The sequence below is a fragment of the Haloplanus salinarum genome (assembly GCF_024498175.1).
Lineage (GTDB): Archaea > Halobacteriota > Halobacteria > Halobacteriales > Haloferacaceae > Haloplanus > Haloplanus salinarum.
In genome coordinates, this window is the sequence record NZ_CP101823.1 from 2,414,634 (window position 1) to 2,470,342 (window position 55,709).

At 69.2% G+C, this 55,709-nt stretch carries 57 protein-coding genes and 1 pseudogene (2 of these 58 cut by a window edge); 22 read left to right on the forward strand and 36 right to left on the reverse strand.

The genetic code is table 11. The features are described 5' to 3' along the window. Both NO364_RS12540 and NO364_RS12545 read right to left on the reverse strand, forming a co-directional pair. Window positions 1-179 carry the 5' end (the start) of a methylenetetrahydrofolate reductase gene (locus tag NO364_RS12540; RefSeq protein ID WP_257627685.1) on the reverse strand. The gene continues 670 nt to the left of window position 1, outside the view, so only the first 179 of its 849 coding nucleotides appear in the window; its start codon is at window positions 177-179; the stop codon falls past the left edge of the window. A gap of 54 nt (window positions 180-233) precedes the next feature. After that, complete coding sequence (locus NO364_RS12545) at window positions 234-1,616, reverse strand: aminomethyltransferase family protein (RefSeq protein ID WP_157690511.1); 1,383 nt, start codon at window positions 1,614-1,616, stop codon at window positions 234-236. Window positions 1,617-1,794: 178 nt separating this feature from the next. On the opposite strand from NO364_RS12545, the gene solA reads away from it, so the two are divergent. The 5 genes from solA (at window position 1,795) to NO364_RS12570 (ending at window position 8,425) form a co-directional block, all read left to right on the forward strand. Next, complete coding sequence (gene solA / locus NO364_RS12550) at window positions 1,795-2,943, forward strand: N-methyl-L-tryptophan oxidase (RefSeq protein ID WP_257627686.1); 1,149 nt, start codon at window positions 1,795-1,797, stop codon at window positions 2,941-2,943. Window positions 2,944-3,004: 61 nt separating this feature from the next. Beyond that, the gene (locus NO364_RS12555) at window positions 3,005-5,560 is read left to right on the forward strand and encodes a GcvT family protein (RefSeq protein ID WP_257627687.1); all 2,556 of its coding nucleotides are present in this window, start codon (window positions 3,005-3,007) and stop codon (window positions 5,558-5,560) included. Window positions 5,561-5,793: 233 nt separating this feature from the next. Then, window positions 5,794-7,665 carry a BCCT family transporter gene (locus tag NO364_RS12560; protein WP_199243658.1) on the forward strand — a complete coding sequence of 624 codons (1,872 nt, stop codon included), beginning with the start codon at window positions 5,794-5,796 and terminating at the stop codon, window positions 7,663-7,665. Between the two features lie 88 nt (window positions 7,666-7,753). Continuing rightward, window positions 7,754-8,203 carry a hypothetical protein gene (locus NO364_RS12565; protein ID WP_257627688.1) on the forward strand — a complete coding sequence of 150 codons (450 nt, stop codon included), beginning with the start codon at window positions 7,754-7,756 and terminating at the stop codon, window positions 8,201-8,203. A gap of 51 nt (window positions 8,204-8,254) precedes the next feature. Next, a complete protein-coding gene (locus NO364_RS12570) occupies window positions 8,255-8,425 on the forward strand; it encodes a hypothetical protein (protein ID WP_199243656.1) in 171 nt (56 codons plus the stop codon). A 77-nt stretch (window positions 8,426-8,502) separates the two neighbouring features. Here the strand turns inward: NO364_RS12570 and NO364_RS12575 are convergent, their stop codons facing one another. Beyond that, the gene (locus NO364_RS12575) at window positions 8,503-8,943 is read right to left on the reverse strand and encodes a universal stress protein (RefSeq protein WP_257627689.1); all 441 of its coding nucleotides are present in this window, start codon (window positions 8,941-8,943) and stop codon (window positions 8,503-8,505) included. A 56-nt stretch (window positions 8,944-8,999) separates the two neighbouring features. Next, the gene (locus NO364_RS12580; RefSeq protein WP_157690506.1) at window positions 9,000-10,253 is read right to left on the reverse strand and encodes an NAD-binding protein; all 1,254 of its coding nucleotides are present in this window, start codon (window positions 10,251-10,253) and stop codon (window positions 9,000-9,002) included. Between the two features lie 79 nt (window positions 10,254-10,332). Between NO364_RS12580 and NO364_RS12585 the strand changes: the two genes are divergently transcribed. Then, the gene (locus tag NO364_RS12585; RefSeq protein WP_257627690.1) at window positions 10,333-12,198 is read left to right on the forward strand and encodes a BCCT family transporter; all 1,866 of its coding nucleotides are present in this window, start codon (window positions 10,333-10,335) and stop codon (window positions 12,196-12,198) included. On the opposite strand, the gene NO364_RS12590 is transcribed toward NO364_RS12585, so the two are convergent. The 3 genes from NO364_RS12590 to rdfA form a co-directional block, all read right to left on the reverse strand. Beyond that, a complete protein-coding gene (locus tag NO364_RS12590; RefSeq protein ID WP_157690504.1) occupies window positions 12,195-12,458 on the reverse strand; it encodes a hypothetical protein in 264 nt (87 codons plus the stop codon). The two genes, NO364_RS12585 and NO364_RS12590, sit on opposite strands and share 4 nt — an antisense overlap. Window positions 12,459-12,530: 72 nt before the next feature. Continuing rightward, a complete protein-coding gene (locus tag NO364_RS12595; RefSeq protein WP_257627691.1) occupies window positions 12,531-14,486 on the reverse strand; it encodes an archaea-specific SMC-related protein in 1,956 nt (651 codons plus the stop codon). 97 nt (window positions 14,487-14,583) lie between these two features. After that, window positions 14,584-15,192, reverse strand: coding sequence for a rod-determining factor RdfA (rdfA, locus tag NO364_RS12600; RefSeq protein ID WP_157690501.1), 609 nt, complete (start codon window positions 15,190-15,192; stop codon window positions 14,584-14,586). Window positions 15,193-15,279: 87 nt separating this feature from the next. Here rdfA and NO364_RS12605 point away from each other — a divergent pair, with 87 nt between their 5' ends. After that, window positions 15,280-16,872, forward strand: a complete 1,593-nt coding sequence (locus NO364_RS12605) for a spermidine synthase (RefSeq protein WP_157690500.1) — start codon at window positions 15,280-15,282, stop codon at window positions 16,870-16,872. Between the two features lie 130 nt (window positions 16,873-17,002). On the opposite strand, the gene NO364_RS12610 is transcribed toward NO364_RS12605, so the two are convergent. From NO364_RS12610 to NO364_RS12655, 11 genes and pseudogenes are all read right to left on the reverse strand, one after another. Continuing rightward, window positions 17,003-17,197 (reverse strand): cold-shock protein, encoded by a 195-nt coding sequence (locus tag NO364_RS12610; protein ID WP_157690499.1) that lies wholly within the window; start codon window positions 17,195-17,197, stop codon window positions 17,003-17,005. Between the two features lie 215 nt (window positions 17,198-17,412). Beyond that, window positions 17,413-17,781: an Hsp20/alpha crystallin family protein gene (locus NO364_RS12615; protein ID WP_157690498.1), complete on the reverse strand. Its 369-nt coding sequence runs from the start codon at window positions 17,779-17,781 to the stop codon at window positions 17,413-17,415. Between the two features lie 292 nt (window positions 17,782-18,073). Continuing rightward, window positions 18,074-18,544, reverse strand: a complete 471-nt coding sequence (locus tag NO364_RS12620) for a PIN domain-containing protein (RefSeq protein WP_257627692.1) — start codon at window positions 18,542-18,544, stop codon at window positions 18,074-18,076. Continuing rightward, window positions 18,541-18,792 carry a hypothetical protein gene (locus NO364_RS12625; RefSeq protein WP_257627693.1) on the reverse strand — a complete coding sequence of 84 codons (252 nt, stop codon included), beginning with the start codon at window positions 18,790-18,792 and terminating at the stop codon, window positions 18,541-18,543. Before NO364_RS12625 ends, NO364_RS12620 begins: the two co-directional genes overlap by 4 nt. Window positions 18,793-19,074: 282 nt before the next feature. Next, a complete protein-coding gene (locus tag NO364_RS12630; protein WP_257627694.1) occupies window positions 19,075-20,091 on the reverse strand; it encodes a deoxyhypusine synthase in 1,017 nt (338 codons plus the stop codon). Window positions 20,092-20,142: 51 nt separating this feature from the next. Then, window positions 20,143-20,901 (reverse strand): Nif3-like dinuclear metal center hexameric protein, encoded by a 759-nt coding sequence (locus NO364_RS12635; RefSeq protein WP_157690494.1) that lies wholly within the window; start codon window positions 20,899-20,901, stop codon window positions 20,143-20,145. 31 nt (window positions 20,902-20,932) lie between these two features. Further along, window positions 20,933-21,766 carry an agmatinase gene (gene speB, locus NO364_RS12640; protein ID WP_257627695.1) on the reverse strand — a complete coding sequence of 278 codons (834 nt, stop codon included), beginning with the start codon at window positions 21,764-21,766 and terminating at the stop codon, window positions 20,933-20,935. Then, window positions 21,767-22,141, reverse strand: coding sequence for a translation initiation factor IF-5A (locus NO364_RS12645; RefSeq protein WP_157690492.1), 375 nt, complete (start codon window positions 22,139-22,141; stop codon window positions 21,767-21,769). A 60-nt stretch (window positions 22,142-22,201) separates the two neighbouring features. Further along, window positions 22,202-22,288: pseudogene (locus NO364_RS18405) on the reverse strand (hypothetical protein); the annotation flags it as partial. A 15-nt stretch (window positions 22,289-22,303) separates the two neighbouring features. Beyond that, window positions 22,304-23,977: an ABC1 kinase family protein gene (locus NO364_RS12650; protein ID WP_157690491.1), complete on the reverse strand. Its 1,674-nt coding sequence runs from the start codon at window positions 23,975-23,977 to the stop codon at window positions 22,304-22,306. Between the two features lie 6 nt (window positions 23,978-23,983). After that, window positions 23,984-24,340, reverse strand: coding sequence for an Hsp20/alpha crystallin family protein (locus tag NO364_RS12655; RefSeq protein ID WP_157690490.1), 357 nt, complete (start codon window positions 24,338-24,340; stop codon window positions 23,984-23,986). A 114-nt stretch (window positions 24,341-24,454) separates the two neighbouring features. On the opposite strand from NO364_RS12655, the gene NO364_RS12660 reads away from it, so the two are divergent. Together NO364_RS12660 and NO364_RS12665 are read left to right on the forward strand one after the other, a co-directional pair. Then, window positions 24,455-25,678 (forward strand): molybdopterin molybdotransferase MoeA, encoded by a 1,224-nt coding sequence (locus NO364_RS12660; protein WP_157690489.1) that lies wholly within the window; start codon window positions 24,455-24,457, stop codon window positions 25,676-25,678. A 25-nt stretch (window positions 25,679-25,703) separates the two neighbouring features. Beyond that, a complete protein-coding gene (locus tag NO364_RS12665; protein ID WP_257627696.1) occupies window positions 25,704-27,596 on the forward strand; it encodes a molybdopterin biosynthesis protein in 1,893 nt (630 codons plus the stop codon). Between the two features lie 38 nt (window positions 27,597-27,634). Here the strand turns inward: NO364_RS12665 and NO364_RS12670 are convergent, their stop codons facing one another. Continuing rightward, a complete protein-coding gene (locus NO364_RS12670; RefSeq protein ID WP_257627697.1) occupies window positions 27,635-28,270 on the reverse strand; it encodes an IS6 family transposase in 636 nt (211 codons plus the stop codon). A 102-nt stretch (window positions 28,271-28,372) separates the two neighbouring features. On the opposite strand from NO364_RS12670, the gene NO364_RS12675 reads away from it, so the two are divergent. After that, entirely contained in the window at window positions 28,373-29,107 is a 735-nt protein-coding gene (locus NO364_RS12675; protein WP_157690487.1) for a HalOD1 output domain-containing protein, read from the forward strand. A 105-nt stretch (window positions 29,108-29,212) separates the two neighbouring features. Here the strand turns inward: NO364_RS12675 and NO364_RS12680 are convergent, their stop codons facing one another. Continuing rightward, window positions 29,213-29,866 (reverse strand): HAD family hydrolase, encoded by a 654-nt coding sequence (locus NO364_RS12680; protein WP_157690486.1) that lies wholly within the window; start codon window positions 29,864-29,866, stop codon window positions 29,213-29,215. Window positions 29,867-29,952: 86 nt separating this feature from the next. Between NO364_RS12680 and NO364_RS12685 the strand changes: the two genes are divergently transcribed. Together NO364_RS12685 and NO364_RS12690 are read left to right on the forward strand one after the other, a co-directional pair. Next, window positions 29,953-30,105, forward strand: a complete 153-nt coding sequence (locus tag NO364_RS12685) for a hypothetical protein (RefSeq protein WP_157690485.1) — start codon at window positions 29,953-29,955, stop codon at window positions 30,103-30,105. Next, on the forward strand, window positions 30,098-30,757 hold the full coding sequence (locus NO364_RS12690; RefSeq protein ID WP_157690484.1) for a DUF7504 family protein: 660 nt from the start codon (window positions 30,098-30,100) through the stop codon (window positions 30,755-30,757). Before NO364_RS12685 ends, NO364_RS12690 begins: the two co-directional genes overlap by 8 nt. Here NO364_RS12690 and lwrS read toward each other — a convergent pair whose 3' ends face one another. The 5 genes from lwrS to NO364_RS12715 all read right to left on the reverse strand — a co-directional run bounded on the left by lwrS (window position 30,758) and on the right by NO364_RS12715 (window position 34,028). Then, entirely contained in the window at window positions 30,758-31,120 is a 363-nt protein-coding gene (gene lwrS / locus NO364_RS12695; RefSeq protein ID WP_157690483.1) for an LWR-salt protein, read from the reverse strand. Beyond that, entirely contained in the window at window positions 31,117-31,392 is a 276-nt protein-coding gene (locus tag NO364_RS12700; protein WP_157690482.1) for a 4a-hydroxytetrahydrobiopterin dehydratase, read from the reverse strand. The genes lwrS and NO364_RS12700 overlap by 4 nt, the downstream gene beginning before the upstream one ends. A gap of 40 nt (window positions 31,393-31,432) precedes the next feature. Beyond that, window positions 31,433-32,770: a glutamyl-tRNA reductase gene (gene hemA, locus NO364_RS12705; protein ID WP_157690481.1), complete on the reverse strand. Its 1,338-nt coding sequence runs from the start codon at window positions 32,768-32,770 to the stop codon at window positions 31,433-31,435. 369 nt (window positions 32,771-33,139) lie between these two features. After that, complete coding sequence (locus tag NO364_RS12710) at window positions 33,140-33,562, reverse strand: DUF5778 family protein (protein ID WP_157690480.1); 423 nt, start codon at window positions 33,560-33,562, stop codon at window positions 33,140-33,142. Window positions 33,563-33,614: 52 nt separating this feature from the next. Then, a complete protein-coding gene (locus NO364_RS12715) occupies window positions 33,615-34,028 on the reverse strand; it encodes an Lrp/AsnC family transcriptional regulator (RefSeq protein WP_157690479.1) in 414 nt (137 codons plus the stop codon). A gap of 97 nt (window positions 34,029-34,125) precedes the next feature. Here NO364_RS12715 and carA point away from each other — a divergent pair, with 97 nt between their 5' ends. The 3 genes from carA (at window position 34,126) to NO364_RS12730 (ending at window position 38,130) form a co-directional block, all read left to right on the forward strand. Beyond that, on the forward strand, window positions 34,126-35,193 hold the full coding sequence (gene carA, locus NO364_RS12720) for a glutamine-hydrolyzing carbamoyl-phosphate synthase small subunit (RefSeq protein ID WP_257627698.1): 1,068 nt from the start codon (window positions 34,126-34,128) through the stop codon (window positions 35,191-35,193). Window positions 35,194-35,599: 406 nt separating this feature from the next. Further along, window positions 35,600-36,481 (forward strand): homoserine kinase, encoded by an 882-nt coding sequence (locus NO364_RS12725; RefSeq protein ID WP_157690477.1) that lies wholly within the window; start codon window positions 35,600-35,602, stop codon window positions 36,479-36,481. Window positions 36,482-36,567: 86 nt separating this feature from the next. Further along, on the forward strand, window positions 36,568-38,130 hold the full coding sequence (locus tag NO364_RS12730; protein WP_257627699.1) for a PAS domain-containing sensor histidine kinase: 1,563 nt from the start codon (window positions 36,568-36,570) through the stop codon (window positions 38,128-38,130). Between the two features lie 12 nt (window positions 38,131-38,142). Here NO364_RS12730 and pdxS read toward each other — a convergent pair whose 3' ends face one another. Further along, the gene (gene pdxS, locus NO364_RS12735) at window positions 38,143-39,048 is read right to left on the reverse strand and encodes a pyridoxal 5'-phosphate synthase lyase subunit PdxS (protein WP_157690475.1); all 906 of its coding nucleotides are present in this window, start codon (window positions 39,046-39,048) and stop codon (window positions 38,143-38,145) included. A 340-nt stretch (window positions 39,049-39,388) separates the two neighbouring features. Between pdxS and NO364_RS12740 the strand changes: the two genes are divergently transcribed. Together NO364_RS12740 and NO364_RS12745 are read left to right on the forward strand one after the other, a co-directional pair. Beyond that, window positions 39,389-40,120 carry a DUF1405 domain-containing protein gene (locus tag NO364_RS12740; protein WP_157690474.1) on the forward strand — a complete coding sequence of 244 codons (732 nt, stop codon included), beginning with the start codon at window positions 39,389-39,391 and terminating at the stop codon, window positions 40,118-40,120. 42 nt (window positions 40,121-40,162) lie between these two features. Beyond that, on the forward strand, window positions 40,163-41,221 hold the full coding sequence (locus tag NO364_RS12745; RefSeq protein WP_257627700.1) for an enolase-like domain-containing protein: 1,059 nt from the start codon (window positions 40,163-40,165) through the stop codon (window positions 41,219-41,221). Window positions 41,222-41,275: 54 nt separating this feature from the next. Here the strand turns inward: NO364_RS12745 and NO364_RS12750 are convergent, their stop codons facing one another. From NO364_RS12750 to NO364_RS12765, 4 genes are all read right to left on the reverse strand, one after another. Next, on the reverse strand, window positions 41,276-42,193 hold the full coding sequence (locus NO364_RS12750; protein WP_157690472.1) for an HFX_2341 family transcriptional regulator: 918 nt from the start codon (window positions 42,191-42,193) through the stop codon (window positions 41,276-41,278). Between the two features lie 60 nt (window positions 42,194-42,253). After that, a complete protein-coding gene (locus NO364_RS12755; RefSeq protein ID WP_257627701.1) occupies window positions 42,254-42,811 on the reverse strand; it encodes a type IV pilin domain-containing protein in 558 nt (185 codons plus the stop codon). Between the two features lie 63 nt (window positions 42,812-42,874). Beyond that, a complete protein-coding gene (locus NO364_RS12760; protein WP_157690470.1) occupies window positions 42,875-43,708 on the reverse strand; it encodes an MOSC domain-containing protein in 834 nt (277 codons plus the stop codon). Between the two features lie 136 nt (window positions 43,709-43,844). Beyond that, window positions 43,845-45,251 (reverse strand): DUF6498-containing protein, encoded by a 1,407-nt coding sequence (locus NO364_RS12765; RefSeq protein WP_257627702.1) that lies wholly within the window; start codon window positions 45,249-45,251, stop codon window positions 43,845-43,847. 177 nt (window positions 45,252-45,428) lie between these two features. On the opposite strand from NO364_RS12765, the gene dnaG reads away from it, so the two are divergent. Continuing rightward, window positions 45,429-46,763 carry a DNA primase DnaG gene (gene dnaG / locus NO364_RS12770; protein WP_257627703.1) on the forward strand — a complete coding sequence of 445 codons (1,335 nt, stop codon included), beginning with the start codon at window positions 45,429-45,431 and terminating at the stop codon, window positions 46,761-46,763. A 10-nt stretch (window positions 46,764-46,773) separates the two neighbouring features. On the opposite strand, the gene NO364_RS12775 is transcribed toward dnaG, so the two are convergent. Together NO364_RS12775 and NO364_RS12780 are read right to left on the reverse strand one after the other, a co-directional pair. After that, window positions 46,774-47,184: a GNAT family N-acetyltransferase gene (locus NO364_RS12775; protein ID WP_257627704.1), complete on the reverse strand. Its 411-nt coding sequence runs from the start codon at window positions 47,182-47,184 to the stop codon at window positions 46,774-46,776. Then, window positions 47,181-48,500, reverse strand: coding sequence for a DUF92 domain-containing protein (locus NO364_RS12780; protein WP_157690467.1), 1,320 nt, complete (start codon window positions 48,498-48,500; stop codon window positions 47,181-47,183). Before NO364_RS12780 ends, NO364_RS12775 begins: the two co-directional genes overlap by 4 nt. 107 nt (window positions 48,501-48,607) lie before the next feature. On the opposite strand from NO364_RS12780, the gene NO364_RS12785 reads away from it, so the two are divergent. Next, a complete protein-coding gene (locus NO364_RS12785; RefSeq protein ID WP_157690466.1) occupies window positions 48,608-49,216 on the forward strand; it encodes an undecaprenyl diphosphate synthase family protein in 609 nt (202 codons plus the stop codon). A 69-nt stretch (window positions 49,217-49,285) separates the two neighbouring features. On the opposite strand, the gene NO364_RS12790 is transcribed toward NO364_RS12785, so the two are convergent. After that, window positions 49,286-50,167, reverse strand: a complete 882-nt coding sequence (locus NO364_RS12790; protein WP_157690465.1) for a mechanosensitive ion channel family protein — start codon at window positions 50,165-50,167, stop codon at window positions 49,286-49,288. A 95-nt stretch (window positions 50,168-50,262) separates the two neighbouring features. Beyond that, entirely contained in the window at window positions 50,263-51,189 is a 927-nt protein-coding gene (uppS, locus tag NO364_RS12795; RefSeq protein WP_157690464.1) for a polyprenyl diphosphate synthase, read from the reverse strand. Window positions 51,190-51,295: 106 nt separating this feature from the next. Between uppS and cofH the strand changes: the two genes are divergently transcribed. Together cofH and NO364_RS12805 are read left to right on the forward strand one after the other, a co-directional pair. Next, window positions 51,296-52,666, forward strand: coding sequence for a 7,8-didemethyl-8-hydroxy-5-deazariboflavin synthase subunit CofH (gene cofH / locus NO364_RS12800; RefSeq protein ID WP_157690463.1), 1,371 nt, complete (start codon window positions 51,296-51,298; stop codon window positions 52,664-52,666). A gap of 4 nt (window positions 52,667-52,670) precedes the next feature. Then, entirely contained in the window at window positions 52,671-53,222 is a 552-nt protein-coding gene (locus tag NO364_RS12805; protein WP_425491993.1) for a metal-dependent hydrolase, read from the forward strand. Here the strand turns inward: NO364_RS12805 and cofG are convergent. Next, a complete protein-coding gene (cofG, locus tag NO364_RS12810) occupies window positions 53,214-54,353 on the reverse strand; it encodes a 7,8-didemethyl-8-hydroxy-5-deazariboflavin synthase subunit CofG (RefSeq protein ID WP_257627705.1) in 1,140 nt (379 codons plus the stop codon). The genes NO364_RS12805 and cofG overlap by 9 nt on opposite strands. Before the next feature lie 83 nt (window positions 54,354-54,436). On the opposite strand from cofG, the gene NO364_RS12815 reads away from it, so the two are divergent. Beyond that, the gene (locus NO364_RS12815; RefSeq protein WP_157690461.1) at window positions 54,437-54,868 is read left to right on the forward strand and encodes a VOC family protein; all 432 of its coding nucleotides are present in this window, start codon (window positions 54,437-54,439) and stop codon (window positions 54,866-54,868) included. A gap of 186 nt (window positions 54,869-55,054) precedes the next feature. On the opposite strand, the gene NO364_RS12820 is transcribed toward NO364_RS12815, so the two are convergent. Then, on the reverse strand, window positions 55,055-55,709 hold the 3' portion of the coding sequence (locus NO364_RS12820; protein ID WP_157691248.1) for an NAD(P)-dependent oxidoreductase. Its footprint extends 275 nt past the window's final position; 655 of the gene's 930 nt are visible here — the last part of the coding sequence; its start codon lies off the right edge, out of view — the gene reads right to left on this strand; it ends in the stop codon at window positions 55,055-55,057.

The window sequence follows — 55,709 nt, forward strand, 5'->3', positions numbered from 1 at the left end:
GCCCGCTCCGACCACTCCACCGTCGCGTCGAGGCCGAGCTGTGGCGAGGCGGTGACCGCGATCTCGGCGCCATCGGGAAGTCGTTCCATCTGCCCCTCGAAGCTGTCGAAGGGCATCAGCTCGAAGCGGGGATCGGCCAGCAGGCTCGATGCGTCGTCCGGGTGTGTGGTGAGAGACATGTCGAATCCGGGCGTTGGGGGTTGGGTCGGCTGGCGGTTATGGCTGTCGGGAGATCAGTTCTCGGAGTCCTGGCGGGCGTTCAGCTTCGCCTGCTCGCGGGCGCTCGGGTTGACCGACTCCTTGAACGGGACCTCCGCGACCGTCGCGTACGCGGGCTCGCCAGACTCCTCGGCGTACTCGTCGGGCAGATGGACCGCGAACTCCAGATCGAGGTCCTCCTCGTAGATCTCGTCGTTCAGGAGCGCGTCGGTCTCGGACTGTAGCTTCTCCGCGGGCACGAACCCGAGTCCGATGTTCGTCTCGAGGTCGGGGTTCCACCACGGCGAAGTCATGTAGCCACACTCCTGGCCCGTGTCGGGATCCGAGATGATCCAGAAGTCCGGCGCGTACTCACGGATCGGCTCGCCGGCGATCTTCAGGCCGACCAGCTTGAGATTGAAGGGGTACTCGCCGTTCTCGATCAGCTCCTTCTGGCGTTCGAGTTCCGCCTTGCCGACGTAGTCTGCGTCCTTGTCGTCGGGGACCTGGTAGCCGAGGTTGACCTGGAACGGCGAGGTCTCGTGATCCATGTCCTGCCCCCACGAGAGGATGCCGGCCGCGATCCGGCGGTGGTGACCGGGGGCGATCTGTCGACCGCCGTGGGCCTTCACCGTCTCCATCACGGGGTCCCAGACGCGCTCGGCGTTCTCGCTCGCGTCCTGGACGTAGATCTCGAAGCCCTTCTCGCCGGAGAAGCCGGTCTGGCTCACCAACACCGGACAGCCGTCGATCTCCGCCTCCATCAGCCCGTAGTAGGGGATGTCGCTCACCTCGTCGCCGACGACCTCGACCATCACGTCCTCGGAGAGCGGTCCCTGGATCTGCATCGGCGCGACGTCGATCTCGTCGATCTCCACGTCGAAGTCCATCCCGACGTTGACACCCTGGATCCACTGCATGAGCGTCGAATCGGAGATGGAGAACCAGAACTCGTCCTCCGCGATCCGCAGGAGGATCGGGTCGTTCAGGATGCCGCCGTCCTCGTTACAGAGGATGACGTACTTCCCGTGCATCGGGTCGATCTCCGTCGCGTCGCGCGTGATGAGGTGGTTAGTGAGCGCCTCCGCGTCCGGTCCCTTGACGCGGATCTGTCGCTCCACCGCGACGTCCCACAGGGTCACGCTCTCGGTCAGCGCCTCGTACTCCTTCATCGCGCCGCCGTCTTCCGGCTCGACGAGGCCGCGCGGATGGTAGATCCGGTTGTAGACCGTACAGCGCCACGCCCCCTCCTCGTTGAACGACTTGTGGAAAAAGGGCGACTTCCGGACCCGCGTCGAGACGAGCATCTCGATGCCCGGATCGCCGGTCTGTCGTAGGTTCCGTGGCAGCGTCCGATCCGACTGATCGATCTCCGGGTGGTTCGGGTGGGCGTCGGCCGAGGAGTGGTCGTCTGTCATCGATCGTAAACGTTGGTCTCCGGACCCATAAGGATACACCTCAGCTATCTCGGGCGTATAAGAGGGATCCGCCGAGCGGCATCTTCTGTTAACAAATATAGTATTGTTAATTAAAGGACGTTCTCGTTCCGTACGACCGAGCCAAAGCGTCAAGACACTCCCCTTCGAACCCGGGCGTATGAGTTCGAACGACGAGCGGCGCGACGTCATCGTCGTCGGCGTCGGCGGCATGGGCAGCGCGACTGCGTACCACTTAGCCGACCGGGGGGTCGACGTGCTAGGACTGGAGCGGTACGACATCCCTCACACCAACGGATCCTCCCACGGCATCACCCGCATCATCCGGCGGGCGTACTACGAACACCCCTCGTACATCCCGCTGATCGAACGGGCGTACGAGCTCTGGGACGACCTGGCCGACGAGACGGGGCGGCCGGTGATCCACCGGACCGGGTCAATCGACGCGGCCCCGCAGGGCAACGAGGTGTTCGAGGGGTCGCGCCGCTCCTGTGAGGAGCACGACATCCCCCACGAGGTGTTGACGGGGGCGGAGTGTAACGAGCGGTTCCCGGGCTACGACCTCCCCGCGGACTACCGGGCGGTCTACCAGGAGGACGGGGGCTTCGTCGTCCCGGAGCAGTCCATCGTGGGCCACACCGAGGCCGCCCAGGCGCGGGGTGCCGAGATCCGTGCCCGCGAGGGCGTCTACGACTGGGCACCGACGCCGGACGGCGGCGTCCGCGTCTGGACCGACCGGGACACCTACGAGGCGGACCGGCTCGTCCTCGCGGCGGGCGCGTGGAACTACAAACTCGCGGACGCCCTCTCCGGGCTGGCGGTGCCCGAGCGACAGGTGCTCGCGTGGTTCCAGCCCGAGACCCCGTCGCTGTTCGAACCCGACAGCCTCCCGGTCTGGAACATCGAGACGCCGGAGGGACGGTTCTACGGTCTCCCCATCTACGACGTGCCGGGGTTCAAACTCGGCAAGTACCACCACCTCGACGAGGCGGTCGACCCTGACGACTACGACACCGACCCCCAGCCACAGGACGAGGTGGTCCTCCGCGACTTCACCGAGAAGTACTTCCCGAAGGCCGCCGGGCCGACGATGAGCCTCGCCACCTGCATGTTCACCAACTCCCCCGACGAACATTTCATCCTCGACCGACTACCGGATCACCCCCAGGTGACCGTCGGCGCGGGCTTCTCCGGCCACGGCTTCAAGTTCGCGACCGTCATCGGCGAGATCCTCGCGGATCTGGCGGCCGACGGCGACACCGATCACCCCATCGAGATGTTCCGTCTCGACCGGTTCGACCGCGCTTAAACGTCGCAGGTGAGGCACCCGGAACCTTTTGATCGGTTCGGCGAGACGTACGGGACGTTCCATGAGTGCGGATACCTCACTCCCGGAGTCGGCACGGACCGTCGTCGTCGGGGCCGGCGCGGTCGGCTGCAGCGTCGCGTACCACCTCTCGGCGCTCGGCGCCGAGGACGTCGTCGTCGTCGATCAGGGCCCGCTGCCGGTCACCGGCGGATCGTCGACGCACGCGCCCGGTATCATGTTCCAGACGTCGCCGTCGAAGCTCATGACGAAGACGGCCCACTACACCAGTCGTCTGCTCTCCGACGCCGGCGTCTACGACGAAGTCGGCGGCATCGAGGTCGCACGATCGGAAGAGCGGATGGACTTCCTCCAGCGGCGGGTCGAACACGCCACCGCATACGGCCTCCCCGACCCGCAACTACTGACCCCCGCGGAGGTGACCGACTACCTCCCGCTGGTGAACGAGGACGCCATCCGCGGCGGCTACTACTCGCCGACCGACGGCCGAGTCGACGGCGTCGCCGCCCTACAGTGGTACATCGAGGAGTCCGACGCGGACTTCTACGGGCACACGACGGTGACCGACCTCGACGTGACCGGCGGCGAGGTGACCGCCGTCGAGACCGACCGGGGGACCATCGCCTGTGACCGCTGTGTGCTCGCGACGAACAACTGGGGCTACAAGACCGGCAAGCTCGCCGGCCTCGACCTGCCGATCGCTCCGGTCGAACACCAGTACGCGGTCACCGAGCCGCTTGCCGACCTCGCCGGCGCGGACCCCGCGACCCGCGTCGACACCGCGGACCTGGAGGTGCCCGGCGACCGCCGCATCGCCGACGCGATGGGCAAGGCGCCGAGCCGCCCGGTCGGGCGCGACCAGGACCACTCGCTTTACTTCCGCACCCACGGCGACGCGCTCGGCCTCGGCTCGTACAACCACGAGTCGCTGACGGTCGACCCCGACGCCATGGGCGAAAACACCGCGGAGCGACAGGCCTCCGTCCACGACTTCACCGACGAACACTGGGAGCGGGCGACCCACCCCGACCGCGACACGTCGCCGAAGCGGGCCTTCGAGGAACTGCTCCCGGTCACCGAGGGGGTCGACTTCTCGGCGACCGAGAACGGCATCTTCGTGTTCACCCCCGACGGGATGCCGGTGCTGGGCGAGACGGCCGCCGTCGACGACCTGTGGACCGGGCTCGCCATCTGGTGGACCCACTCCGGCGGGTACGGGAGGATACTCGCGGAGTGGATGGAGACGGGCGTGCCGAAGCTTCCCGACGGCCCCGTCGACACGGGCGCCATCCACGTGAACCGGTTCGCACCCCACGCCGGCAGCAAACGCTACTTCGTCGACCGGGGGGGCACGCGGTACCGCCAGGTGTACAGCATCGTCGAACCCAACTGGCAACCCGACGATCACCGCGGCCTCCGGCGGAGTCCTTTCCACCGTCGGCAGGAGGAACTCGGCGCCGAGTTCGTCCAGAGCGGCGGCTGGGAGTCCGCCCAGTGGTACGAGTCGAACGCCGACCTGATCGACCGCTACGCCGACCGCATCCCCGAGCAGGAGGGGTGGCAGGGGATCAACCGCTCGCCCATCGAGGGGGCCGAACACCTCCACACCCGCGAGCACGTCTCCATGTTCGACATGACGTCGTTCAGTTCCATCGCCGTCGAGGGCGCGGGGGCCGCCGACTTCCTCCAGCGGGTCTGTAGCAACGACGTCGACGTCGACCCGGGGCGGGTGCGGTACTCGCTCCTCCTGAACGAGGGCGGGAACATCCTCGCGGACGTGACCGTCGTCCGGCTCGGCGCCGACGAGTTCGTGGTGACCACCGGCGGCGGCAACTCCCCGGGCATCCACGGGGCCTGGCTGAAGGAACGCGCCCCGGACACCGTCTCGGTCACCGTCGAGGAGGGCGCCCGCACCACCGTCGGGCTCTGGGGGCCGAAATCGCGGCTCCTGCTCCAGCGCGTGACCGACGCCGACGTCTCGGCCGAGGGGTTCCCCTACTTCTCCGCCAAGCGGCTGTACGTCGGCGAGGTGCCGGTGCTCGCGCTCCGGGTGTCCTACGTCGGCGAACTGGGCTGGGAGCTGTGGGCGCCCGCTGAGTACGGCGGACGCCTCTGGGAGGTCCTGTGGGAGGCGGGACAGGACCTCGACGTGCGCCCCATGGGCGGCGGCGCGCTGGAGTCGATGCGCCTGGAGAAGGGCTACCGACTCTGGGGGACGGACATCGACACCGACGTCGGTCCGGTCGCGGCCGGCCTGGAGTTCGCCGTCGACACGGACACCGACTTCGTCGGCAAGGCGGCGCTGGCCGAGCGTCGCGACTCGGGCGTCGACAGCCGGATCGTCCCGCTCACGCTCGACGACTCGACGGATCGCCTGCTGAGCGGCCGCCCCGTCACGAAGGACGGCGAGACGCTCGGCTACGTCCAGGCCGCCGACTACGGCTACAGCGTCGGCGCCTCCATCGCCTACACATACGTGCCGACGGAGCACGCCGACCCCGGAACCGCGGTCCGGGTCACCTGCGAAGGGGAGACGTACGACGCCACCGTGCGCGAGGAACCGCTGTTCGATCCCGGTCGGGAGAAGATCCTGCGCTGACACCCGGGACCCGACGCTTCACGGAACACCAAGCTTTATCTGACATAACGAGAACCAATCTATGTGGCTCACTGCCATGGGTGCAGCTACCCATGCACAGGAACCGACGACCCCCCGCGAGTGGCGGTGGAGCGACCGAGCGGTCGCGGACAACACGACAACCGACGATACGAGCACACGACCCATGAACGACCCACGACGGACGACCGGCGACTGCTGGACGGAGGTACAGTATGGCTGAATCGGACGAGACGACCGGCGAGATGTCCGACGGGTTACAGGTGGAGCTGTTCCACCCGGACTCGGACCGCGAACCCGGCGACACCAACATCCAGGCGCTCGGCTTCGACATCCACCCCGTCGTCTTCCCGGTCGCGCTGGTGATCATCGCCCTCTTCATCGCGATCACCGTCTTCTTCCGAACGCTCGCGCAGGCGTTCGGGTGGACGATGGTCGTCACCCAGGAGACGGCCCAGGAGAACGGCTGGGAGGTCCTTCGACAGATCCAGGACGGCGTCGTCGTGTACCAGACGGCCAACGACGCGTACAACGTCATCTTCAACTTCATCGGCACCAACTTCGGCTGGTTCTACCTGCTCGCGGTGAACCTCTTCATCGTCGTCCTCCTCTTTTTCGCGTTCAGCAAGTACGGCAAGATCAGGATCGGCGGCGTCGAGGCCGAGAAGGAGTTCAGCGACTTCTCGTGGATGGCGATGCTGTTCAGCGCCGGGATGGGGATCGGCCTCATGTTCTTCAGCGTCACCGAGCCGATGTTCTACTTCAACACGCCGCCGTCCTACTTCGGCGCCGAGGCCGGTACCGGCGCCGCCGCCGCGGCCGCGATGGCCCAGACGTTCTTCCACTGGGGCTTCCATCCGTGGGCCGTCTACGGCCTCGTCGGCCTCGGCCTCGCGTTCTTCTCGTTTAACCGCGGGCTCCCGCTCACCTTCCGGTCGATCTTCTGGCCGCTGCTCGGCGACCGGATCTACGGGTGGCCGGGCCACGTCATCGACCTCGTGACGGTGTTCGCGACGCTCTTTGGCCTCTCGACGTCGCTGGGGCTGGGGGTCGCACAAGTGAACAGCGGGCTCTCCTACGTCTTCGGCAGCGGGATGCTCGGTGTCGCGGACGTTCCCACCGGAACGACCCCGCAGGTGTTGCTCATCGCCGGCATCACGGCCATCGCCACGCTCTCGGTCGCGGCGGGTCTCGACGGCGGCGTCAAGCGCCTGAGCACCATCAACCTCTACCTGATGTTCGCCCTGCTCGGGTTCCTGTTGCTCGTCGGCCCGACGGTGTTCATCCTGGGGACCTGGGTCGAGGGCCTGGGCGCGTACTTCCAGAACATCCTCGGACTCGGCTTCTTCACCGGCACGCTCTCCCCCGCGGCCAACGGGACGCCGACCGGGTGGACCGTCTTCTACTGGGGCTGGTGGATCGCGTGGTCGCCCTTCGTCGGGATGTTCATCGCCCGCATCTCGAAGGGGCGCACCATCCGCCAGTTCGTGCTCGGCGTGCTGTTCCTGCCCTCGCTGTTCTCGACCATCTGGCTCTCGACGTTCGGCGGCAGCGCGCTGAACAGCGCGCTCGGCGGCGGTGCCGTCCAGACCCAGTACACCGAACTGGGCTACGGCGCCTTCGAGACCCTGGGGATGTTCATCACGCTGAACCAGTACCCGCTCGGCATCGTCTCGGGGCTGCTGGCGACGCTGCTGGTGATCACCTTCTTCGTCACCTCCTCGGACTCCGGATCGCTCGTCATCGACCACCTGACCTCCGGTGGCAAACACGACGTGCCGAAGGCCCAGCGTGTCTTCTGGGCGGTCACCGAGGGTGCCGTGGCGTCGGTGCTGCTGATCGGCGGCGGACTGACCGCCCTGCAGACGGCCGCGATCACCACCGGCCTCCCCTTCGCCTTCATCCTCTGTCTCATGTGTTACACCGTCTACCTCGGGCTCAGCAACGAGTACGAGATCCTCGAATCCGAGGAGTTCGCCGAGACCATCGAAGAACTCTCCGACCGCGAGAACGTCGACGTGGTGACCGCCGGCGACGAGATGGTGACGGACGTCAGGGAGGGCGACGACGCCGCAAGCAGCGACTGACGGCCGCCCCTCGGCCGGACCGCCTCAGCACCGGCGTCGACCGACCCTCGCCCGACGATTTATTTCGACCGCAGCCCTAGGCGGAGCCGTGGCCGACGACTCCTCCGGTCTCGTCCCGACGCTCGGTTCGGCCGGCAGACGGACGTTCGAGTGGCTCCGGTGGATCGTCGGTCGGCTGCTCGCCCCGCTCCGCGTCGGCGACGGCCCCAACGAGTTCCGCCTATCGAGCGTCGAGACCCACACCACCACCCTCGACGGCGACACCGGCTGGGCGTACCGCCCGCCGGCCACGCTCCGGTGTCCGGAGTGTGGGACCGACATCATCCAGGGCGGACCACGGGAACCGATCGACTGTCCCACGTGTGCGGTCGACCTGTCGCCCGAGCGGTTCGCCGACCTCGAACTCCTCGCCCTCCGCTGTCCGCTCTGTCGGACGCGGATGCAACACGGTCGACGCCACCCCGAGACGTTCGACGTGCCGGAGTGGGCGACCTGCCCCAACTGCCAGTACCACTGGGAGTTCAAACACTTCTACTGAGGCGGGCGGTGGGTCGGGACTTTTGGGGCCGGCGCGCGTCGGGACGACTCGATGCCCGAGATCGTCCCGACGGTGCTGGCGGTGCTGATCGTCGTCCTGTTCGGCGTCGCGCTGTCGCTCATGACCGTGGGCCGGCTCGACGTCGCCGGGGTGACCTTTCTGAGCGCCAGCCTGCTGATCTACCTCCGGGAACGGTGGCTCGGGCGCGGGCCCGCGTCGTGACTCATACGGAGTAATGTGACTGCGTACCGTGGTTCGCCAGGACAGTCCGGCGAACCACCGGTGCTGACTTACGAGTGTCAGTCGTTCATCCGTTCGCGGACGGTGACCACCGGAACCTCGGCGGTCCGGACCACCTTCTCGGCCGTGCTACCGAGCAGCGCCCGGAACCGCCCCCGGTAGGCGGTGCCGAGGACGACGGCGCTCACGCCCTCGTCCTTGGCGTAGTCGACGATCTCCTCGCCCGGCGAGCCGGTCCGGATCACCGTCACGCAGTCCAGGCCCGTCTCGCTCGCCATCTCGCAGACCTCCGTCGTGACCTCCTCGCCGTACTCCCGGTACCGTTCGCGCATCTCGTCCTCGTCGTCCCGGAGATACACCGTCCGTGGCGCTCCCGGGAGGTCGACGACGTAGAGCGCGTGGACCGTCGCCCCACAGGTCGCCGCGAGCTCGATGCCGTGCTCGGCCCCCTTCCGTGCCTCGTCGCTCCCGTCGAACGGGATCAGAATGGTTTCGTACATCTGTCTTCCTTCCTTACCAGTCGTTCTCCTGACGGGAGCAAATAACTTGGGGGCCGTCACTCGGCACCCTCGCGGGCGTCGTCGCCGTCGAATAGTCCCGAGAGGCCGTCCCCGTCGGCCTCCTCGTCGCCGAGGACGGCCCGGCCGAGCAGTCGGCCTCCGATGACCGCCGGGCTGACGACCGCGTCGGCGCCGACGGCCTCGAGTTTGTCGACGTGTCGCTGGTCGCTCGCCGCGGCGACGATCCGCACCCCCGGGGCGGCCTGCCGGGCGGCGACGACCGCCAGGGCGTCCCGGGCGTCGTCGTCGGTGGCGACGACCACGCCCCTGGCGGCGTCGATACGGGCGTCGAGCAGCGGTCCCTCGTCGGTCGGGTCGGCGGTCAGGACGTTCACCTCCCGCTCGTCGAGGGCGCTCGCCCGGTCGGCGTCGGGGGTCACGACGACCACGTCCGTCGTCGCCGCGAGTTCGTCGAGAAGCGGTTCCGTCAGGTCGCCGTGGCCGAGGACCAGCACGTGATCCTCGAGCAGTGTGAGTTCCGAGGCGGTCATGGTTCCGAAGGCACTGGAGATCCGCGATTCGAGCGCCGGGATGAGCAGCGATCCCGTGGCGACGGTGAACGCCCCCGTCCCGAGGACGATCACCGAGAGCGTGAACAGCTTGGTCACCTGAGTCGTCGGCGTCGCGTCGCCGTAGCCGACGGTGGTCCCCGTGACGATGATGTAGTAGAAGGCGTCGGTCAGGCTCCGGACGCCGGCGAAATGTTCGCGCATCGCGTAGGTGCCGACGGTGCCGTACACCTGCACCGCGACGAAGGAAAGCAGGGCGACCGTCTGGAACGGGGTGAGGTCCAGCGCCCGATCGAACCCGCTCCGGTTCGCCGCCACCAGCGGGAGGCCGACCGCCGCCGCGACGAACGGCGCGAGGTCGGTCGCGTCCCCCGTCACCAACGGCACCGCGAGGAGGGCCGGATACAGGACGAGTGCCCCGTCCCACGCCAGTCGGTAGCCGGCGCGCAACCCCGCCGCGACGACGATCAGCAGGAAGGCGAGGAAGACGCTCGCGAGCGGCAGGATCGCCGCCACCCCGGGCGGGAGGAACGCCGCCAGCGGCCCGGTCGGGGCGACCGACCCTTGACTGAGACGCGAGAGGCCGGCGACGAACGCCAGGGTGGCGGCCGCCCCCGTCACCAACACCGCGGTCCGTGCCCCGGAGAACGCCCGCCAGTAGACCAGCGGCACCCGGTCCGGCCGGTGAAAGAGTTCCTCGAGCGCCGTGTCGGTCGACGGGTCCGGGGGATCGGCGGCCACGACCGACCCATTCGTGACGGCGAACCAAAAAGTGTGAGTCGACGACACGCATATGAGCCCGGCCGCCGACGTGTGTGACATGGCGACACAGGGAGCGAGCGGCGTCGAGCGCCTCGTGCGCGCGGCGCTCCTGCCCGTCTGCGTGGCCGCCGGGGTCGTCGTCGTCTCGGGGTTTTTCTTCCCCTGGATCGTCGGCGGCGTCGTGAGCGGCCGGGGGTGGCTCGTCGTCTCCCTGCTCTTTTTCGGCTCCGGACTGGCCTACCTGGCCCTCCTCCCGCTCGACGACCCCGCCGCCGACGCCGACGGCCGGCCGGGCGCACCCTACCTCCTCCGGGTGCGACACGTCGCCTGGCGCAACTGGGCGAGCGGCTTCCTCGCCCGACAGGACCCGATCACGTTCGGCGTCCCGGTGCTGGTCTTCGCGGCCTTCTTCGCCGTTCGGCTCGCCGCCCCGACGGCGACGACGGCGGCCGTCACCGCCGCCGGCGACGTACTGTTCGGCGAGTTCGCCCCGCTTTTCGTCGTGGCGACGTTCCTGGCCGTCTGCTACGCGTTCTTCCTCTTGGTCGGCCCGTGGGGCGCGATCAAACTCGGGGGACCCGACGCGGAGCCGACCTACACCTACCCGACGTACTTCGCGATGGTGTTCACCGCCGGCATCGCCGCCGGCATCGTCTTCTGGGGGCCGGCCGAGTCGCTCTTTCACTACGGGTCGCCACCGCCGGCCGCGGACGTCGCCCCCCGTTCCGACGCCGCCGTCGTCGTCGCCCTGAGTTACGCGTTCTTTCACTGGGGCGTCTCCGCCTGGAGCGCCTACCTCGTGCTCGGCGTGCCCATCGCGTACTTCACGTACCGCCACGGCGCCCCTCTGCGGGTCTCGACGGTGCTGGCGCCGTTCCTCGGCGTCGACGGCCTCGACGGCTACGCCGCGCGGACCGTCGACGTGCTCGCCGTCTTCGCCACCATCGGCGGCGTCGCCACCTCCGTCGCCATCGTCGGCCGGCAGTTCCTCGCCGGCGTCGGCTTCCAGTGGGGGGTCGGCTTCGGCGGCGTCGGCGCCCTCCTCTTCGTCGCCGGCCTCGTCGTCATCTACGGGGTCTCCGCCGAGAGCGGCGTCCAGCGCGGCATCCGGCGCATCGCCGGCGTCAACCTCCTCCTGTTCGTGCTCTTCGCGGCGCTCCTGCTCGCCGTCGGTCCCCGCGGGTTCGTCCTCGATACCGGGACCGCGGCCCTCGGGCGGTACGCGGCCGATTTCGTCCCGATGAGCCTCCGGGGCGGCGGGGAGTGGGCCGCCGAGTGGACGGTCTGGAACTGGTCGTGGTGGTTCTCCTGGGCGCCCTTCGCCGGCCTCTTTCTCGCCGCGCTCTCGAAGGGGCGACGGGTGCGGACCGTCGTGTTCACCGGCGTCGTCGCCACCTCGGCGGCCTCCGTCTGCTGGCACCTCCTGCTCGGCGGGACGGCCCTCGGGCTCCAGCACTCGGGGCGGGTCGACGCGCTCGGCGCCGTCGCGACGAACGCCGGTGCCGAGGCCGTCGTCGCCTTCCCGGTCTTCGCCGCCCTCCCGCTCAGCCGTCTCCTCATGTTCCTGTTTCTCGCGCTCATCGTCGTCTTCATCGTCACCTCGGCGGACACGTCGACGCTCGTCGTCTCCATCCTGGCGACCGAGCGGGGACACGCCCCCACGACCGGCAGCATCGTCTTCTGGGGGGTGCTCCAGGGCTGTGTCGCCGGCGCCGTGTTGCTGGTCGGCGGCGGCGAGTCGCTACAGACCGCGGCGGTGGCGACCGGCGGCCCCTTCGCCCTCCTCTCCGTGCTCTCCCTCGTGGGGCTGACCCGGACCTTCCGCCGACACGAGCGGGGGCATCCGACACTCCTCAACCGGGCGGCCGTCGCCCTCGTGGCGACGCCCCTCGGGCGGTTCGTGCCGTTCGACCGGGAGAACTAGCGCGACCGCTCGACCGGCCGAAGATCGGTCGGCCCCTTGTCGAAACCGAGCCAGACGCTCAACAGCGACGCGACGACGAGCAGATACGGGGGGTAGAGTGCGACGGCGACGTAGACTGCCGTCGTCGGCGTGAGGGATCCGGACCGATAGAGCCAGCCCAGGACGACGAGGCCGAGGACGCCTCCGGCGAGGACGCCGAGTCGGAAGGCGCTCCGTGCGGCCGGGCCGGGTGCGGGCGTCGGGTCGGGATCCACCGACATCGATGGCTCGACTACGCGTGCGCACCGGTTAAGCCGACCGATTCCGAGTGGCCGTCTCCCGTCGGGACGGCGTCACTGCGTGGCGATTTCGGGTGACTCCAGGGAGACGGTGTCGAACCTCGACCGGAGGCACTCGGCCTCCTCGGGGAGCGCCGCCGCGACGACGTAGCGGGCGTGTTCGTCGAAGAACTCGAGCAGCCCGCGGATGCGCTCGGCGTCGAGCATCTCGATGGCGTCGACGACCACGATCGGTACCGTCGCCGACACGTCGTGGACGAGGTAGCCCGACAGGGCGATGACCAGGCCGACCACCTCGCGTTCACTCTTGCTCAGGGTGTCGACCGCGGCGCGGTAGACGGCGCCGTCGTCGGTCGTCCGCACCACCTGCAGGTCGAAGACCGTCCCGCCGTCCACGTGCCGACGGTCGATCCAGACCCGCTCGATGCCGTCGTAGTCGAGGCGGTCGAGCACGCGCTCCATGCACTCGTTGACCGTCTCGACGGCCTCGCGCTCGATCCGGTCGATCCGGTCGCGGAGGTCGTCGAGGCGGTCGTCGACGTCCGCCCGTTCCTCGCGGAGCGAGTCGGCCTCCGTCGCGGCCGCCTCCGCGGCCTCGATTTCGTCCCCGACCGCCGCGAGTTCGCGTTCGAGACGGCCCCGCTCGTACTCCAAGTCGCTCACCTCGCGGTGGCGCTCCAGCAGGTCGTCGTCGGCCTCGGCCTCGTCGAGGTCCGCCTCCAGGTCGCGGATCCGCTCCTCGGCGGCGTCGATCCGCTCCTCGAGGTCCGAGATCGTCCGTTCGCGGTCCTCGATCTCCCGTTCGAGGCGTCGCCGCCGATCCTCGAGGTCCGACCGCTCCTCGAGGCGGGTTTCGAGGTCCGACCGCCGCTGCCGGCACTCCTCGATGCGCGCCTCGACGCTCGATCGCTCCTCCCGTTTCGCCCGGAGGATGGCCTGGACGGCCTCCACCTGCTCGCGGACGTCGGCCCGCTCGACCGACTGGCCGCAGGTCCAGCAGGTGATCGACTCCGCGGCCGGGTCGAGTCGGTCGACGACCTCGCCCTCGTCGAACCCCTCGGGCAGCCGGCTATCGGCGAGGAGCGCCTGGTTCACCTCGACGATCGGCCGCAGGGCGTCGATCGTCTCGTCGAGGCGTCCCTTACGCTCCCGGAGCGCGGAGAGGTCGTCGTCCACGGCGTCGAGCCGCGATCGGACGCTCTCGCCGCCGAGATCGGCGTCCAGCGCCGACAGCTCCGCCTCGACGGCGTCGAGATCGTCGCGGAGCGACTCGACGGCGCGTCGCTTGGTGTCCCGGCGGTCGCGGAGGCGCTCTCGTTCCGCGCGGGTGTCGTCGAGGGAATCGAGGAGGTCCTGCGTCGCCTCGGCGGCCGCCCGGTAGTCCGTCTCCGCGAGCGCCGCCCGTTTCGATTCGAGCCGGTCGCTCACCTCGTCGCGTCGCTCCCGCAGTCGGCGCGCACGGACCTCCAGTTCCGGGATTGCGTCGGCTCGCTCGTCGAGGTCCGCGATCCGTTCGTCCAGTTTTGCCCGTCGCTCCCGCAGTCGGTCGATCTCGGCGTCGATCGCCTCGGTGTCGGCCGGGCGCATGAGCAGTTCGTGGAGGTCGCCGCCGTCGACGACGGCCCGCCGAACGGGGTTGTCCTCGTCGAGGCGGACGAAGCAGTCGACGAGCGTCGCGTCCGTCGTGTAGGGGGTGGCGTCCTTGACGAGGGTTCGGCCGGCCGCGTCGTCGTCCGCGCTCCCTTCCTGGCGGCCGAGTTCGACCGCGTAGTGCTCGCCGTCGAGGTCGAGCGTCACCGATCCGGTCTCGGCGCCGCCCCGGAGCGGCGGCGGCGAGCCGCCGAGGACGGCCCCCAGGCTCCCCAGCAGCGACGACTTGTTCGACGCGTTCTCCCCCGCGACGACCGTGATGCCGGGCTCGAACGTCACCGACGCCCGCTCGATGCCGCCGACGTTCCGGACGCTGACCGTCATCCGCTCGTCAGCCGCGTTCGACTCGTCGACCGTCATTGTGGTGGACCCCGACGTCTCCCGTCGAGTGTATCCGTCGTACGACGGGGCTGGCCTATTACGTTTGTGCCTGACTGCCGCCGGCGCCGGGGCGGGATCAGCCGTCGCGACACGCACACCCGCCGCGTTCGAGCAGGCGGAGGAGGCGGTACTCCTCGCCGCAGGTCGTACACGTCACGCGTGCGTCGACCGACACCGACAGTTCCCCGGCCTCCAGGGCGGCCGTCTCGGACAGCCGCGAGAGCTCCCGCTCGGTGACCGCCTCCGCCCGGCCGAACAGCCCGTAGACGGTGTCGGTGACGGTGCGCTCGTCGACCGACTCCGCCTCCCGGCCGGTGTCCACGTCCGCACACTCCCGGAGGTGCGTGCGGACGGTGCCGTAGGTGACGAAGTCCTCGCGGAGGCGCTCCACGTCGACGCCGGCGCGCGTCAGTCGGTCCCGAGCCTCCGTGCGCGCCGCGTCGCTCACGTCGTCGCCGGTCAACAGCCGGTAGACGTTCGCCGCCTCGTCGTCCAGGAGTTCCATCCCGGCCGCCCGCATCGCCGCCGCGAGCACCTCGCGGTTGAAGAAGCGTTCGAGGTCACGGAGGCTGTCGCCGCCCGTCCGCCGTCTACGGACCAACCGCTCGGGCAGCGTCGACAGTCCCCGACTGGCACAGACGTCGTCGATCTTGCAGCCGCCGTCGTCCCCGTCGCCCTCGGCCATCGTCGGGAGGGGTACGCGAGTCGCCCGGATAAGTTCCGCGCCGCGACCGAGCCAAGGCTTAACCCCACCGTGACGAAAGGGGGGACGATGGCGTCGCTCCGCGCTCGCGTCCTCCGACCGTCCGGACCCGAACTCGCGGTGTTCGTCTCCGGGGTCGCCAGCATGGGTCTGGAGATCCTCGCCGGACGGATCGTCGCCCCGCAGTTCGGCTCCAGCATCTACACCTGGGGGAGCATCATCGCCGTCTTCCTCGCCGCGCTCTCGCTCGGCTATCACCTCGGCGGACGGCGGGCGGCCGATCGCGCCACCGACGAGCGCCTCGCGTGGCTCCTCCTGGGAACGGCCGCCTACGTCGCGCTCGTGGTGTTCGCGAGCGACCTCCTGCTGGCGACGGCCGGGGCCGTACCCCTGCCCGGCCGCTTTGCCTCCCTGCCCGCCGTGGCGCTCCTGTTCGGGCCGCCGACGTACCTGCTGGGGTTCATCAGCCCCTACGCCGCCGAACTCTCCGAGACGGAGGGCGTGGGGGCGGCGTCGGGTCACGTCTACGCCGTCGGCACCGTCGGCAGCATCGTCGGCGCTTTCGGGACGACGTTCGTCCTGATCCCCGCGCTCGGGGTGGAGGCCATCGGCGTCGGCTTCGGGCTGTTGCTCGTCGCGACGGCGCTGTGGCTCACCTGGCGGGGCGGCCGACGGGAGCCGACCGTCGCGAGCGTCGTCGTCGCCCTGCTGGTCGTCGGCGCCGGCTTCAGCGGCACGCTGGGCGTCTCGCCCGGCGGGCCCGTCCTCCACCAGACACAGACGCCCTACCAGGAACTCGAGGTCACCCAACTCGGCGACGTGCGGACGCTGTACCTCGACGGCCAGCCCCACAGCGCGATGGACGTCTCCGATCCCGACCGCCACGTCTTCGATTACACACGCTACTTCCATCTCCCCATGCTCATGACCGAGGACGTCGACCGGGTGCTGTTCGTCGGCGGCGGCGGGTTCACCGGCCCCAAGCACTTCGCCGAGGCGTACGACGTCACCGTCGACGTGGCCGAGATCGACCCGGCGGTGATCGGGGCCGCGAAACGCTACTTCGACCTCGAGGAGTCCGAGCGACTGAACGTCCACAACACGGGCGGTCGACAGTTCCTCCGGGAGACGGACCACACCTACGATCTGATCGTCCTCGACGCCTACAAGAAGGACAAGGTCCCCTTCCAGTTGACCACCGTCGAGTTCATGCGCCTCGCCGAGTCGCGACTCGACGACGACGGCGTCCTCTTCGCCAACCTGATCTCCGCCCCCAGCGGCCCGGCCTCGAAGTTCTACCGCGCGGAGTACAAGACGATGGCGCGGGTCTACCCGCAGGTGTACACCTTCCCCACGGCGGAGGGGAGCGCCGTCCAGAACGTGGAGGTCGTCGCCACGAAGTCGGACGAACGGCTCACCGAGGATGCGCTACGGCGGCGAAACGACCGGCGGGAGATCGGGATCGACCTCCGCCGGGAGATCGGATACTACCGGCCGCCGCCGCCGACCGACGACGTGCCAGTCCTCCGGGACGACCGGGCGCCGGTCGACGCCCTCCTCGACCCGATGGTCGGCCGTCGGTACGTGGTCCAGCGAACCGCCGAGAACGGGACGGAAGCGCCGGCACGTCGCCGGCGCGGCCGCTCGCCGGTTGGCGTCTGATACGGATTATTGTAACCGTTTACCGGCGGTTCGCCGGGCTGTCCAGGCGAACCATCGGTACTGGCTTACAATAAACAGTATGAGGGAATACGGACGTGATCGTCACCGCGAGGTGACGGCCTCGTCGTGTTTAAACCCGAACGACGTTCGTCGCGCGGGGGCCCTTGGGGGCCTGTTCGATGTCGAATTCGATCTCGGTCCCCTCGGTCAGATCCTCACCGCCGACGTCCTCCATGTGGAAGAAAACGTCCTCGTCAGCATCCTCAGTATCGATGAAACCGTAGCCGCCAGTGTCGTTGAAGAAATCAACCTTACCGTTTGCCATTGCGTCTACGACGAGCCCGGGTGTACTGTTAAGCGTTCCGCATTCGTCCGTGAAACGGCCGTCGGATCGTTCGAATATGCGAAAATGAACCGTCACATCGAACGAACGACGTTTCGGAACTTCGAACCGTATTCGTCGCCCGTAGCGTCGAACCCGGGCGTCGAAACCACGTTTTCGTCGGTTTCGTGTGACGATCGATCCGTCGACGGTCGGCGCTACGTCCGGATCTCGATTTCGGTCCCTTGGGTCGCCTCGGCCATCACCGGCAACCGGACTTCGAGGATGCCGTTGGTGTACTGCGCCGTGATCTCCTCGTCGTCGACCGTCTTCGGGAAGCGGAACCGGCGGTGATACGTCCTGCGCTCCCCGCGTTGCTCGTCCGCGTGTTCGGCGGCGACGTTGAGGACGGGGTCGTCCCAAGAGACGGTGATCTCCGCGGGATCGAAGCCCGGCATCTCGACGCTCAGGACGAACTCGTCGTCCTCCTCGTACAGTTCGTAGTCGTTGCGACCCGTCTCGAACAGTCGGCTCGGGAAGTCGGTGCTCTGGAGCCAGGAGTTCGCTGGACTGGTCGGGAGGGACATGGGTGGTCACCTCGCGTCCAGTAGGACGTTGTTTGTGGTTCGTAATAAATCTTGGTATAAAGAGAACTTCGAGGAAGTTTCTGAATGGCTGTCGAAGTTCGGTGGAAAGCGTAGAAGCCGCGTTCGGTCGTCTGTTTCCGAACATCCGTGACATCATATCACATTATAAAATTCTCGTATAGTTTATTTTGGGCGGAACTCGGGCAGCAAAATGGGACGGCCTCGGCACTCACGAGTCAGGATCTATCCATAGTGGATGTGTTTAGCACGGCTATAGAGCCCGTTCGTTCCGTTACTGTTCGTCCAGCATCTGGATGCCTTGCTCCACGATCGCCTCGGTCACGAACAGGCTCGTCTCACGTTGGAGTGCCCGCATGAGTGCCGCCGCCTCGTCTCTATCTAGTAATTCCCGAGCGTAACCGAGCGCGATGACGCCGATAGAGCCGTGCACTTCGATGCCCGCGTCGGATGCTGCCTCTCTGGCAGCGAGGTCGTCGGTTAGGAGAACGACTCCCCGCTCTTCAGCGACCGCAATCGCGGCGCGTTCTCCGGCGTCCAGTTTTTCAGTTACGACGCGGCTTTCATCGGCTTCGATGAGTTCGTATGAGAGGTCGGCCAACCCGTCGGGAACACCACCGGCCTCGACTTCCTTGGAAACCGTCTCTGGAACGAGGAGTGTATCAAACGTGGCGAACAGTTCGAGCGAATCGATTTCGGCGAGGTGAATGAGCGGTCCTGTATCAGAGACAGCCGCAAGCGTCACGCGTTCAAACCCCAGTCGACATCTTCCTCAACAACCTCACGCTCTCGCTCCGCTCGCTCGACTTTCGTCCGACCGACACGTTCGATTGTTTCCCCGCGGTCGAGTTCGCCGTCGAGGTACTGTGCGAGCACGAGGTCCTCCCACAGGTCTTCGAGACCGCGTTCGAGTGCCCGCTCGAGTACTTCGGACTCCGGAAGACCGCGGGCTTCAGCGATCTCTCGAACCCGGTCGGTGATCTCGGCGGCCATACCGTATGATTGCTCGGCAATGTTCTTAAATCCGTGTCTGCCTGCCCGACGACAATCTGACCGGGCCTATGTCTACCGTGGCCACAACCAGATACCCTTAGGCACTGAGTCTACCGTCAAAAATGGCGGCCTCGGTACTCATAGGGCTCGTCGTCGTCGGGTGCCACCCCGACTCGGAGTGGTGCGCTCGTCATCGGCCGGTGGACCGTCCGGGGTGGAGGCCCAAACGGGTTTCCCTCCGACGCCGCCGTGGGGCCTCGTCGCCCGGACGGGGTGGCGACATCACTCGATCCGGTCGCGGGCGCCGGCCACCAGAAGCGGGAGGGTAATCGTGGCATCGCCGAGGACGGTGACGTTCTTCGCCGACTTCTCCAGCTTCCCCCAGGACCGCGCTTCGTCGAGGGTCGCCCCCGAGAGGCCGCCGGTCGAGGCGGGGTCGGTGGTGAGCTGGACGCCGTAGTCGTAGGCCTCGGGCACCGTGAGCATCGTCTGGAGGACGAAGTTCTTCGGGACGCCGCCGCCGACGACCGTCGCCCCCGTCTTCTCGGCGTCGAAGGCCACGTCGGTGACGTTCGTCATGTCCGCGAGGGCATCGAGCGTGAACGACGACACCTGCGAGTGCATCCACGCCTGGATCCCCAGTACGGAGTCCTGGATCGCCGGCACGAACACGGGGACGTCGTGTTCGTAGGCCGCGGCGGCGATGCCTGCGTCCTCGGCCACGTCCTCGCGTTCGTTGACCTCGCTGTTCGCGCGGCCGAGTTCCCGCGTGAACTCGCTGATGGCGACGGTACCGTCGAACTCCGGGAAGACGTGCTCGCGGAGGTGGGTTTCGAACAGCGTGAAATGCTCCTGGGGGAGGTAGACGTTGTAGATGCGGTCGACCCCCTCGTCGCGGAGCTGCTCGTCGTGTTCGCGCTCCGCGCCCTCGGGGCCGGTCCGGCCGTGGTGGTGTTTCCCGCCGACGGCCTCGATGCTGTCGTGGGTGAGGTTGGCGCCCGTCGTCACCAGCGCGTCGATGTGGCCGTCGCGGATCAGCTCCGTCACCACCGACCGCATCCCGCCGGGCACCATCGCGCCCGCGAGGCCGAAGAAGTTGGTCACGTCGTCTCGGCCCAGCATCTCGGCGTAGACGTCGACCGCCCGGCTCATGTCCGCCGCGCCGATGCCCGCCTTGCCGTACTCCGTCGCGAGGTCGCCGACCGTCATTCCCGCCCACACCTCGGCGTGACCGAGCGGGTCCTCGTGGAACTCCTCGCGGGGTACCTCGCCGCCCTCGTCGCCGTCGTCGTCGGTCATGTCCGGGCCTCCGCGTCCGAGCGGTTTCAACGGTCCGATCCCGCGCGCCGCTCAGAGCCCCGTCGGATGCTCGACGTACGTCGTCTCGATGCCCCACTCCTCGAGCAGGTCACCGACCCGCCGGACGCCGAACGTCTCGGTGGCGTAGTGGCCCGCGAGGAAGACGTTGACCCCGCGGTCCCGGGCCTCGTGGTACGCGGCCTGTTTGCCCTCACCCGTCACGAGGGCGTCGAGGCCGGCGGCGGCGGCCGCTTCGATCCAGTCCACGCCGCTCCCGGTGACGATGCCGACCTCCCGAATCTCGTCGGGACCGAAATCGAGTACCTGCGTCTCGGTGTCGAGTTCCCGGTCCAGACGGGCGGCCAGGTCGTCGACGGCGTAGGGCTCAGCCGCCGTCCCGCGGGTGCCGACGACCTCCGGACCGTACGCCCCGAACGGCTCGCGGTCCCGGAGTCCGAGGACGTCGGCGACGCCGGCGGCGTTGCCCAGTTCCTGGTGCCCATCCAGCGGTAGGTGGGAGACGTACAGCGCCACGTCCTCGCGAACGAGCGGCGCCACCCGATCGTAGTGGAGGTCGGTGAGTCGGTCGAAGCCGTCCCAGGCGAGGCCGTGATGGACGAGAAGGACGTCGGCGTCGCGCTCGATCGCTTCGTGGATCGTCGCCCCGGCAGCGTCGACGGCGAGGGCGACGCGCTCTACGTCGCCCTCCCGGTGGCCCACCTGCAACCCGTTCGCGCTCGCGTCGAGGTCGGCGTAGTCGTCGGTGCGTAGTTCCTCGTCGAGTCGGTCGGCGAACTCGCTGCGGTCCATACCGGCCCGTCGGCCGGCGGGGATTTGTAGGCTACGGGCCGGCGTGCGCGAAGACGAAATCGCGGAGGAGCGCGCCGGCGAGGGTCGCGGCCTGCCCGTCGTCGCGGTCGTTCACCTCGACGGCGTCGACGCCGGCCGCGTCGGGGGCGACCGCCCGGACGACGTCTCGGATCTCACGGGCGGACAGCCCGCCCGGTTCCATCGTTCCGGTGCCCGGCGCGACCGCCGGATCGGCGGCGTCGACGTCGACACTGAGGTAGGTCGTCGCCGCGTCGAGGTCGACCGCCGCGGCCATGGCCTCGCGGACGGCGTCGGCCCCCCGCTCGGCCACCGTCTCGGGTGGGAGGACGGTCACGTCGTCCTCGCGTGCCCGCGCCCACTCGGCCTCGCTCCCGGCGCGGGCGCCGACGATCACGGCGTGATCTGCCGTATCGAGCGCCCGGCGGGTCACGCAGGCGTGGCTCCAGGGGTCGCCGTCGAACGACTCCCGGAGGTCGAGGTGGGCGTCGAGACAGACGAAGAGGTCGGGGGCGACCGCTCGGACGCCCGCGACGGTGACGGTGTGTTCCCCGCCCAACAGCACGGGCGTGGCGCCGTCGTCGACGGCGTCCGTCAGTTCGCCCGTGAGGAAGTCGACGTACTCGGCGGCGTCGCTCCAGGCACGGAGGTCGCCGGCGTCGTGGACGCCGAGTTCCGAGAAGTGTCGGTCGGTGTGGTGGTCGTAATCCTCGAACGATTCGGCGAACCGCCGGATCCGATCGGGGCCGAACCGTGCACCCGGCTGGAAGGTCGTCGAGCGATCGAGCGGTGCGCCGACGACGACGTACGCCGCAGCCGCACGGTCGGCGGTCGCACCGGGAAACATCTACACGATCTTCCGCTGACCCTCGTACTCCAGATATTCGATCTCGTCGTCCGGCGAGAGATCCTCGTCCTCGGGGATCCGCATCGTGAACGTCTCGTAGGTGTCGAGGTCCATGATCTGGGCGTCGTCGCCGGAGACGGAGACGACCTGTCCGCCCTTCCGCTCGACGATGGGCACCCACACCTTCGCGTCGACCGGCTGGCTGAGCGATCGCTTCTTGCCGTCGAAGACGCCCGTCCCCTCGATGCGAGCCTTGGCACTCCCGTGTTTCCCCGGTTTGGCCGTACTGTACGCGTTGATCTTACACGGGGAGTCCTCCATCATCACGTAGCTCCCCTCCTGCAGTTCTCGCACCTGTTTTTGCTCTCTCGCCATACGGATCGATAACGGAAGGCGGTGTATAAACGGTTTGGAAAGCTCTGCGCGGCGTATTCGTTACGCCGGCGACGGATCGTTCGTCCCGGCGGCGACCCTCCCCGTCCCGGCGGCGACCCTCCCCGTCCCGGCGGCGACCCTCCCCGTCCCGGCGGCGACGCCCTACTCGTCGCGGCGGCGACGCATCTCCTGTCTGGTGAACTGGGGCCGCGCACGCACGCCGCGTTTCCGCCGCAGCGAACGATAGAGCAGGAGGCCCACGGGGAGGGTGATGACGCCCGCGACGATGGCCGCCTCGGGCGCCTGATTGAACGAGTAGAGGATGGCCGTCGAGAGCACACCGACGGCGGCCAGGATGCTGTAGGCGATGCGCTTCGCGAGTTGATCCAACACGTCGTGCTCGTCGTCGATCTGGATCTGAACGGTGAGGTCGTCCCGTTTGACCCGATCCAGCACGTCGTCGAGTTTCGGCGGGACCGTCACCAGCGAGCGGGCCGTCTCCTCGAGTTGGTCGCCCGCGGACTCCACGGCCTGCCGAACACCCTCCTCGCGGTACCCCTGTTCGGAGAGGTAGTCGGTGGCGACGCTGATGAAGTCGAAGTCGGGGTCGAGGGTGACACAGACGCCCTCGACCACCGTCGCGACCCGCATGATGAGCGCGAAGTTCCGCGGCAGGCGTAGCGGGAACTCGTAGATGGTGTCCTCGACCTGCTGGATGACCTGCTGGACGCGGTACTGCTCGAGGTCCTCGCCGCGCACGTCCGCGATGGCGAGTTCCATCACCTGCCCCATCACCTCGCGGTCGGCGGTGGGACTGAGCGTCCCCATCTCGACCATCGAATCGAGGATGCCGTCGATGTCCTGGTTGGCGACGGCGATGTAGAAGTCGACGATCTTGTCCTGGAAGAACGCGTCCACGGTCCCGCTCATGCCGAAGTCGTAGAAGATGATCGAGCCGTCCTCGGCGACCGACAGGTTGCCCGGGTGCGGGTCGGCGTGGAAGACCCCGTCCTCGATGATCATCTGGAGGTAGATGCGCTGGAGGCTCTCGGCGAGGTCGCTCCGGTCCAGCCCCATCTCGTCGAGGCGGTCGACGTCGTTGATCTTGGTCCCGCTGATGTACTCCATCACGAGGACGCGCTCGCCGGAGAGTTCGTCGACGGCCCCGGGAATGCGGATTCGGTCGTTGCCCTCGAAGTTCTCCCGGATCTCGCCGAGCATCCGACGCTCCCGCGAGTAGTCCATCTCCTCACGGATGGTGTCGGAGAACTCGTCGGCGAGGTTCGACACCGAGAAACTCCGCGCCTCGTCGGTGAACCGGAGGAGAATGGGCAGGAGCCACGCGATGGCCCGGAGGTCCGCCTCCACGAGGTCCTCGACCCCCGGCCGTCGGACCTTGATCGCCACCCGCTCGCCCTCGTAGGTGGCCCGGTAAACCTGCCCGAGGCTGGCACCGCTGATGGCCTCGCGCTCGAAGTCGTCGAACACCTCGTCGACCTCGCCGACGTCGGCTTCGAGGACGGGCCGCGTTTCGGCCCACGGCGCCGGCGGCACGTCGTCCTGGAGGCTGGTCAGGACGTCGATGTACGCCGGCGGGAGGACGTCCGGCCGGGTCGACAGCAGTTGCCCGAGTTTGATGAACGTCGGCCCGAGGGTGAGCAGCGAGTCGAGGAGGCGGTCGGCGCGCTCCCGCTGGGTCTCCGGGTCGACGCTGCGGCGGCCGCCGAACAGGAAGTACTTCCGGCGGTCGCGCCAATACGCGATGATCAGGGGGAAAAACTGGTAGAGGACGCGGACGAAGCGCCAGTACGCGCGGAGGTTGACCAGCGTAACCACCCGGGCTTACGCGTCCTCGATGGGGATGGGCTGCTCCGGCGCGGCCTCGTACTTGGGGAGTCGGAGTTCGAGGATGCCGCGGTCCGTCGACCCCTCGGCGCCCGCGCCCGTCGCGTCCGGCGGGAGGGGCAGCTCCGCGTCGAGGAAGAGCGGCCGGTCCTCGCGGACGTACTCGAAGGACGGGGGGAGATCCTTCTCCCGCCGGGCCTCGATGTGCAGGCGACCCTTCTCGACGCGGACGTCGACGGTGTCCGCGGTGGCCCCCGGCAGGTCGACGACCAGCAGGTAGGCGTCCTCGCTCTCGAGCAGATCCGCGAACACTGCTTCGGGGAGGTCCCGAAGCGCGTCCCGCAGTGCTGACATGGGATGGGGTAAGGCGCGGGGATCGAAAAAGGCCGCGGTGTCGGCGGCCGCCCGCGGCCGTCGGCCCCCGCGGGCCGGCTACGGGTTTTTGTATCCGCGAACGCAAGGACGGGTATGAGTCACGACGACCTCGAACGCGCGGGGTTCAAGGACCGAACCCGCGTCGCCGAGGCCCTGGAGACCGTCCTCGAGACGGTCGCCGGACACGACCGAACCGAGCGGGTGGCGCTCGGCCGGGCCGACGGCCGGGTCCTCGCCGAGACGGTGACCGCGCCGTCGCCCGTCCCCGGCTACGACCGCGCGGCGATGGACGGCTACGCCGTCCGCGCCAGCGACACCTTCGGCGCCAGCGACCGGTCGCCGACCGTCCTCCGCGAGGGCGAGGGCGCCGTGAACCCCGACGAGGCCGTCCGGGTCCACACCGGCAGCGACCTGCCCGAGGGCGCGGACGCCGTCGTCATGGTCGAACACACCGAGACCGTCGGCGACGAGGTGGAGGTGTTCGACGCCGTCGCCGAGGGCGAGAACGTCGGCGACGTCGGCGAGGACGTCGCCGAGGGCGAGCGACTGTACGAACCGGGCCACCGGATCCGCCCCTCGGATCTCGGCCTGCTGAAGTCCGTCGGCGTCGACCAGGTCGAAGTGTACGACCCGCCGACCGTCGGCGTGATCCCGACGGGCGAGGAACTCGTCCAGCGCGACCCCGAGCCCGGCGAGGTGATCGAGACCAACGGCCTGACCGTCTCGCGCATGGCCGACCGCTGGGGCGCCATCCCGACCTACCGGAACGTCGTCGACGACGACCCCAACGCCATCCGCGCCGCGATCCAGCGCGACCTCGCGAAGGACGTCGTCGTCACCACCGGCGGCTCGTCGGTCGGCGAGCGCGACTACACCCCCGAGGTCGTCGACGAGTTGGGCGAGGTACTCGTCCACGGCGTCGCCCTCAAACCCGGCCACCCCGTCGCCCTCGGGGTCGTCGAGGGGACCCCTGTCGTCATGCTCCCGGGCTACCCCGTCGCCTGCATCGTCAACGCCGTCCAGTTCCTGCGGCCCATCCTCAAACGCGTCGGCAACATGCCCGTACCCGAACACCCGACCGTCGAGGCCGAACTGTCCCGGAAGATATCCAGCGAACCCGGCACCCGGACGTTCGCCCGGGTACGCCTGAGCGAGGGCGACGGGGACCGCCCGGTCGCCGAACCCACCCGCGCCAGCGGGTCGGGCGTCCTCTCGAGCGTCGCCCTCGCGGACGGCTGGGTCGTCGTCCCCGAGGCCCGGGAGGGGTACGACGCCGGCGAACGCGTCGCGGTCGAGGACTGGGAGTGGTCGGCGTGACCGACCGTCGAGGGGGTGGTCGCCGATGAGCGACCGACGCCAGTTCCGTGACCTCGCCTCGCCCGCCGCGGCCCGCGAAGCCGTCGACTCGCTCGATCTGTCGCCCGAGCCCGAGAGGGTTCCCCTCGACGAGGCCCGGGGCCGGGTCCTCGCCGAGCGAATCGACGCCGAGCTCGACGTCCCGGGGTTCGACCGCGCGAGCGTCGACGGCTACGCCGTCCGCGCCAGCGACACCTTCGGCGCCGACGAGGCCGATCCCGCCGTCCTCGACCTGATCGGGACGGTCCACGCCGGCGCCGAACCCGACGTCGAGGTGCGGGACGGGACCTGTGCCGAGATATCGACCGGCGCAGTGTTGCCACCGGGCGCCGACGCCGTCGTCATGGTCGAGCGCACCGACGAGACCGACGCGGGCATCGCGATCCGAACCTCGGTCGCGCCGGGCGACCGCGTGATGGTCGCGGGCGCGGACGTCGCCGCCGGCTCCCGGGCGTTCGGTCCGGGCACCCTGATCACGCCCCGCGAGATCGGCCTGCTGTCCGCGCTCGGCGTCGACACGGTGCCCGTCCGCGGGACGCCCACGGTCGGCATCGTCTCGACCGGCGACGAACTCGTTCGACCGGGCGGCGACCTCCACAGCGAGGCCGGCCAGATCTACGACGTGAACTCCTACACCATCGCCGCGGGGGTCGAGGAGGCGGGCGGCGAGGCCGTGCTCTACCCCCACGCCGGCGACGACTACGACGAGATGGAGCGCCTGCTCGTCGAGGCCGCCGACGAGTGTGACCTCGTCCTCTCCTCGGGGTCGACCTCCGCGAGCGCCGTCGACGTGATCTACCGCGTCATCGAGAGCGAGGGGGAACTCCTCCTCCACGGCGTGTCGGTCAAGCCGGGCAAACCCATGCTCGTCGGCCGACTGGAGGACTCCGCGTACGTCGGCCTGCCGGGCTATCCCGTCTCCGCGCTCACCATCTTCCGGACGTTCGTCGCGCCGGCGATCCGCGAGGCGGCGGGGCTGCCCGAACCCCGCACCGCGACCGTCGAGGGGCGGATGGCCGTCCGCGAGCGATACTCGGAGGGGCGGACCCGCCTCATGCCCGTCGGGCTGGTCGAGGCGGGTGACGGTGAGGCCGACACCCTCGTCTACCCCGTCGACAAGGGGAGCGGCGCGACGACGAGCCTCGTCGAGGCCGACGGCATCGTCGAAGTCGACGCCGACACCGACTACCTCGCCGAGGGCGAGCGGGTCACGGTGCAGTTGTTCTCGCCGGACGTCCGCCCGCCGACCCTCCTCGGCGTCGGCGAGGACGACCCCGCACTCTCCCGCCTGCTCGACCGACTGGAACGCCCCCGCTACCTCGACGTCGGGAGCCGACAGGGGCGACGGCGCTTGCGCGACGGCGTCCCCGACGTGGCGGTCGTCTCCGGCCCGACGGACCGCGACGTCGACCCCGTCGACCTCGGCGGGTGGACCCGGGAGTGGGGCCTCGTCGTCCCCGCCGGCAACCCCGCGGGGGTCGACGGCCTCGCGGACCTAGTCGACCGCGACCTCCGGTTCGTCAACCGGGCGACAGACGCCGGCCTGCGCGCCAGCCTCGACGCCGAGTTGGACCGCCTGGCCGACAGACGGGCGACCGAGCGCCGCGATCTGACCGCCGCCATCGACGGCTACGAGTTGACCGTCAAGGGGTTCGAGAGCCCGGCGCGGAAGGTCCTCGACGGGGCAGCCGATGCGGGCCTCGGCCTCCGGGCGACCGCCGACACGCTCGACTGCGGGTTCGTCCCCGTCGGCACCGAATCCGTCCGCGTGCTGGCGAACCCCGACCGCACCGACAAGCCGGGGGTCACGGCGCTCGAGCGCGCCGTCGAGTCGGCGCTCGACGGCGCCGTTGCCGACCTCGACGGCTTCGAGGCCTGACCGGCGTGGGCGCGTCGGTACCCGTTCACGGGTGCTGTTCAGATTAGCTGATTCCATGCGAAGGCGAACGATCTGAGCCACTCGTTTGCAGTTTCTGCTTCGGCGTTGCTAAAACAGTTCGAGAAACTGGTAGTTCTGCGTTTTACTTCACGAAAGACACGTTCGACGCTGTTCCGATTTCCATGACGTTCGTATCTGAAATCGAGGCCGTGGCGACGGCAGGCGTCGTTCAGAGGTTTCGCACCGTCGACGAGAAACACCGCGTCGTCAACGTCGTGTTTCTCGCGTAGTTCGCGGAAGAACGAATGAGCGATAACATTGTTTCTCGTCGGTTCAAGCCTTGTGTGTAGTAATTCGTTCGTCTCTGGATCAACCGCAGCGTACAGCCAGTACTGCTCGTCATTGAGTCGGATCACGGTTTCGTCAACCGCAACGTGATCCGGGCTTCGATCTTCTTCGGGCTGTAGATCAGCCTTGTGAACCCAGTTGTGAACGGTGGATCGTGCCCGCTCAACACCAAATATTTCAAGAATAGAGACAGTATTCGAAAGTGATAGTCCAGCAAGATGGAGCTGAATACTGAGCTTCATCAACAGCCGCGGTGTTGCCTCTCGTTCCACAAAACCTAACTCGATTCGGTCGATACAACCGTTGAGGCGGGCGATTTCAGCCATGAACCAGCAGAAACTCGCACCGCCTCACCTTTCAATCCTTATCTGAACACTACCCGTTCACGTGCCCGAGAGTATATGTGCCCCGGCGGACAAGGTGCCGTCGTGTCGACTCAGCCGACCGTCCTCCACGTCGACGACGACCGCTCGGTGCTCGACCTGTCGAGCGAGCGGGCCAACGACGCGGCGGTGACGTGGCTGACGGCGTCCGATCCCGCGGACGGCCTGACGACTCTGACCGACCGCGACGTGGACTGCCTGGTCAGCGACTCGATCCGAACGGACGGTGGCACCCCGTTCGTCGTCCGGGCGGCCGACGTCGACCCGGACCTCCCGGTCGTCCTCTTCACCGCCGCCGACCGCGAGTCGATCCCCGGCGCCACCCACCACGTGGCGACGCGACACGTCGAGAAGGAGACCGGCGACGCGTTCGCCACCCTCCTCGACCACGTCGCGGCGGTCGTACCGATGCCGGGGGACGCCCGCGTCGACGACCCCGACACGACGAACGGATCGGGGATCGCACCCCGTCCCGAACGCCGGGCGGCGGGCCCCGACCGCTCGGGCGCCTGGGTTCCCATCGAACGGTACGAGTGGCGCGACGAGAGCACCGACCTCGCGACGACCATCGTCACCGCCGTCGAGGAGTACACCGGCCGGGACGCGTCGGCGCCGCCGCTGTACGAGAGCATCGACGCCGAGATGCTCGAAGCGCTCCTCAGCCGACCGGACGGGGATTCGCGGAGCGGGATTCAGGTGCGCTTTTTCTTCGCCGATCAGGAACTCGCGGTGACGAGCGAGGGGCTGATCCTGTTGCGGACCGAGACGGGCGGGGAGTGATACTGTTTATTGTACGTCAGTACCGGTGGTTCGCCGAGACGGTCCGGCGAACCACCGGCAACCAGTTACAATAATCCGTATGGGGCCGGCGAACGCGAGTCGGGATCAGTCGCCCGCCGCTCGCGGCGTCGCCCGCAGTTCGTCGAGCGACCGCACGCGGTAGTCGCCGAGGACACAGCGCCCCCGACGGTACGGACCGTGCCGCTCGACGTGCACGCCGTCGAGGCCGGCGTTCCACGCCGCCCCCACGTCGTTCGGACCGTCGCCGACGAGGGTGCCGGCCGTCCCGTCCTCGACGCCGAGGTCCGACATCGCGCGATAGACGGGGGCGGGGTCGGGCTTCCATCCGATCTCGTGGGTACAGGAGACGACGGTGTCGAACCAGTCCCGGATGTCGAGGCCGTCGAGGACCGGATCGACCAGGTACTCCTGACAGTGGGTGACCAGGCCGACCGGCCGATCGAGGTCGGCGACGAACGCGGCGTCGTCGTGGAGGAAGGTGGCGTCGGCGCGGGCCGCGGGATCCTCGACGTCGTGGAGCGTCGCCCAGAACGCGTCGGGATCGATCCCCCACTCGCGAAGCTGGGGGGTCCGCTCCCCGGAGAGACCGTGCCAGAGGATCTCGACCTCGCGCTCGGAGAAGTCCCGGCCGAGCCGGTCGCCGACGCGCTCGAACACCTCCCGGGCGTAGGAGGGCTCCACGTCCACGAGCGTCCCGTCGAGGTCGAACAGCCAGAAGTCGTAGGCGTGTGCGACCATTCGTTCCTCGGTAGGCGCGGACGGATCAAGTGTGTTCCGGCCCGGTCACGCCAGTATTAATAGGGGTTCCACACGGTTATCCGTCGATGAACGTCTGCTCGATCGAGCCGGCGGAGCGGACGCGACACGCGACCCCCGGCGTGGCCGCCGCGTGGCCCGTCGACGAGGCGCTCGGGTCGACCGCGACGGCGCCGGAGGCGCGCCCGCGAACCCGCGCGGGCGGTGATCGGGATGTCTGAGGGGGACTACACCTTCGCCGACCTCCCCGTCCCGCCGATCAGGCCCGGGACGAGCGTCCTCCTCTCGGGACCGACCCACGCCGGCACCCGCCAGCTCGCCTTCCGGCTCCTCGTCGGTGGCGACGACGAGGGCACCATCGTCATCACGACCAACGCGCGGGCGAGGCGGGTGATCGAGGACTGTCGTACCGCGGGGCTGACCGTCGGTCCGGATCGGACGGCCGTCGTCGACTGCGTCGGCGACGGCGACGACGACCTCCCCGCACGGGTGGTCGGCGTCTCCGGGCCCGCCGATCTGACCGGGGTCGGGATGCGGTACTCGAAGCTCTATCGAACCTTCCACGAGGCGGGACTCGACCGCGTCCGGACCGGCGTCTGTTCGGTGTCGACCCTGCTCTCGTTCAGCGACCTCCAGACGGTCTCGCGGTTCGTCCACACCATGGTCGGTCGCATCGACAGCGTCGACGGGTTCGGCGTCTTCCTCATCGACCCTGAGACACAGGACGCGCGGACGGTCAGCACCGTCGGGCAGTTCTGTGGCGCCCGGATCGAGGTCCGCGACGGCGACGCGGGGCCGGAGCTCCGCACCCGCGGGCTCGCGACCGGAAACGGCGACTGGACGCCGTTCGACCCCCGTCCCGGGGGGCCCTGATCACTCCATCACGCGGATCGAACTGCCGAGGTGCGCGTGGAGGACGTCCCGCGGTGGGTCGTCGAAGGCAGGGTCGTCGGCGATGGCGGCCCGGAGGGCATCGAGGTGGGCCTCGTCGGTGCGCAACTCGCTGAACCGGACGTCCGTCACGGGGGCCGAGAGCCACTCCGCGGCCAGCGTCCGGAGGTGGCGCTCGTCGCTCACCTCGCCGCGCCAGCAGGCGTCGCGGAAGAACAGCCAACCGTCGGTTCCCGGTTCGTCCGCGGGTCTGGTTACGACCGTCTCGAAGGTGTCCGGGTCCGCCTCGACGCGCGTCGTATCGAGGGCGACGGTCACGCGGAAGACGTAGGCGGCGTCCGTCACCGTTCGGCGTCGAACAGGCCCGCGAGACGGAGGTCGGCGTCGGTGATCCCGCCCGCCTCGTGGCTGGTCAGTCGGACCTCGATTTCGTCGTAGCGGATCGTGATCTCGGGGTGGTGGTACTCCTCGTCGGCCACCTCCGCGACCCGGGTCGCGAAGGTGACGCCGTCGAGGTAGTCGTCGAACGGATACGTGCGGACGATTTCGTCGCCGTCGCGCTCCCAGTCGTCCGGGAGGCGGCGGTCGACCTCGTCGTCGTCGAGGCGGTCGGGCATACCTGCTTGTCGACCGGACGTGGAATAACGGTTGGGGCGCCTACTCCTCGTTCAGCCGGTCGAGGACGTGCTGCGGGATGTCGTCGGCGTCGGCGCCCTCGCGGGGCGTCTGGGCCGTCGGGGTGGACGGGCGGTCGCCGCCGAACTCGGGGTCGAACAGGCCGAGTGCGGTCTGGATCGTCGTCCAGTCGTCCTCGGCGGCGGCGTCGCGCAGGCTCTTGGTCGGCGCGGCGAGCAACTGACCGACGAGGGCGTCGGCCAGCGAGGCGACCGTCTCGCGTTGTTCCTCCGTCAACTCGCCCTGGGACTCCAGTCGCGACAGGGCGGTGTGGAGCTCCCGGTCTTTGACCATCTCGGCGCTCTCGTACATCGCGCTGATGACCTCGTCGGCCTGCCGTCGCTTGAACGAGTCGATCAGCCGCTCGAACTCCTCGTCGATCATCCGTTCGACCGTCTCGGCGGCCTCGCGGCGGCGCTCCCGCGTCTCGTCGGTGATCGCCTCCAGGGAGTCGATGTCGTAGGCCACGACGGGAGCGAGGTCGTCGACCGCCGGATCGACGTCCCGCGGCTGGGCGAGGTCGATGACGAGCGTCTCGCCGGCGCCGTCGAGGGCCGGACGACCGAGGACGTGGGTCGGGCTGTTCGTCGCCGTGACGAGCACCTCGGCCCGCTCGGCCGCCGTGGGCGCGTGGTCGAGGCCGACACCCTCCGCGGGCGTCTCGACCTCGTCGGCGAGGTGGGTGGCGTGTGGGACCGTCCGGTTGGCGATCACGAGCTTCGAGATGCCCGTGTCGTCGAAGGCCTTGGCGGCCAGCCGCCCCATCTCGCCCGCGCCGACGACGAGCGCGGTCGCCCCGTCCAAGTCGCGCTCGCGGTCGGCGAGTTCGACCGCCGCGCTGCCCAGCGACACGACGCCCTCGTTGATCCGGGTCTCGGTCCGCGCCCGCTCGCCGACGTGCAGGGCCTTCGTGATCGACGGATCGAGGACCGAACCGATGCCGCCGGCGCCGCGGGCCCGCTCGAAGGCCGTGCGGAGCTGACCGATGATCTGGTCCTCGCCGAGGACCAGGGATTCGAGCCCGGCGGCCACCCGCATCAGATGCCGGATGCTCGTCTCGTGGTCCATCTCCCGGACGGCGCCGTCACGGACGTCGGGGGCGAAGTCCGCGAGCGCCGCGCGGCCGGCCGCAGCGTCCTCGCTCACGACGTACGCCTCGGCGCGGTTACAGGTCTGAAGGGCGAACGCCTCGTCGACGCCGTCGCTCGCCAGGAGGTCGCGGACGGCGGTAGCCACGTCCTCGGCGGCGGCGGACTCGATCTCGTCGACGGTCGCGTGCCGGTGGGAGACCGTCACCCCGCTGATCACGCCCGTCGTCACAGGTACTCACCTCGGGACACGTGGATCATACGCTCCGATTCGCGACACCGTTTGCGTCCGTCCTACCTAAACTCTTCCAATAGCGCCGGCCACGTACCGGCGCTAGCTCCCGGTTCGGGGTCCGTCCCGACCCCGCCGACGCCGGCCCCGACGGCCGGACGTCCCCCTGACTCCGTTGCATACGCCACCCTCCGAGGTACGGCATCTTAAACGTCCCGTCGTCTACCGAGCGGTGAAAACTGTCGGCGGGTCGTGCGGTCCGCCGGCGGCGGACGAACGGTCCGGCTCGGAGGGGGTACTGTAACTGGTCACCGGTGGTTCGCCGGACCGTTCTGGCGACCCACCGGTAAACAGGTAGCATAAACACTATCAGGCGTCGGTGGCGACGTCGCCGTCCTCGAGCACCACGCTCGTCACCTCGTACCCCCGATCGCGGACGTCGGCTACCAGGGCCTCCTGGTCCACGTCGGCCTCGTAGTAGAACACGATGTCGAAGGTGCCGTTCCGGAGGAGCTGCTGGCACTCCCAGACGAACGCGTCGTCCTCGACGGTCAGGCCCTGGAACTGGTTCGAGGAGAAGTCGGTGTCGTCGTTGCCGGCGTAGATGTACGTCTCCCCCTTCCCGGCGTGGGCGGCGATGACCTCGTTGAGTTCGACCGTGAGTTCGTGCATCTCGAGGTCCTCCTGGCCCGTGAGGTCGGTGTGGACGATGGCCCCCGCGAGTTCGATGTCGCCGGGCTCCAACAGCGCCTTCGTCCGTCGGTAGAGGTCGTCGTCGACTACGTCGCTCATAGCTCCGGATGGTCGGTCCAGCGTGTTACCCGTGACGGTTCGCGGCCGGCGGTCATCCCAGCCGTTCGTCCAGGATGAGGCGGGTTTTCGTGTTCTGGACCTCGTCCAGGTCCCGCGCCTGCGTGATGAGTTCGTTGACCGCGCGGGTGTCGGCGGCGTCGACCACCATGACGATGTCCCGCTCGCCGGACACCTGCCAGACGAAGTCCACCTCGTCCCACTCGGCCATCCGGTCGGAGACGCCGGTGGTGTCGACGTCGACGGCCACCGACACCTCGATCATCGCCTTGACGTTGCCGGTGCGGGTCGCCACGGTGAACCGCTCGATGATCCCCTCGTCGACGAGACGTTCGACCCGGTTGCGGACCGTCCCCTCGGAGGTGCCGACCCGGTCCGCGATTTCGGTGTACGGGGTCCGCGAATCCCGGCGGAGGATCGCCAGGATCCGACGGTCCAGTTCGTCCATACGGCGCCTTCGGCCGGGGCCGACTTACCGATTACGAATTTCGTAACTCAGCTTCGAAAGCAAGGCTTATTTGAGGTGGCGGCCTGTGTTTCTCGTAATGTCGGACGCCTACCTTGCCCTGGAGGACGGTCGCGTGGTCGAAGCGCGTGGCCGCGTTCCGGGTCGGACACGTGGTGAACTGGTCTTCACGACCGCCTACACCGGCTACGAGGAGAGCCTGACCGACCCCTCCTACGAGGAGCAGGTGCTCACGTTCTCGTACCCGCTCATCGGCAACTACGGCGTCCGATCCGAGCGCTTCGAATCCGACCGCGTCCACCCGCGTGCGGCCATCGCCCGCGAGTTCACCGAGGACGTCGTCGAGTGGCTCGACGAGGAGGGCGTCCCCGCCATCGACCACCTCGACACCCGAGAGCTGGTCACCTCGATCCGCGAGGAGGGGGCGATGCGGTGCGGGCTGGCGGTCGGTCCCGACGCGACGCCCGAGGACGCGAAGGCGGAGCTCGACGCCTGCCAGGGCATGAGCGAGCACGTCGACATCGGGGCGCAGGTCAGCGTCGACGAGCCGACAGTCTACGAGGGCGGCTCGGCCGCGACGGTCGCCCTGATCGACTGCGGCGCCAAGGGCTCGATCACCGAGTCCCTGCTCGAACGCGACGCGACGGTCCACGTCCTCCCCTACGACGCGACCCCCGCGGACGTCGCGGCGGTCGATCCCGACCTCCTCTTCATCTCGAACGGGCCGGGCGATCCCGAGAACTTCGAGGCCGCCGAGGCGCTCGTCGAGGAGTTCGTCGGCGACCTGCCCGTCGCCGGCATCTGTCTCGGCCAGCAGGTCGTCGCCAACGCCCTCGGCGGCAGCACCGAGAAGATGGCCTTCGGCCACCGCGGCGTCAACCAGCCCGTCCGCGACCTGGAGACCGACCGGGTCGTCATGACGACCCAGAACCACGGCTACACCGTCGGCGAACCGGGCGACCGGCTGAGCGTGACGCAGGTGAACGTCAACGACGGCACCGCCGAGGGCCTGGAAAACGAGGAACTCGGCGTCATCACGCGCCAGTACCACCCCGAGGCCCACCCCGGCCCCAACGACTCGCTCGACTTCTTCGACGACGTGCTCGACCTGGTGTCGACGGACACCCCCGTCGCCACCTCCGACTGATCGGACGGCCCACCGTCGCTTCCACTCGGGCCACCGGTTCCCCCGCCGAACCACGCCGAGCAGCAACGCGACGACCGAGCCGGCGACGGGGGATGAACGTGATCTGCACGCCGGCGAAGGCGACGGAGACGTAGAAGAACGCGAGCCCCCGGAGCGACGGGTCCCGCGGCGCCGCCGGGAAGTGCCGAGTCGCTGGCGGGAGCGCCGACGATGGGGGGCCGACGATGAACCCGAGGCTGAAGGCGCCGACGAGGCCGAGCGCGCTGGCCCGGTAGCCGTCGAACCCGTCGCGCCACCGGGGACGCCAATACACGGGGCGACGGGCGGGACAGGGAAAAGTCCCGTTCGGTCGCGACGAGTGTCGACCTTCGGCAGGTTTTTGACCCGACTCGCGCAACCCCGTGGCATGGTCACGGTCAGGGCTCCCGCGACGAGTGCGAACCTCGGTAGCGGGTTCGACGTGTTCGGCGCGGCCCTCGACCGGCCGGCGGACGTCATCCGCGTCGAGAAGGCCGACCGGACGACCATCGACGTGAGGGGGTACGGGAGCGAGTTCATTCCCGAGGACCCCGCGGACAACACCGTCGGTGCCGTCGCCGAGGCGCTCGACGCCCCGGCCCACATCCGCATCGACAAAGGAATCCGCCCCTCCTCGGGACTGGGATCGTCGGGTGCCAGCGCCGCCGCGGCGGCGCTCGCGCTGAACGAACTCTACGACCGCGGGCTCTCGCGCAAGGAACTCGTCCCCATCGCGGGGAAAGGCGAGGCGACCGTCTCCGGCGAGGTCCACCTCGACAACGTGGCGCCCGCGCTGCTCGGCGGGTTCACCGTCGCCACGGGCCGGGACGTGACGACCGTCGACGCCGACATCCCGCTCGTCGCCTGCTTGCCGGAGATCGCCATCTCGACGCGCGACGCGCGGGACGTGGTGCCCGCCGGGGCGACGATGGAACAGCTCGTCTACACCGTCGGTCGGGCCGCCACGCTGACGACCGGGATGTGTCGGAACGATCCGCGCCTCGTGGGCAAGGGGATGCACGACCGCCTGGTCACACCGGCCCGGGCCGACCTCATCTCCGGCTACGACGAGGTGCGGGAGGCCGCCCTCGCCGCCGGCGCCACGGGCGTCACCGTCAGCGGCGCCGGGCCGGGTGTCCTCGCGGCGTGTTACCCCGGGGACCGACGCGAAATCGCCGCCGCGATGGTCGAGGGGTTCGCCGAAGTGGGTGTCGACTCGCGCGCCTACCAGACGAAGATCGGCGGCGGCGCCACGCTGCATCGCGACTGATCGTCGGTCGGGGTGGGCGGGGCCGTCGTGATTCTCACGCGATGACGATGCCCGCCGGTTTATCAAACGTCCCCGGCGTTCACCCGATGGACATGAGCGACGGCGACGGCGAGGATGGATCCACCGACGGTTCGGCCCGCGGCGGCGGGTGGACGGACGCGTCGTGTCGGGAGTTGGACCCGGCGTGGTTCGAGCGGGCCGTCGAGGCCGCCGGGCACGCGATCTTCATCACCGACTTCGAGGGGCGGATCGTCTACGTGAACCCCGCCTTCGAGGCGGTGACCGGATACGACGCCGCCGACGCCGTCGGCCGATCGCCGGACATCCTCAACTCCGGACACCACGATCCGGACTACTTCCGACGGCTCTGGGAGACCATCGTCGCCGGCGAAGTCTGGCAGGAAGAGATCGTCAACCGCCGGGCAGGCGGCGAGAACTACATCGCGAACCAGACCATCGCCCCCATCGTCGACGACGAGGACGGCTCGATCACACATTTCGTCGCGATCCAGACGGACATCACCGAGCGCAAGGAACACGAGCGGGCGCTCGAACGGAGTCGCGACCTCTCGGCGCGGACCGAGGAGACCGCCGACGTCGGCGGGTGGGAACTCGACGTCGAGGCCGGCGAACTCCGGTGGACGGCGGGCACCCGCCGGATCCACGGCGTCGATCCGTCGTACGAGCCGTCGCTCGAAGACGCTCTGCGGTTCTACCACCCCACGAGCCGCGACAGGATCCGGGGGCTCGTCGAGCGCGCACTCGACTGGAACCTCCCGTACGACGTGGAGGCTCAGCTCGTCACCGCCGACGGGACGACCCGGGTCGTGCGGACGACGTGCCAGCCGGTCGGCGACGGGCCGACGACGGTCCTCCGGGGGACGATCCAGGACATCACCGAGCGGAAGGCCCGTCGCCAGCAGTTGATGGTGCTCAACCGCGTCCTCCGGCACAACCTCCGGAACGGGCTCAACGTGGTGATCGGCAACACCGAGCGGGTGCTGACCACGCTCGACGCCGTCGAGGACGCGGTCGAGGATCCCTCGCTGCTCGCGTCCCTCGAGGAGACGCGGACGGATCTCGGGGCGATCGTTTCGGCGGCCGAGGAACTGGTCGACACCTCGGAGCGGGCCCGACAGTTCGACGACCTCTACCAGCACATCCGGGACGTGCGTCCGGTCGGGATACGGCCGCTACTGGAGGCGGTCGCCGCGGACTACCGCGAGGCGCACCCCGCAGCGACCCTGCGGGTCGAGGGGGCCGATCCGTACGTCCTGGCCAATCGATACGCCGTTCGGGTCGCGCTCGAAGAACTCGTCGACAACGCCATCCAACACTCGTCGACCGCCCCCGAGGTGACCCTTCGGGTGGCCGAGGGGACCGACGGGACGATCCGAATCAGCGTTGCCGACCGGGGGAAGGGGATCCCCGAGATGGAGCGGGAGGTGATCGAAGCCGGCGAGGAGCGACCGCTCAAACACGGGAGCGGGCTGGGTCTGTGGATCGTGAAGTGGCTCGTGACCCCCCTCGGCGGAACGATCGAGATAGCCGACAACGAGCCGAAGGGAACGGTCGTCTCGATGGTGTTCCCGGCCGCCAAGTGGCGCCCCAGCGCGGACGGTCCGGAACCGTCCGACGCGCGAACGTAGCGACGTCCCGGCTCAGACGCCGCGGCCCTGCAGTTGCTCCTCTTCGGGCATGTCGGCGTTCGACTGTCCCTTCATGCCCTTGCCCACGTTCGTCGCGATCTCGGCCAGGCGCTCGGGGTCGTCCCAGTTGTTGACCGCCTCGACGATGGCCGTCCCCATCGCCTGGGGGTTCTCGGCGCCGAAGATACCCGACCCGACGAAGATGCCGTCACAGCCGTGGTGCATCATGAGCGCCGCGTCGGCCGGCGTCGCGATGCCGCCGGCGGCGAAGTTGACGACCGGAAGCCGCCCCATCTCGGCGGTCTCGTGGACCAAGTCGCGGGGCGCGCCGTGCTCGCGTGCCCACCGCTCGCGCTCCTCGTGAGCCATCCCGTCGAGTTCCCGGATGGCGCCTTTGATCGCCCGCTGGTGGGTGACCGCCTGGTTCACGTCGCCGGTGCCGGCCTCGCCCTTGGTTCGGATCATCGCCGCGCCCTCGTCGATCCGCCGGAGCGCCTCGGGGAGGTTCCGCGCGCCACAGACGAAGGGAGCGGTGAAATCGCGCTTGTCGATGTGGTAGTCGTCGTCCGCGGGCGTGAGCACCTCGCTCTCGTCGACCATGTCGGCACCCTTCGCCTGGAGGATCTCCGCTTCCTTGGTGTGGCCGATGCGGGCCTTACCCATCACGGGGATAGACACCTCCTCCAAGATCTCCGTCAGTGCCGCGGGGTCGGCCATCCGGGCGACGCCCCCGCGCTTGCGGATGTCCGCGGGAACGGCTTCGAGGCTCATCACCGCGACGGCGCCGCAGTCCTCCGCGATGCGGGCCTGTTCCGCGTTGACGACGTCCATGATGACGCCGCCTTTCTGCATCCGTGCGAATCCACGTTTCACCAGCTCGGTACCACGCCGAAGCTCTTCGAGGTCCGTCTCGGTCATGGCTGACGTTACGGTGGGACCCACTTAACGGCGGCCTTCCGGTAATCGTTGCCGGTCGGGACCACGCGTCCCCGACGAATACGTGTCCAGCGCCCCAACGCCCGGCCATGACCGACCGCGATCCGGACCGCCGGAGCCCGCTCTCGCCGTACTACCCGTCCGAGACGCCGGACGTCCCCGGGGACGGGCGGACGTGGTTCGCGTCCCGGCCGTCGCGACGTTGCTGGTCGGGGCGGCCTACGCCCACCGCACCCTGTTGCTCCCCTGACCGCCGACACCGCGGACCGCCCCGCGTGCTGGGACCGCCACCGATTTACCGGACCGGTCCCTCCCGTCGAGCATGTCCTCCGGGCCGGATGCCGCCGCCGTCGGTCGGCTCCGCGCGCTCTTCGACGGCGACGGTCTCCCCGAGGCCGACGCCCTTCCCCGGTGGCTCGCCCCGCTTCCGCGGGCCGTCGAGAACCTCGGCCTCTCGCTCGCGCCCGCCGTCGTCGCCACCAACCTCGTCGGCACCGTCTTCGGGTTCTGGTACTATCGCTTCCAGTTCGCGGCCGAACCGCTCGCGGCGTGGCCGCTCGTCCCCGACAGCCCCGTCGCGACGCTCTTCATCGCGCTCTCGCTCGGCCTCTGGTCGCTCGGCCGCTCGAACGAGGTGGTGGACGCACTCGCCTTCTTCGGCTGCTGGAAGCTCGGCCTCTGGACGCCCTTCGTCCTCCTCGTCTTCGCCGACGGCTTCCTCGCGACCACCGCGCTCCCGATGTACGCCTTCCTCCTCGGGAGTCACCTCATGATGGTCGTCGAGGCGTTCGTCATCCACCGGTACAGCGACTTCCCCGTGGGCGCCGTCGCCGTCGCCGTCGCGTGGTACGGCCTGAACGACCTGGTCGACTACTTCGTCCCCGTGGTGGGGACGCCCCACCACACCCTGCTCCCCGGCCAGCGCATCGTCGACGGGACGATCACCCACCTCTCGCCGACCCACGAACTCGCCGCCGCGGGCGCCGTCGTCCTGACGCTCACGGCCACGTTTCTCACGCTCGCGACGCGGGTGAAGAAACTCGAAGCACGGTGACCCACCGCCCACGGTTATGCGCCCGTGGCCCGTAGGTGGGGCGTGACCCTCTACGACCGACTCGCCGACCTCCCGCTCCGGATCGACCGCGAGACCCGCCGCCGTCACGAGCGCGACACCTCCAGCGACTTCATCCGCGCGACGACCGTCTTCGAACTCCACGGCGACGGCCGTGTCGGCCGCGGCGAGGACGTGACCTACGACACCGAGGATCACGACGCCCTCGCCGACGTCGGGGCGCTCGCCCCGACCGGCGAGTTCACGTTCGACGCGTTCTCGGCCGCGCTCGACGATACGGACCTCTTTCCCACGAAGGAGCCCGAACGACCCTCGGCACGCCACTACCGCCGCTGGGCGCTGGAGAGCGCCGCCCTCGACCTGGCGCTCCGGCAGGCGGGTACCGACCTCGCGTCCGCACTCGGCCGCGAACGCTCGCCGGTGACGTTCGTCGCCAGCACGCGCCTCGGCGACCCGCCGACGACCGACCGCGTCGAGGCGATCCTCGACCGACATCCCGACCTCGAACTGAAACTCGATCCGACGAGCGACTGGACGGCCGACCTCGTCGCCGACCTCGCGGCCACCGACGCGGTCCGGGTGCTCGACCTGAAGGGCCACTACGTCGGGACGACGGTGGACCAGGCGCCCGATCCGGAACTCTACGAGCGGGTGATCGAGGGGTTCCCCGAGGCGGTGATCGAGGACCCCGCGATCACCGAGGGGACGCGGTCGCTCGTCGAGGGCGCCGCCGACCGCCTCTCGTGGGACGCCCCGATCACGGACGTCGAGAGCGTCCGCGACCTCCCGTTCGAGCCGCGTTGGCTCAACGTGAAACCGTCGCGGTTCGGCACCGTCGAGTCGCTCTTGGAGACCATCGAGTACGCCCGCGAGCGCGACGTGACGCTGTACGGCGGCGGCCAGTTCGAACTCGGCGTCGGCCGCGCACACGTCCAGACGCTCGCGGCGACGTTCTACCCCGACGCGCCGAACGACGTGGCGCCGGGGGCGTACAACCTGCCGGCGCTGCCGGCGGACCCCCCGGGGAGCCCGCTCGTCCCGAGCGACGACCCGGTCGGCCTCGACTTCTATAGTAGCGATTGAAAGTCATCACACAGCCGATCCCAGTACTGCGTACGGTCGGCTGTGCAAACAGTTTCAATCGCTACTATAGTCCCGGTCGGCGTGGGCGCGCACCCAGAGTTCGCCGATGCGGGAGAGGCGCGTCCGGTAGGACTTGCCGTGTTCCTCCTGTTCGATGTACCCCTTCCCGCCGGGGCCGAGGCGGTCGACGTTGTAGATGACCTTCGACCGGAAACTGTCGGTGTACTCCTCGCCGAGTTCGGCGGCGAGCGCCTCCGCGAGTTCCGAGACGGACTCGAACTCGCCGTGTTCGCCGAGTTCGAACAGGATCACCTCCTCGAAGGGTTTGACGTTCGAGAAGGAGGCGACCGGGAGTTCCACGATGTGGTTCTCGCCGATGCGCTTGGCGCCGATGGTGGTGCCACGCTCGTCGAACTCGTCGAGGAGGCCAGCGGTGCCGTCGAGCCGTTTCTCGATCCGTTCGGCCGCGACGTCCTCCGCCTCGTCGAGGAGCCCCCGAAGCAGGTCCCGGTTGGCCCGCAACTCCTCGGCCAGCTCCGTCTCCAGGTACTTCTCGGGGGCGGTGTAGTAGGTGTGGATGCGGTCCCGGTCGGCTTGGCGTTCGAGCGTGATGGAGTGGGCGGCGGTGGCGAAGGCGAAACTCACCGGGCGGGGCATCGAGCTCACGTTGACCCACACCTCGCCGTCGGGTGCGCCCTCGTCCAACTGGTCGTTGATGAGGTCGTAGGCGCGCTCGAAGGCGGCGTCGTAGTCGTAGACGTCCTCGATGACGACGCGGCTGGTCTCGGCGCCGAGCAGGTTCTTGAAGTCCTGTTCGAGCTTCTCCGAGATGTTCCGCGAGTACTCGACGTTCGCTTCGCTCCCCACGGCCCCCTCGAGCAGGATGACCCGGTCCACGTCGAACTGGTCGCGGATCAGCGGCGCGATCAGCCGGTCGTAGTCGAAGCCGACCGGGACGATGTGGGTCTGCATGCGTGGAACGTGTGTCGGTATTCATATAAACGGCCAGTCTCCGAATCCGGCGGGTCGCAGTCAGGCGGTCAGCGTCTGTTTGATCACCACCGCGTTCGTCGGCGTGTGAACGACCCGAACCGTGATCGACTCGCCGGACGTGAGCCGGCATTCGGTGCCCGCCAGCCGGAACGTCGCCGTTTCGCCGCTCGACCACCTCCCGTCGACGGTACGGCCATCCTCGCCGATGGGGCCGGTGACCGAGTTGAACGAGTTGTCGAAGACGTCGTCTCCCCTGACGAACTCGCTCGTGGGTTGCGGATCACCGCCCGACGCCGGAAGGTTCACCAGGCGACCGACCTTCCCACAGACCGCCTGCGCGTCGACGACAATCTCCAGGTCGGCGACACGGAGCGTATCCCCGCCGCGGTGCGTGATCCGCACGACTCCGCCATCGTTGCCGTCCTGCGGGACGAACTCGCCGGTCGACTGGGCGACCGTCGGCGCCGGATCGGGCGACCCGTCGGTGGCGCCGAACAGGTACGCCGACGCCGTCGCCGCGAGGACGACCACGATGGCGATCAACAGGACGTTTCCGATCACCGCCGAGGACGCACGTGACCGACTCCGGCCCCTCATACGTGTGAATTTCGGGGGTAGCAGCACATATAACCCCCCGATTCGGGAGCGACGGCCCCCGCGTCAGCGCCCGCCCTGATCGGAGACGCGAACCTCGTCACCGACCGAAATCGCTCCCCCACGATCCGCCTCCGGCACCCGCGAGATGAGCATGAGCGTGTAGTAGTGGGGGAAGGCCTCGGGGTCGGCCCACTCGGGAAAGGTCGCCTCCCGGCGCTCGACGAACCGCTCGCGGAAGTCGGGGAGCGGGTCGCCCGTCTCGGGGTCGCGTGAGGGGACGACACACCGTGCACAGGGTTCGACGCCCTCGAAGCGGACCGGGCCGTCGCCGCCGTCGACGACGAACTCCGGCGCGTCCGGACCGACGAACCGGTCCTCCCAGAACGCGGGAACGCCGCCGACTTCGACGTTGGCCCGGAGACGGCGGCGGGCCCCATCGACGGTCATGTCGTCGAACCACGACGCCACCGCTTCGAGGGTCGCCGTGCTGATCACCGAGGGGCCGGCGTCGGGGCGGTCGACGAACGCCGGCGGTTCGCGCCCGCGGAAATCGACGGGTTCGCCGACGAACTCGCCGAACCACTCGCTCGCGGCCGCCCGGCCGTCGTCGGTCGAGAGGTCGAAGCGCCGTCGCTCGTCGTCCGCGGGGTCGACGGTCAGCGTGCTCGCCTCGGGGTCGAACGTCGTCCGCAGGGCGTGGATGCGGTCGGTCTGCTTGCCGTTGTACGCGAGCGTCTGTATCCCCTCACCAGTCTCGATGGCGCCCGCGGCGGGGTCGCACATGGCGTACTCGCGGTCGCCGGCCACCGTCCCCGCCTCGGTGAGCCGCGCCGATTCGATCGACATCCCGTCGAGTCCCTTGACCGGATAGCATCGCAGCCGTTCGATGTGTGCCATCGAGCCCCGATACGGTCGAGGGTCGGATAATCGTTGGTTCGAACGCCGCCGCCCCAGACTGTGTATCGTAAGTCAGTACCGGTGGTTCGCCAGAACGGTCCGGCGAACCACCGGTGAACAGTTACAATACTCCGTATCAGATCCGCGAGAGCGCAGCCCAGACGAGGACGCCGACCAGCAACACGAAGAAGGGACCGAAGGCGACGGAGACCCCGACCGCCGTCGACGTCTCGACCCGGGGCGTGAGAAACAGGCCGGCGGGGACGGCGAGAAAGAGGAGGGACAGGCCCGCGCAAGCGGCGATGGCGGCCGGATCGCGATCCGGTCGGTCCGTCCGCGCGACCGGGAGGTCGAGTCGCTCGACCGCACGGTCGACGTCGCGGACGGGCCCCAGGCGAACCTCGTCCCGATCGACCGAGTCGACGCCCGAGACGACGAGGGTGCCCGTCCCGAGCAGTCGGTCGGCGATGGCGTTTCGCACCGACACGTCCATCGTCGGCTCAACGGAGACGATCCACTGTGGCGCATCGAGGAGGCGGTCGTAGGCGACGAGCGCGTCGCCACGACGCCGGTACTCGACGGTGCCGTACCGGAGGTAGTAGCTGAGTACCCGCGCGGCGACGACGGCGAGGACGGCGAGGCCCGTGACGGCGATCAACGGGGGGTCCCGGACGAGGAGCGCGAACCCGAACGCCGCGAGGGTGCACAGGCCGAGGCGGTGCACGAAACCGAAACCGATGGCGCCGACGCTCCCGAGCAGGACCGATCGGCGGTCGGCGGCGACCCTCGCGATGACGGCGGCCTCGGGCACGTCGAGTTCCGGTGGTGGCTCACTGAACGCCGCGCCGCCGCCGAATCGCTCGCCGAGGTGAAGGATCGGTCGCCCGACGCGGTCGGCGTAGAAGCGGGACGCCGAGACGCCGGTCTTCGCGAGGACGGCCCCGGCGAGGACGACGAGGCCGCCCGCGCGGCCGGCGGTGCCCAGCCAGCCGAGCGTGACGATCACCAGCCCTAACAGTCCCGGCGTCCGCAGGACCTCCCGAGCGGAGACGTCCCGGTACCGCTCGTCGCCGACGTACTCGGAGACGAACGACGACGCTTGGGCCACGAGCAGGGCCACGATGCTGAGACCGAGCGACGGCGAGAGGGCGGCCGTCGGGGAAACCCAGGACAGATAGAGGAAGGTGAGGGGGCACACGGTCACGACCCAGAACCCGAGTATCGACAGCGCGAACGGGACGTTCCGCGGATAGATCGGCGGCCACCCGTCCCGAGGCTGCCAGCCGCCGCGTTTCGCCCGGAGTTCGTGTAACGGCTCGATCCCGCCCGGGACCGACGGGGATCCACGTTCGGCGAAGAGCGCCTTCAGGGCGGCCAGGAGGACCGTCGCGAGCGCCTCGACCCAGTAGACGATCAGCAACGACGTGAGGTCCCACCCCCAGGCGAGGACGCCGACCAGGGGAAGGAGGTTGGCACCGATCACGGCGAGCAGACCGGCCGCGACGACGGTCGCGGCGTCCGGGCGAATCCGCGGGGAACCCATCCGTACTGGACCGATCGGGAGCGACCGCCATGTACGAACCGGTCGCGGTCGTATCGACCGGGGACGGGCGGTACGGAGTACGACAGGTATTTCCCGTCCGCCCGAAAAGTATATATGCGTACATGGGTCGCCCCATGTGTCATCATCACCATCATCGCCCCTCCGAGGGGATCATCAATGGACGACACAGCCAAATATCTCATTCACGCATCGATCGCGGCCGACGGCGTCGTCGAGCGGAGCGACGTCGTCGGCGCCGTCTTCGGGCAGACGGAGGGTCTGCTCGGCGACGAACTCGACCTCCGTGACCTCCAGCAGTCCTCCAAAGTCGGTCGTATCGACGTCCAGATCGACAGCGAGAACGGACAGTCGTTCGGACGAATCACCATCGCCAGCAGCCTCGACAAGGTGGAGACGGCCATCCTCGCCGCGTCGCTCGAAACCATCGACCGGGTCGGTCCCTGTCAGGCCTCCGTCGAGGTGACGAACATCGAGGACGTCCGCGAGGCGAAACGCCGCAAGGTCATCGACCGCGCGAAGGAACTGCTCGCGGGGTCGTTCGACGAGAGCGTCATGGACTCCTCGAAGATCCTGGAGGAGGTCCGCGAGAGCGTCCGGATCGACGACATCACCGAGTATCGCGGCCTCCCCGCCGGGCCGCGGGTGGCGGACGCCGACGCGGTCATCGTCGTCGAGGGACGCGCGGACGTGCTCACGCTCCTGCAGTACGGCGTCAAGAACGCCGTGGCCGTCGAGGGGACGAACGTGCCCGACACGGTGGCAGACCTGACCGAGGAGCGGACCGTCACCGCCTTCCTCGACGGTGACCGGGGCGGCGAACTCATCCTGCGCGAACTCGCGCAGGTGGGCGACGTGGACTACGTCGTCTTCGCACCGGAGGGCCAGTCGGTCGAGGACCTCGAACGCCACGAGGTCATGTCCGCGCTCCGCGATAAGACGCCGTACGGCGACCTCTTCGATAACGAGGAACCGGCACCCGCCGTCGACGGGAACGACGACACCGTGGAGTCGGTCCCGACCGCGGCCGCGTCGGCGGCCACCGCATCGACGCTCGAGACGGCTCGCTCCGAGACGGAGGGGACGGACGGCGAAACCGACGACGCGGGCGCCACGGCGAACGCGGACGAGACCGCCGATCCCGACGTCGACGACGACCCCCCCGACTCGAACGGGACGGTCCGGGACGACCCGTCGACGCTCCGAGGTCACGTGCGGGCGGTGATCGAGTCCGAGACGGGGTCGGCACGCCTCCTCGACGACACCTTCGAGATCATCGAGACGGTGCCCGCGGCCGACGCCTTCGACGCGGTGTCGGGGACGGATCCGGTCCCGTACGCCGTCGTCCTCGACGGCGAACTCACACAGCGGTTGCTCGACGTGGCGGCCCAGCGTGGCGTCGAGCAGTTCGTCGCCCGGTCCTCGGACGAGATGGTCAAGACGCCCGTCGACGTCCGAGTGCGGACGGTCGATCAGTTGGCGGCGGCCGACTGACCCCGGCGGGCTACCGTCGGTACAGGATCGCCGCGCCGTCCGCGAAGAAGTCGGGCAGGCGGCGCGCTTCCTCGAAGCCACAGCGACGGTACAGCGACCGCGCCGCTTCGTCGTCGGGGGCGACGGTGACAGTGAGTCGCTCGGAGCGGGCGGCACACGCCGACAGCAACGCGGTCGCGATTCCCTCGCGGCGGTGGTCGGGGTCGACGACCAGCTCCGCCACGTAGGTCGTCCCGTCGCCGGGGACCGCGAGCAGGTACCCGACCGGGCGGCCGTCGTCGGCCGTGGCGACCAAGACCGTGGCCGGCGAGTACGCGTCGGCGTCGAGGGCGGCGTCGAGCAGTCCCGGACTCGGTTCGCGGAGGTAAGTCTGGAGACGGGCGAGCGTGGGGGCGTCGGTCGGCCGCGCGTGGCGGATCACAGCAGCAGGGCGGCGAACGCGGCGCTCGCGACCGCACCCGCGAACGTGCCGAGGAAGTTGACGGTCTGGTTGCCGACCCGGCCGCCCTCGAGGGTCGCCCCGAGGAGGCTGTCGACGGTCATTCCCGTGACGCCGCCGGCGACGACCGCGAGGGCGGCGAGCCACGGCGATCCGAACGCGAAGAAGCCGACGGCGACCCCCGAGACGACCGCGGCGCCGACGACGCCGACGACGTAGCCCTGCCAGGTGATCCCGCCGTCGGTGCCGGGATCGACCCGCTTGAGGGTCGTGATGAGCCGCGGGTTGTCGAACAGGACGCCGATCTCGCTGGAGAGGGTGTCGCTCATCGCGGCGGCGAGCGATCCGGTGAAGGCAAAGCGGAAGAGTTCGCCGTCCATCGGCATGCTGCCGCTGGCGGCGAAGCCGATGACGGCCACCAGCGCCACGGCGGCGTTGCCGAGGACGTTCCCGCTGCCGCGGGCGCCCTCGTTGTCCTCGGCGACGCCGCGGGAGCGTTTCTCCTCGTAGCGGTACTTCGCGGAGAGACCACCGATGCCGAAGAAGGCGATGAGGACGGCGAACCACCCCACGCCGCCGAAGACGAGGGTGAGCAGGGCTAGCAACACGCCGGTCACCATCCCGGGGACCGACGCGGTCCCGGTCCGATAGGAGAGGTAGCCGAGCGCGACCGTCACCGCGAGGGCGACCCCGACCTCGGGAAGCGCCGCGTCGACGCCGATGGCGTCGAACAGCCAGAGTAGGAGGCCGACCGAGAGCATCACCAGCGGGTCGTCGCGCGCGTAGAGGATCGAGCGCAGCAGCGCCGCGACCAGGGCGCCCGCGGCCGCGAGGAAGATGACGGCGGGGAGCGCGGGAGGCGTTCCGAGGTTCCACCCGACGGCGAGTTGGCCGACGAGCGCGGCGAGGAAGGCGGCGATGCCGTATCCGGCGGTCGTCCGTCCCGGGTCCTTCGTCGTGTCCAGCCGTTCGACGACGCGGGCGCCGACCCTGCCGTAGGCGACGACGAAGACGGCGGCGACGAAGACGTCGGTCGGCATCGACCGCTGGGGGATCGTCGAGAGGAGGGCGAGGCCCGTCGCCGCGAGCGCGAACCCCGCGAGGCCGTTGAGCCGGCCGTCGCGTCGGTCCTGCGGTCGGGCGAAGAGTTCGAACACCGGTCCCTCGTCGACGACGAACGCGGCGAGGAGCGCCACGATCGCGAAGGGGGCGGCGGCCGCCCGCCCGAGTTCGGGGGCGGCGAGCGCGAGCGTCCCGACGACCGCGAACCCCCCTGCCCGACGAAGGGTGGACGTCACACCCACCGGTATCCCCGACGGCCACTTAACGCTCCCGACACGCCCCGCTCACGCCCGGCAGTCCGCCGAATCCGTGACCTTTTGAGCGACCGTTTCCTCCCTCCACCGTGGGACTGTACGACCGCTATCTCGCGCTCAGGCAGCGGCTCCACGACGGCGACCCGCCCGCCCACGTCGCCCTCGTGCTCACCGAGCGCGACCTGCTGGAGCAGGGGGCGTACGACCGACTCGAACGCGTCCTGCGCTGGGCCTTCGAGTACGGCGCCGACCGCGTCACCGTCTCGGTGAGCGTCCTCGACGAGGCGGTGGTGCCGACGCTGGAGCGCGAACTGCGTTCCATCGACGCGCCGCGTCCGCTCGCCGTCCGCGGCCCCGACGACACGGAACCCGTCGCCGCGCCCGTCCAAGTGAACGTCGGCCTCGGCGGCAAAGGCGAGTTCGCCGCCGCCGTCCGGTCGCTCGCCGAGGCGGTCGACGAGGGTCGCGTCGACCCGGAGGACGTCGACGAGACGGACGTCGAGGACCGACTCGTCTTCCCGGACGAACCCGACCTGCTGATCAAGACGGGCGCCGAACGGCTCTCGGATTTCATGATCTGGCAGTCCGTCTACTCCGAACTGTACTTCACCGACGTGAACTGGCGGGACCTGCGAAAGCGCGACTACCTCCGGGCGGTCATCGATTACCAGAACCGCCAGCGGAGGTTTGGACGCTGAGCGCGAGCGAAGCGTCCAAACGTCGAGGGACGAGCGGTGGCGAGTCCCTCGTTCGGTCGATAGACCGAATCACGTCGACACGTCCCCGACCTCGATCCGTCCCTGCAGTTCCCGCTTCGACGCGGGGCTGATCGCGATGCCGGCCGCGTCGAGACGCGCCTTGATCTCGCGGGCGTAGGCCGATCGGACGGCGAGGACGTCCTGCCGTCGCGGGTCGTCGAGCCAGTAGTGGACCCGGAGCACGACGGCGTCGCCGCCGAACTCGTCGACGTAGGCCTTCGGCGTCGGCTCCCCTTCGATCCCTTCGACGGCCGTCGTCGCCGCGGTGAGGGTGTCGAGGGCGTCGCCCACGTCGGCCTCGTACGCGATGCCGACGCGTTCGACGATCCGGCGGCGCTTCCGGCCGTACGGGCGGGTGATCGCCTGCCCGGTGAGGGTCGTGTTCGGCACCGTGATGAGTTCGCCGTCGGGGGTGAGCACGCGCGTCACGCGGAGCGTGATGGACTGGACCGTCCCTTCCCCGTCCGTCCACTCGATGTAGTTGCCGACGTTGAACTCGGAGTCGGCGACGAGGACGAGGCCGCTGACGATGGAGCCGATGACCGTCTGTCCGGCCACGCCGACGGCGAGCGTCCCGGCGGCGATGACGAGCGCGGAGTCGCCGACTAGGTCGCCGTAGCCCGCAAAGCCGGCCGCGGCGAAGAAGGCGACCACGAGCGAGAGCAGGCGGACGTACCGCGAGACCGCCTCCCTGATCGTCGGGTTGTTCCGGTTGCGCCGCTCGACGTACCGCGCGATCAGCGGTTCGACGACGAACCAGCCGACGAGGGTGACGACGACGAACCCCACCAGAAACCAGGCGCCACGGACGAGGAGTGGACGGTAGTCGGCAAGTCCTCCCGGCCCGACGACCGGTGGCGGCGTGGTCGTCACCTGTGCGATGACGGACATGTGCGGCGATCACGGGCCGACGGTACAAAGCTACCGCCGTCGTCGCGCCCGCACGATCGACCCGTGCTCCGGCGACCGGATCGCTCCGGACGGTGTCACTCGGCGGTTCGATCCTGCCGGTCGAGTTCGGCCGCCACCTGCTCGGCGCCGCCGTGAGGGAGCTTCTCGCGGAGACGCCCGACTACCTCGCGGGTCTCGACGAGCGAGGAGCCGGCGACCGCACGGACCAGCGCGACCGCCCGCTCGGTGCGGGTGTGTCGCCACGACGCCTCGCGGGATTCGTAGGTCCGGATCGCCCGCAGGAAGTCCACCTTCGAGAACTCCGGCCAGTAGGGCGCACAGAAGAAGACGGCGGCCTCGTTGCCGTTGGCGTGCCAGGGCAGGAAGTTGCTCGTGCGCTCGGCACCGCCCGTGCGGACGATCAGGTCGACGTCGCGGACGGGACGGGCGTACAGGCGCCGTTCGATCTCCGCGACGTCGACGTCGGCGGGATCGAGACAGCCCTCGTCGACCGCCGCGAGCGTGTCGCGGGCGGCCCCGAGCAGTTCCGCCCGGCCCCCGTACGCCACCGCGACGTTCAGCCGGAATCGGTCGTAGTCCTCGGTCCGTCGCTCGGCGTAGGCGACCGCCTCGCGGACGCGCTCGGGCAGGCGATCGATTTCGCCGAGCGCCCGGATGCACACCCGGTTCTCGTGGACGCCCTCGGCGTCGGCGAACTCCCGGAGTTTCGACTCGATCAGGTCGAACAGGTGTTCGCGCTCCGCCTGCGGTCGGTCGAAGTTCTCCGTCGAGAAGGCATAGAGCGTGAGCTCCTCGACCCCGAGGTCCTGACACCAGCGGAGCACCTGCTCGGTCGTCCGGGAGCCCTCGCGGTGGCCGGCGGTGGCCTCGTCGCCCCGTTCGCGGGCGTACCGTCGGTTGCCATCCATGATGATGGCGACGTGGTCCGGGCCGTCGCCGATATCGCGACGGAGGAGCCGCTCGTAAGCGCGGTCGAGCCAGTTCCGGACCCGCGAATGCATGGTCGGTCCGACGGCGCCGACCGGTATGGATCTTTTGACATTCCGGGTCGGGCGCGTGGCCCCGTGACGACAACCCCTATTAGCCTCGGGCGCCTCCCCTCCGACGATGAGCGACCCGTCCGCCCCGGCGGTCGAGGGGGTCGAGTTCGACCACGTCCCGGCGACCGACCAGCACTTCGAGAACGCGCTGGCGAAGGCCCGAGACGGCGTCCGACTCACCGTCGCCGACGGGGTGGAACTCCTGACGACCGGCACCGACCGTGAAGGGATCGATCCCGCCCGCAAGGAGGCGGTTCTGGAGGCGGCCGACCGCCGACGCGCCGAGATGGTCGGCGACGACGTCACCTTCGTCGCCAACCTCAACAACAACGTCACGACGGCCTGTGACACGGGCTGTCTGTTCTGTAACTTCAAGGATCGCGCGTCGGCGTTCGAAGCCGACGCAGACGAGGACCACGGCGGGTTCACGAAGACGCCGTCCGAATCCCGGGAGGCGGTCGCCGAGGCCGTCGAACTGGGGATCTCCGAGGTGTGCTCGGTCAGCGGCCTCCACCCCGCCTTCGCCCTCGATGCCGACCACCGCGAACTGCTCGAATCCGCCGCGGATCCCGAGGCGGTGAACTACCGCCCACCCGAGGCGTACACCACCTCGCCGGGCACCTACGCCGAGCAGATCCGCGCGATGTCCGTCGACGGCGTCCACGTCCACTCGATAACCCCTGAAGAGGCCTACCACGCCCGCCGCGGCACGGACTGGTCCTACGAGGACGTCTACCGGCGACTCCGGGACGCCGGCCTCGACAGCGCGCCCGGCACCGCCGCCGAAATCCTCGTCGACGAGGTACGCGAGGTGATCTGTCCGGGCAAGATGGACACGGGGGAGTGGCTGGACGCGATGGAGGGGGCGATGGCCGCCGGCCTCCCTGTCACCGCGACGATCATGTACGGACACGTCGAAAACGAGATGCACCGCGCCCTGCACCTGAAGCGGGTGCGCGACCTGCAGGACCGAACGGGCGGCATCACGGAGTTCGTCCCCCTCTCGTTCATTCACCAGCGGACGCCGCTCTACGAGCAGGGGCTCGTCGACGGCGGCGCGACCGACGCCGAGGACGAACTCATGATCGCGGTCTCCAGGCTCTTTCTCGACAACGTCGAGAACATCCAGACTTCGTGGGTGAAGTTCGGCGACGCGAAGTCGCTGAAGACCCTCTCCTGTGGTGCCAACGACTTCATGGGGACGCTGCTCTCCGAAGAGATCACCAAACGCGCCGGCGGCGACTACGGCGAGTTCCGCTCGGTCGCCGACTACGTCGACATGGTGACGGCGATCGGCCGCCGGCCGGTCGAGCGCTCGACCGACTACGAGCGACGGCGGCCGATCGACCCCGACGAGGCCCCACACGGCCCCCGCCTCGGCCCGCACGCCGACGGGACGCCGATGCTCGGTGGATCGGCGCCCACGGCGGACGACTGACATGATGGCGACGACCCACGCGGCCGTCGGCCTCCTGCTCGCGTTGCCGCTGACGGTCCTGGCGCCGGAACTGGCACCGGCCGCGGCGCTCGCCGCGATGATCGGCGGGATCTTCCCGGATTTGGACCTCGTGGCCGGGATCCACCGCCGGACCCTCCATTTCCCCGACTACTACTGGCTCGGCGCGGTTCCGGCGCTCGCCGCGGCCGCCCTGGCGCCCGGTACCGCGACCGTCGCGGCCGCCTGGTTTCTCCTCTCGGCGGCCGTCCACTCCGTCAGCGACGTCTTCGGTGCGGGGACGGAGGCCCGCCCGTGGGAGCGAACCTCCGCGGAGGCGGTCTATCTCCACTCCCGGAGTCGGTGGATCGCGCCACGGTACTGGGTTCGCTACGACGGCGCGCCCGAGGATTACCTGCTCACGGTCTGCCTGCTCGCGCCCGGCCTCGTCACCTTCGGGCCGACGGTCCGGCGCGTCGCCCTCGCGCTCATCGCCGTCGGCGGCGCCTACACGCTCGTCAGAAAGCACCTGCCGGCCGTCGAGGAGCGGTTACTGTAGGGCGCGATACCGGCGGCCGGCGTCGTCGTCCGCACGGAGCGCCTCCCTGATCGCGGGGCGGAGCCACTCCCGGTCGACCTCGCTCTCGGCCGGCGTGACCGCCCCGCATCGGTACGCCGCCGGCAGGTACCGGTCGTGTGTCGGCAGCCGTTCGCGGAGGGGGACGCCCGCCTCCGCCGCGAGCGCCGACAGTTCCTCGACCGCCGGCCACGCGTAGTCGGGGTTGATGTAGTCGTCGGTGACCGGCGAGACGCCGCCCAGATCGTCGACGCCACAGTCGAGCAGGTCGCGGGTCGGCGCGAGGTTCGGCGGCACCTGCACGGACACCTCGGAGGGGAGGGCGACCCGCGCCATCGCCACCGTCTCGCGCATGGTCGGGACGCCCGGCCGGTCGAAATCCGAGCGCTCGTTGGGCACGACCGGCTGGACGATCACCTCCTGGACGTGGTCGTAGCGGTCGTGGAGTTCGCGGATCGCCAGCAGGCTCTCCGCCCGGTCGCGCCGCGACTCGCCGATGCCGACGAGGATCCCGGTGGTGAAGGGGACGGCCACCTCGCCCGCGGCACGGATCGTCCCCAGGCGGCGCTCGGGGGTCTTCCGTCGCGCCCCCGCGTGGGCGTCGACGTCGGCCGTCGTCTCCAGCATCACCCCCATGCTGGCGTTGACCTCGGCGAGCCGGTCCAGTTCGTCGGCGCGCAGGTCGCCGGGGTTGCTGTGTGGGAGCAAGCCCACGTCGAGGGCCATCTCGCAGGCGTCGTAGAGGTAGTCGAGGACGGTTTCGTACCCCCAGTCGTCGAGTTGGTCGTGGACGGCCGTGTACCGCTCGTCCGGGGCGTCGCCGAAGGTGAAGAGTGCCTCGGTGCAGCCGGCTTCGGCGCCGAAGTGGAGTTGCTCACGGATCGCCTCGGGCGGCATCAGGGTGGCCTCGCCGGGCACGTCGTAGAAGGTACAGTACGTGCAGGTGTACCGGCAGGCGGTCGTCAACGGCAGGAAGACGTTCCGGGCGAAGGTGAGTTCCGGCGCCGGGTCGACGTCGGCCGGCGTCACGGCGAGCAGGTCGTCGACGGCGTCGGCGTCGACCAGCGCGTCGGGATCAACCCGCTCGTCGTCGGTCTCGGGAGCCCGTGACATGGCCTCCGCTCGTCGCCCGACGATAAAAAACCCTCACGGTGTGGAGGGAAAACCTATATCGGGACCGGCCGACCAGTGGCGACATGGACGCCGTCGATCACATCAACCTCGACGTGGACGACCTCGACGCCGCGTACGCCTTCTACCGCGACGTCCTCGACCTCGACCTCCTGCGCCCGCCGGAGGAGTTCAAGGGGGAACACGTCATGTTCGAAACCGACGGAGGGACGGTCGTCACGCTCGTCGAGACGGGGCGCGGCGAGCGGTGGGACGACCGGGGACTCGATCACCCGCTCGACAAGGCTCACGTCGCCTTCGAGACCGACCGCGAGACCTACGCGTCGCTGATGGACCACCTCGACGGCCAGTTTCCGAACCAAGGTCCCTACGACTGGGGCGAGTTCGAGGGGTTCTACTTCCTCGATCCGTCGGGGAACCTGCTCGAAATCGTCACTTACGACCCCGCGCCCGCGGACCGGGAGCGGTCCCTGATGGACCACGACGACGTCGAATAGGGCCGGTCGTCTTCGACACGCGCTCCGTCGAACCGGTCCCGAAGAGTACTACTCGTCTTCGACACGCGCTCCGTCGAACCGGTCCCGAAGAGTACTACTCGTCTTCGACACGCGCTCCGTCGAACCGGTCCCGAAGAGTACTACTCGTCTTCGACACGCGCTCCGTCGAACCGGTCCCGAAGAGTACTACTCGTCTTCGACACGCGCTTCGACACCCGCCAGATCCTCGATCACCTGCATCACGCCGGAGTTGTCGTCCTTGCCGCGCCCGGTCTCGACCATCGACTTGTACATCTCGTGAACGAGTTCGGTCTGGGGCATCGGCGCCCCGTACGCCTCGCCGGCGTCGGTGGCGATCCGGAGGTCCTTGTACTGGTAGTCGGCGAAGAACCCGGGTTCGAAGTCGCCCTGAATCATGCTCGGGGCGCGGTTGTCGAGCGTCCAGCAGCCGGCGGCGCCGCCGCTGATGGCGTCGACGACCGCCTCCAGGTCCGCACCGGCCTTGTAGGCGAACACGAGCGCCTCGCTGACGGCCTCCATCGTCCCCGCGACGACGATCTGGTTGCACGCCTTGGTGACCTGTCCGGCGCCGTTGTCGCCGCAGTAGGTGATCGTCTCGCCCATGACCTCGAGGATGGGGCGACACTCCTCCAGGATTTCCTCGTCGCCGCCGACCATGATCGAGAGCGACGCCTCGATGGCGCCCTCTTCCCCGCCGCTGATCGGCGCGTCGAGCATCCGGGCGCCCCGGTCGCGGACCTCCGCGGCGAGTTCCTCCGTCACGATCGGCGAGATGGTCGAGTTGTCGATCACCACGTCGCCCTCGCTCAGGCCGGCGAGC

Excerpts from the sequence above, each read along its gene's own strand:
- NO364_RS12545 (WP_157690511.1), bottom strand. The coding sequence starts at position 1,616 with ATGACAGACGACCACTCCTCGGCCGACGCCCACCCGAACCACCCGGAG.
- solA (WP_257627686.1), top strand. The coding sequence starts at position 1,795 with ATGAGTTCGAACGACGAGCGGCGCGACGTCATCGTCGTCGGCGTCGGC.
- NO364_RS12555 (WP_257627687.1), top strand. The coding sequence starts at position 3,005 with ATGAGTGCGGATACCTCACTCCCGGAGTCGGCACGGACCGTCGTCGTC.
- NO364_RS12560 (WP_199243658.1), top strand. The coding sequence starts at position 5,794 with ATGGCTGAATCGGACGAGACGACCGGCGAGATGTCCGACGGGTTACAG.
- NO364_RS12570 (WP_199243656.1), top strand. The coding sequence starts at position 8,255 with ATGCCCGAGATCGTCCCGACGGTGCTGGCGGTGCTGATCGTCGTCCTG.
- NO364_RS12575 (WP_257627689.1), bottom strand. The coding sequence starts at position 8,943 with ATGTACGAAACCATTCTGATCCCGTTCGACGGGAGCGACGAGGCACGG.
- NO364_RS12585 (WP_257627690.1), top strand. The coding sequence starts at position 10,333 with ATGGCGACACAGGGAGCGAGCGGCGTCGAGCGCCTCGTGCGCGCGGCG.
- NO364_RS12590 (WP_157690504.1), bottom strand. The coding sequence starts at position 12,458 with ATGTCGGTGGATCCCGACCCGACGCCCGCACCCGGCCCGGCCGCACGG.
- NO364_RS12595 (WP_257627691.1), bottom strand. The coding sequence starts at position 14,486 with ATGACGGTCGACGAGTCGAACGCGGCTGACGAGCGGATGACGGTCAGC.
- rdfA (WP_157690501.1), bottom strand. The coding sequence starts at position 15,192 with ATGGCCGAGGGCGACGGGGACGACGGCGGCTGCAAGATCGACGACGTC.
- NO364_RS12605 (WP_157690500.1), top strand. The coding sequence starts at position 15,280 with ATGGCGTCGCTCCGCGCTCGCGTCCTCCGACCGTCCGGACCCGAACTC.
- NO364_RS12610 (WP_157690499.1), bottom strand. The coding sequence starts at position 17,197 with ATGGCAAACGGTAAGGTTGATTTCTTCAACGACACTGGCGGCTACGGT.
- NO364_RS12615 (WP_157690498.1), bottom strand. The coding sequence starts at position 17,781 with ATGTCCCTCCCGACCAGTCCAGCGAACTCCTGGCTCCAGAGCACCGAC.
- NO364_RS12625 (WP_257627693.1), bottom strand. The coding sequence starts at position 18,792 with ATGGCCGCCGAGATCACCGACCGGGTTCGAGAGATCGCTGAAGCCCGC.
- NO364_RS12630 (WP_257627694.1), bottom strand. The coding sequence starts at position 20,091 with ATGACCGACGACGACGGCGACGAGGGCGGCGAGGTACCCCGCGAGGAG.
- NO364_RS12635 (WP_157690494.1), bottom strand. The coding sequence starts at position 20,901 with ATGGACCGCAGCGAGTTCGCCGACCGACTCGACGAGGAACTACGCACC.
- speB (WP_257627695.1), bottom strand. The coding sequence starts at position 21,766 with ATGTTTCCCGGTGCGACCGCCGACCGTGCGGCTGCGGCGTACGTCGTC.
- NO364_RS12645 (WP_157690492.1), bottom strand. The coding sequence starts at position 22,141 with ATGGCGAGAGAGCAAAAACAGGTGCGAGAACTGCAGGAGGGGAGCTAC.
- NO364_RS12655 (WP_157690490.1), bottom strand. The coding sequence starts at position 24,340 with ATGTCAGCACTGCGGGACGCGCTTCGGGACCTCCCCGAAGCAGTGTTC.
- NO364_RS12660 (WP_157690489.1), top strand. The coding sequence starts at position 24,455 with ATGAGTCACGACGACCTCGAACGCGCGGGGTTCAAGGACCGAACCCGC.
- NO364_RS12665 (WP_257627696.1), top strand. The coding sequence starts at position 25,704 with ATGAGCGACCGACGCCAGTTCCGTGACCTCGCCTCGCCCGCCGCGGCC.
- NO364_RS12670 (WP_257627697.1), bottom strand. The coding sequence starts at position 28,270 with ATGGCTGAAATCGCCCGCCTCAACGGTTGTATCGACCGAATCGAGTTA.
- NO364_RS12680 (WP_157690486.1), bottom strand. The coding sequence starts at position 29,866 with ATGGTCGCACACGCCTACGACTTCTGGCTGTTCGACCTCGACGGGACG.
- NO364_RS12685 (WP_157690485.1), top strand. The coding sequence starts at position 29,953 with ATGAACGTCTGCTCGATCGAGCCGGCGGAGCGGACGCGACACGCGACC.
- NO364_RS12690 (WP_157690484.1), top strand. The coding sequence starts at position 30,098 with ATGTCTGAGGGGGACTACACCTTCGCCGACCTCCCCGTCCCGCCGATC.
- NO364_RS12700 (WP_157690482.1), bottom strand. The coding sequence starts at position 31,392 with ATGCCCGACCGCCTCGACGACGACGAGGTCGACCGCCGCCTCCCGGAC.
- NO364_RS12710 (WP_157690480.1), bottom strand. The coding sequence starts at position 33,562 with ATGAGCGACGTAGTCGACGACGACCTCTACCGACGGACGAAGGCGCTG.
- NO364_RS12715 (WP_157690479.1), bottom strand. The coding sequence starts at position 34,028 with ATGGACGAACTGGACCGTCGGATCCTGGCGATCCTCCGCCGGGATTCG.
- carA (WP_257627698.1), top strand. The coding sequence starts at position 34,126 with ATGTCGGACGCCTACCTTGCCCTGGAGGACGGTCGCGTGGTCGAAGCG.
- NO364_RS12725 (WP_157690477.1), top strand. The coding sequence starts at position 35,600 with ATGGTCACGGTCAGGGCTCCCGCGACGAGTGCGAACCTCGGTAGCGGG.
- NO364_RS12730 (WP_257627699.1), top strand. The coding sequence starts at position 36,568 with ATGGACATGAGCGACGGCGACGGCGAGGATGGATCCACCGACGGTTCG.
- pdxS (WP_157690475.1), bottom strand. The coding sequence starts at position 39,048 with ATGACCGAGACGGACCTCGAAGAGCTTCGGCGTGGTACCGAGCTGGTG.
- NO364_RS12740 (WP_157690474.1), top strand. The coding sequence starts at position 39,389 with ATGTCCTCCGGGCCGGATGCCGCCGCCGTCGGTCGGCTCCGCGCGCTC.
- NO364_RS12750 (WP_157690472.1), bottom strand. The coding sequence starts at position 42,193 with ATGCAGACCCACATCGTCCCGGTCGGCTTCGACTACGACCGGCTGATC.
- NO364_RS12755 (WP_257627701.1), bottom strand. The coding sequence starts at position 42,811 with ATGAGGGGCCGGAGTCGGTCACGTGCGTCCTCGGCGGTGATCGGAAAC.
- NO364_RS12760 (WP_157690470.1), bottom strand. The coding sequence starts at position 43,708 with ATGGCACACATCGAACGGCTGCGATGCTATCCGGTCAAGGGACTCGAC.
- NO364_RS12765 (WP_257627702.1), bottom strand. The coding sequence starts at position 45,251 with ATGGGTTCCCCGCGGATTCGCCCGGACGCCGCGACCGTCGTCGCGGCC.
- dnaG (WP_257627703.1), top strand. The coding sequence starts at position 45,429 with ATGGACGACACAGCCAAATATCTCATTCACGCATCGATCGCGGCCGAC.
- NO364_RS12790 (WP_157690465.1), bottom strand. The coding sequence starts at position 50,167 with ATGTCCGTCATCGCACAGGTGACGACCACGCCGCCACCGGTCGTCGGG.
- uppS (WP_157690464.1), bottom strand. The coding sequence starts at position 51,189 with ATGCATTCGCGGGTCCGGAACTGGCTCGACCGCGCTTACGAGCGGCTC.
- cofH (WP_157690463.1), top strand. The coding sequence starts at position 51,296 with ATGAGCGACCCGTCCGCCCCGGCGGTCGAGGGGGTCGAGTTCGACCAC.
- NO364_RS12805 (WP_425491993.1), top strand. The coding sequence starts at position 52,671 with ATGGCGACGACCCACGCGGCCGTCGGCCTCCTGCTCGCGTTGCCGCTG.
- cofG (WP_257627705.1), bottom strand. The coding sequence starts at position 54,353 with ATGTCACGGGCTCCCGAGACCGACGACGAGCGGGTTGATCCCGACGCG.
- NO364_RS12815 (WP_157690461.1), top strand. The coding sequence starts at position 54,437 with ATGGACGCCGTCGATCACATCAACCTCGACGTGGACGACCTCGACGCC.